At 38.0% G+C, this 57,671-nt stretch carries 57 protein-coding genes and 7 pseudogenes (2 of these 64 only partly in view); 23 read left to right on the forward strand and 41 right to left on the reverse strand.

The window, feature by feature from the left end; genetic code table 11:
- On the reverse strand, positions 1-39 hold the beginning of the coding sequence (locus NST16_RS08425) for a hypothetical protein (RefSeq protein ID WP_010334393.1). The gene continues 231 nt to the left of window position 1, outside the view; 39 of the gene's 270 nt are visible here — the first part of the coding sequence; the start codon lies at positions 37-39; its stop codon lies beyond the left edge, outside the window.
- Between the two features lie 188 nt (positions 40-227).
- Between NST16_RS08425 and NST16_RS08430 the strand changes: the two are divergent.
- Positions 228-659: pseudogene (locus tag NST16_RS08430) on the forward strand (SRPBCC family protein).
- Positions 660-723: 64 nt separating this feature from the next.
- Here the strand turns inward: NST16_RS08430 and NST16_RS08435 are convergent.
- Positions 724-1,125 (reverse strand): hypothetical protein, encoded by a 402-nt coding sequence (locus NST16_RS08435; RefSeq protein ID WP_168749435.1) that lies wholly within the window; start codon positions 1,123-1,125, stop codon positions 724-726.
- Positions 1,126-1,383: 258 nt separating this feature from the next.
- Here NST16_RS08435 and NST16_RS08440 point away from each other — a divergent pair, with 258 nt between their 5' ends.
- From NST16_RS08440 to NST16_RS08475, 8 genes are all read left to right on the forward strand, one after another.
- A complete protein-coding gene (locus NST16_RS08440; protein ID WP_340885648.1) occupies positions 1,384-1,524 on the forward strand; it encodes a twin-arginine translocase TatA/TatE family subunit in 141 nt (46 codons plus the stop codon).
- 241 nt (positions 1,525-1,765) lie between these two features.
- Complete coding sequence (gene cotC / locus NST16_RS08445; RefSeq protein ID WP_168747932.1) at positions 1,766-1,969, forward strand: spore coat protein CotC; 204 nt, start codon at positions 1,766-1,768, stop codon at positions 1,967-1,969.
- Between the two features lie 310 nt (positions 1,970-2,279).
- Positions 2,280-3,002 (forward strand): YrpD family protein, encoded by a 723-nt coding sequence (locus NST16_RS08450; RefSeq protein ID WP_340885654.1) that lies wholly within the window; start codon positions 2,280-2,282, stop codon positions 3,000-3,002.
- 488 nt (positions 3,003-3,490) lie between these two features.
- Entirely contained in the window at positions 3,491-5,911 is a 2,421-nt protein-coding gene (locus NST16_RS08455) for a peptidase G2 autoproteolytic cleavage domain-containing protein (protein WP_340885657.1), read from the forward strand.
- 482 nt (positions 5,912-6,393) lie between these two features.
- Positions 6,394-7,065, forward strand: a complete 672-nt coding sequence (locus NST16_RS08460; protein ID WP_340885660.1) for an SOS response-associated peptidase — start codon at positions 6,394-6,396, stop codon at positions 7,063-7,065.
- A gap of 316 nt (positions 7,066-7,381) precedes the next feature.
- A complete protein-coding gene (locus NST16_RS08465; protein WP_168747928.1) occupies positions 7,382-7,864 on the forward strand; it encodes a DUF2975 domain-containing protein in 483 nt (160 codons plus the stop codon).
- A 10-nt stretch (positions 7,865-7,874) separates the two neighbouring features.
- Entirely contained in the window at positions 7,875-8,096 is a 222-nt protein-coding gene (locus NST16_RS08470; protein WP_229147484.1) for a helix-turn-helix domain-containing protein, read from the forward strand.
- A 99-nt stretch (positions 8,097-8,195) separates the two neighbouring features.
- On the forward strand, positions 8,196-8,987 hold the full coding sequence (locus NST16_RS08475) for a DUF817 domain-containing protein (protein ID WP_168747926.1): 792 nt from the start codon (positions 8,196-8,198) through the stop codon (positions 8,985-8,987).
- A 301-nt stretch (positions 8,988-9,288) separates the two neighbouring features.
- On the opposite strand, the gene NST16_RS08480 is transcribed toward NST16_RS08475, so the two are convergent.
- Entirely contained in the window at positions 9,289-10,200 is a 912-nt protein-coding gene (locus NST16_RS08480) for a VanW family protein (RefSeq protein ID WP_340885666.1), read from the reverse strand.
- Between the two features lie 576 nt (positions 10,201-10,776).
- On the opposite strand from NST16_RS08480, the gene alr reads away from it, so the two are divergent.
- Positions 10,777-11,958, forward strand: a complete 1,182-nt coding sequence (alr, locus tag NST16_RS08485; protein WP_326217469.1) for an alanine racemase — start codon at positions 10,777-10,779, stop codon at positions 11,956-11,958.
- Positions 11,959-12,157: 199 nt separating this feature from the next.
- Here alr and NST16_RS08490 read toward each other — a convergent pair whose 3' ends face one another.
- Complete coding sequence (locus tag NST16_RS08490) at positions 12,158-12,559, reverse strand: UPF0715 family protein (RefSeq protein WP_340885674.1); 402 nt, start codon at positions 12,557-12,559, stop codon at positions 12,158-12,160.
- Between the two features lie 2,431 nt (positions 12,560-14,990).
- On the opposite strand from NST16_RS08490, the pseudogene NST16_RS08495 reads away from it, so the two are divergent.
- Together NST16_RS08495 and NST16_RS08500 are read left to right on the forward strand one after the other, a co-directional pair.
- Positions 14,991-15,430, forward strand: a pseudogene (locus NST16_RS08495) (IS6 family transposase); the annotation flags it as partial.
- Between the two features lie 209 nt (positions 15,431-15,639).
- Positions 15,640-15,846: pseudogene (locus NST16_RS08500) on the forward strand (transposase domain-containing protein); the annotation flags it as partial.
- 269 nt (positions 15,847-16,115) lie between these two features.
- Here the strand turns inward: NST16_RS08500 and NST16_RS08505 are convergent.
- Entirely contained in the window at positions 16,116-16,715 is a 600-nt protein-coding gene (locus NST16_RS08505) for an undecaprenyl-diphosphatase (protein WP_010334377.1), read from the reverse strand.
- Between the two features lie 620 nt (positions 16,716-17,335).
- Between NST16_RS08505 and NST16_RS08510 the strand changes: the two are divergent.
- Positions 17,336-18,680, forward strand: a pseudogene (locus NST16_RS08510) (IS1182 family transposase).
- Positions 18,681-19,115: 435 nt separating this feature from the next.
- Here NST16_RS08510 and NST16_RS08515 read toward each other — a convergent pair.
- The 11 genes from NST16_RS08515 to NST16_RS08565 form a co-directional block, all read right to left on the reverse strand.
- Positions 19,116-19,856 carry an ABC transporter permease gene (locus tag NST16_RS08515; RefSeq protein WP_339181946.1) on the reverse strand — a complete coding sequence of 247 codons (741 nt, stop codon included), beginning with the start codon at positions 19,854-19,856 and terminating at the stop codon, positions 19,116-19,118.
- Position 19,857: 1 nt separating this feature from the next.
- Positions 19,858-20,808: an ABC transporter ATP-binding protein gene (locus tag NST16_RS08520; protein ID WP_340885678.1), complete on the reverse strand. Its 951-nt coding sequence runs from the start codon at positions 20,806-20,808 to the stop codon at positions 19,858-19,860.
- An 82-nt stretch (positions 20,809-20,890) separates the two neighbouring features.
- A complete protein-coding gene (locus NST16_RS08525) occupies positions 20,891-23,026 on the reverse strand; it encodes a peptidase domain-containing ABC transporter (protein ID WP_010334373.1) in 2,136 nt (711 codons plus the stop codon).
- A 40-nt stretch (positions 23,027-23,066) separates the two neighbouring features.
- On the reverse strand, positions 23,067-26,144 hold the full coding sequence (locus NST16_RS08530) for a type 2 lanthipeptide synthetase LanM family protein (RefSeq protein ID WP_340885682.1): 3,078 nt from the start codon (positions 26,142-26,144) through the stop codon (positions 23,067-23,069).
- Positions 26,145-26,654: 510 nt separating this feature from the next.
- On the reverse strand, positions 26,655-26,843 hold the full coding sequence (locus tag NST16_RS08535; protein ID WP_010334371.1) for a plantaricin C family lantibiotic: 189 nt from the start codon (positions 26,841-26,843) through the stop codon (positions 26,655-26,657).
- Positions 26,844-26,915: 72 nt separating this feature from the next.
- Positions 26,916-27,104, reverse strand: coding sequence for a plantaricin C family lantibiotic (locus NST16_RS08540; RefSeq protein WP_010334371.1), 189 nt, complete (start codon positions 27,102-27,104; stop codon positions 26,916-26,918).
- Positions 27,105-27,176: 72 nt separating this feature from the next.
- Positions 27,177-27,365 (reverse strand): plantaricin C family lantibiotic, encoded by a 189-nt coding sequence (locus tag NST16_RS08545; protein ID WP_010334371.1) that lies wholly within the window; start codon positions 27,363-27,365, stop codon positions 27,177-27,179.
- 72 nt (positions 27,366-27,437) lie between these two features.
- Entirely contained in the window at positions 27,438-27,626 is a 189-nt protein-coding gene (locus NST16_RS08550) for a plantaricin C family lantibiotic (protein ID WP_010334371.1), read from the reverse strand.
- Positions 27,627-27,698: 72 nt separating this feature from the next.
- On the reverse strand, positions 27,699-27,887 hold the full coding sequence (locus tag NST16_RS08555; RefSeq protein WP_010334371.1) for a plantaricin C family lantibiotic: 189 nt from the start codon (positions 27,885-27,887) through the stop codon (positions 27,699-27,701).
- Between the two features lie 72 nt (positions 27,888-27,959).
- Positions 27,960-28,148 carry a plantaricin C family lantibiotic gene (locus NST16_RS08560; protein ID WP_010334371.1) on the reverse strand — a complete coding sequence of 63 codons (189 nt, stop codon included), beginning with the start codon at positions 28,146-28,148 and terminating at the stop codon, positions 27,960-27,962.
- 72 nt (positions 28,149-28,220) lie between these two features.
- Positions 28,221-28,409, reverse strand: coding sequence for a plantaricin C family lantibiotic (locus NST16_RS08565; RefSeq protein ID WP_010334371.1), 189 nt, complete (start codon positions 28,407-28,409; stop codon positions 28,221-28,223).
- Between the two features lie 464 nt (positions 28,410-28,873).
- Between NST16_RS08565 and NST16_RS08570 the strand changes: the two are divergent.
- A pseudogene (locus tag NST16_RS08570) lies at positions 28,874-29,400 on the forward strand (IS6 family transposase); the annotation flags it as partial.
- A gap of 461 nt (positions 29,401-29,861) precedes the next feature.
- Here the strand turns inward: NST16_RS08570 and NST16_RS08575 are convergent.
- The 3 genes and pseudogenes from NST16_RS08575 to NST16_RS08585 form a co-directional block, all read right to left on the reverse strand.
- Positions 29,862-30,209, reverse strand: coding sequence for a hypothetical protein (locus tag NST16_RS08575; RefSeq protein WP_340885685.1), 348 nt, complete (start codon positions 30,207-30,209; stop codon positions 29,862-29,864).
- Between the two features lies 1 nt (position 30,210).
- The gene (locus tag NST16_RS08580; RefSeq protein ID WP_340888326.1) at positions 30,211-31,104 is read right to left on the reverse strand and encodes a tyrosine-type recombinase/integrase; all 894 of its coding nucleotides are present in this window, start codon (positions 31,102-31,104) and stop codon (positions 30,211-30,213) included.
- A 989-nt stretch (positions 31,105-32,093) separates the two neighbouring features.
- Positions 32,094-32,402 (reverse strand): annotated as a pseudogene (locus NST16_RS08585) (CPBP family intramembrane glutamic endopeptidase); the annotation flags it as partial.
- A gap of 112 nt (positions 32,403-32,514) precedes the next feature.
- On the opposite strand from NST16_RS08585, the gene NST16_RS20815 reads away from it, so the two are divergent.
- A complete protein-coding gene (locus NST16_RS20815) occupies positions 32,515-32,664 on the forward strand; it encodes a hypothetical protein (RefSeq protein WP_445684575.1) in 150 nt (49 codons plus the stop codon).
- 422 nt (positions 32,665-33,086) lie between these two features.
- Here the strand turns inward: NST16_RS20815 and NST16_RS08595 are convergent, their stop codons facing one another.
- On the reverse strand, positions 33,087-33,296 hold the full coding sequence (locus NST16_RS08595) for a hypothetical protein (RefSeq protein WP_340885688.1): 210 nt from the start codon (positions 33,294-33,296) through the stop codon (positions 33,087-33,089).
- A gap of 359 nt (positions 33,297-33,655) precedes the next feature.
- Here NST16_RS08595 and NST16_RS08600 point away from each other — a divergent pair, with 359 nt between their 5' ends.
- A complete protein-coding gene (locus NST16_RS08600; RefSeq protein WP_340885691.1) occupies positions 33,656-33,868 on the forward strand; it encodes an LCI fold-containing protein in 213 nt (70 codons plus the stop codon).
- A gap of 201 nt (positions 33,869-34,069) precedes the next feature.
- On the opposite strand, the gene NST16_RS08605 is transcribed toward NST16_RS08600, so the two are convergent.
- Both NST16_RS08605 and NST16_RS08610 read right to left on the reverse strand, forming a co-directional pair.
- On the reverse strand, positions 34,070-34,228 hold the full coding sequence (locus NST16_RS08605) for a hypothetical protein (protein ID WP_154648870.1): 159 nt from the start codon (positions 34,226-34,228) through the stop codon (positions 34,070-34,072).
- 27 nt (positions 34,229-34,255) lie between these two features.
- Complete coding sequence (locus NST16_RS08610) at positions 34,256-34,462, reverse strand: hypothetical protein (protein WP_445684577.1); 207 nt, start codon at positions 34,460-34,462, stop codon at positions 34,256-34,258.
- 380 nt (positions 34,463-34,842) lie between these two features.
- On the opposite strand from NST16_RS08610, the gene NST16_RS08615 reads away from it, so the two are divergent.
- The 4 genes from NST16_RS08615 (at position 34,843) to NST16_RS08630 (ending at position 37,580) form a co-directional block, all read left to right on the forward strand.
- Complete coding sequence (locus NST16_RS08615; RefSeq protein WP_010334364.1) at positions 34,843-35,124, forward strand: LCI fold-containing protein; 282 nt, start codon at positions 34,843-34,845, stop codon at positions 35,122-35,124.
- Positions 35,125-36,010: 886 nt separating this feature from the next.
- The gene (locus tag NST16_RS08620) at positions 36,011-36,151 is read left to right on the forward strand and encodes a phage holin (protein WP_339181934.1); all 141 of its coding nucleotides are present in this window, start codon (positions 36,011-36,013) and stop codon (positions 36,149-36,151) included.
- Positions 36,152-36,274: 123 nt separating this feature from the next.
- Positions 36,275-37,411 (forward strand): response regulator aspartate phosphatase, encoded by a 1,137-nt coding sequence (locus tag NST16_RS08625; RefSeq protein WP_340885700.1) that lies wholly within the window; start codon positions 36,275-36,277, stop codon positions 37,409-37,411.
- A complete protein-coding gene (locus NST16_RS08630) occupies positions 37,401-37,580 on the forward strand; it encodes a hypothetical protein (RefSeq protein ID WP_010334361.1) in 180 nt (59 codons plus the stop codon). The genes NST16_RS08625 and NST16_RS08630 overlap by 11 nt, the downstream gene beginning before the upstream one ends.
- Before the next feature lie 73 nt (positions 37,581-37,653).
- Here the strand turns inward: NST16_RS08630 and NST16_RS08635 are convergent.
- A pseudogene (locus NST16_RS08635) lies at positions 37,654-37,797 on the reverse strand (hypothetical protein); the annotation flags it as partial.
- 115 nt (positions 37,798-37,912) lie between these two features.
- On the opposite strand from NST16_RS08635, the gene bglS reads away from it, so the two are divergent.
- Complete coding sequence (bglS, locus tag NST16_RS08640; protein WP_340885703.1) at positions 37,913-38,644, forward strand: beta-glucanase; 732 nt, start codon at positions 37,913-37,915, stop codon at positions 38,642-38,644.
- A 209-nt stretch (positions 38,645-38,853) separates the two neighbouring features.
- Here bglS and NST16_RS08645 read toward each other — a convergent pair whose 3' ends face one another.
- The 9 genes from NST16_RS08645 to NST16_RS20820 all read right to left on the reverse strand — a co-directional run bounded on the left by NST16_RS08645 (position 38,854) and on the right by NST16_RS20820 (position 46,261).
- The gene (locus tag NST16_RS08645; protein ID WP_340885706.1) at positions 38,854-39,609 is read right to left on the reverse strand and encodes a YqcI/YcgG family protein; all 756 of its coding nucleotides are present in this window, start codon (positions 39,607-39,609) and stop codon (positions 38,854-38,856) included.
- Positions 39,610-39,784: 175 nt separating this feature from the next.
- Positions 39,785-41,035, reverse strand: coding sequence for a Y-family DNA polymerase (locus NST16_RS08650; RefSeq protein WP_340885709.1), 1,251 nt, complete (start codon positions 41,033-41,035; stop codon positions 39,785-39,787).
- Positions 41,028-41,321 carry a YolD-like family protein gene (locus NST16_RS08655; RefSeq protein WP_081720806.1) on the reverse strand — a complete coding sequence of 98 codons (294 nt, stop codon included), beginning with the start codon at positions 41,319-41,321 and terminating at the stop codon, positions 41,028-41,030. The genes NST16_RS08650 and NST16_RS08655 overlap by 8 nt, the downstream gene beginning before the upstream one ends.
- A 358-nt stretch (positions 41,322-41,679) precedes the next feature.
- Positions 41,680-42,969, reverse strand: a complete 1,290-nt coding sequence (locus NST16_RS08660; protein WP_340885712.1) for a Na+/H+ antiporter NhaC family protein — start codon at positions 42,967-42,969, stop codon at positions 41,680-41,682.
- A gap of 579 nt (positions 42,970-43,548) precedes the next feature.
- Positions 43,549-43,743 carry a hypothetical protein gene (locus NST16_RS08665; protein ID WP_340885715.1) on the reverse strand — a complete coding sequence of 65 codons (195 nt, stop codon included), beginning with the start codon at positions 43,741-43,743 and terminating at the stop codon, positions 43,549-43,551.
- Between the two features lie 208 nt (positions 43,744-43,951).
- Positions 43,952-44,485, reverse strand: a complete 534-nt coding sequence (locus NST16_RS08670; protein ID WP_268450536.1) for a GNAT family N-acetyltransferase — start codon at positions 44,483-44,485, stop codon at positions 43,952-43,954.
- 174 nt (positions 44,486-44,659) lie between these two features.
- The gene (locus tag NST16_RS08675) at positions 44,660-44,842 is read right to left on the reverse strand and encodes a hypothetical protein (protein WP_326227114.1); all 183 of its coding nucleotides are present in this window, start codon (positions 44,840-44,842) and stop codon (positions 44,660-44,662) included.
- Positions 44,843-45,040: 198 nt separating this feature from the next.
- On the reverse strand, positions 45,041-45,880 hold the full coding sequence (locus tag NST16_RS08680) for an SMI1/KNR4 family protein (RefSeq protein ID WP_340885718.1): 840 nt from the start codon (positions 45,878-45,880) through the stop codon (positions 45,041-45,043).
- A 132-nt stretch (positions 45,881-46,012) separates the two neighbouring features.
- Positions 46,013-46,261, reverse strand: a complete 249-nt coding sequence (locus NST16_RS20820) for an amidase domain-containing protein (RefSeq protein ID WP_445684579.1) — start codon at positions 46,259-46,261, stop codon at positions 46,013-46,015.
- A gap of 294 nt (positions 46,262-46,555) precedes the next feature.
- Between NST16_RS20820 and NST16_RS08685 the strand changes: the two genes are divergently transcribed.
- Positions 46,556-46,879 carry a hypothetical protein gene (locus tag NST16_RS08685; RefSeq protein WP_340885721.1) on the forward strand — a complete coding sequence of 108 codons (324 nt, stop codon included), beginning with the start codon at positions 46,556-46,558 and terminating at the stop codon, positions 46,877-46,879.
- Positions 46,880-47,331: 452 nt separating this feature from the next.
- On the opposite strand, the gene glnA is transcribed toward NST16_RS08685, so the two are convergent.
- The 6 genes from glnA to NST16_RS08715 form a co-directional block, all read right to left on the reverse strand.
- Complete coding sequence (gene glnA, locus NST16_RS08690) at positions 47,332-48,666, reverse strand: type I glutamate--ammonia ligase (protein WP_340885724.1); 1,335 nt, start codon at positions 48,664-48,666, stop codon at positions 47,332-47,334.
- Between the two features lie 57 nt (positions 48,667-48,723).
- A complete protein-coding gene (glnR, locus tag NST16_RS08695) occupies positions 48,724-49,131 on the reverse strand; it encodes a transcriptional repressor GlnR (RefSeq protein WP_010334345.1) in 408 nt (135 codons plus the stop codon).
- 109 nt (positions 49,132-49,240) lie between these two features.
- The gene (locus NST16_RS08700; protein WP_268446138.1) at positions 49,241-50,506 is read right to left on the reverse strand and encodes a methionine gamma-lyase family protein; all 1,266 of its coding nucleotides are present in this window, start codon (positions 50,504-50,506) and stop codon (positions 49,241-49,243) included.
- 17 nt (positions 50,507-50,523) lie between these two features.
- Entirely contained in the window at positions 50,524-51,786 is a 1,263-nt protein-coding gene (gene hflX, locus NST16_RS08705) for a GTPase HflX (protein WP_268450499.1), read from the reverse strand.
- 133 nt (positions 51,787-51,919) lie between these two features.
- Positions 51,920-52,888, reverse strand: coding sequence for a stage V sporulation protein K (spoVK, locus tag NST16_RS08710; protein ID WP_032731087.1), 969 nt, complete (start codon positions 52,886-52,888; stop codon positions 51,920-51,922).
- A gap of 586 nt (positions 52,889-53,474) precedes the next feature.
- Positions 53,475-53,699, reverse strand: coding sequence for a hypothetical protein (locus NST16_RS08715; RefSeq protein WP_340885734.1), 225 nt, complete (start codon positions 53,697-53,699; stop codon positions 53,475-53,477).
- Positions 53,700-53,928: 229 nt separating this feature from the next.
- Between NST16_RS08715 and NST16_RS08720 the strand changes: the two genes are divergently transcribed.
- Positions 53,929-54,696, forward strand: coding sequence for an N-acetylmuramoyl-L-alanine amidase (locus NST16_RS08720; protein WP_168747912.1), 768 nt, complete (start codon positions 53,929-53,931; stop codon positions 54,694-54,696).
- A gap of 65 nt (positions 54,697-54,761) precedes the next feature.
- Here the strand turns inward: NST16_RS08720 and NST16_RS08725 are convergent, their stop codons facing one another.
- The 3 genes in view from NST16_RS08725 to nrdE are tightly spaced (at most 48 nt apart) and all read right to left on the reverse strand, a layout consistent with a single transcriptional unit that may run on beyond the window.
- Entirely contained in the window at positions 54,762-55,382 is a 621-nt protein-coding gene (locus NST16_RS08725; RefSeq protein ID WP_010334339.1) for a hypothetical protein, read from the reverse strand.
- Positions 55,383-55,430: 48 nt separating this feature from the next.
- A complete protein-coding gene (gene nrdF / locus NST16_RS08730) occupies positions 55,431-56,420 on the reverse strand; it encodes a class 1b ribonucleoside-diphosphate reductase subunit beta (RefSeq protein WP_010334338.1) in 990 nt (329 codons plus the stop codon).
- Between the two features lie 17 nt (positions 56,421-56,437).
- Positions 56,438-57,671: the 3' portion of a class 1b ribonucleoside-diphosphate reductase subunit alpha gene (nrdE, locus tag NST16_RS08735; protein WP_010334337.1), read on the reverse strand. Its footprint extends 869 nt past the window's final position; 1,234 of the gene's 2,103 nt are visible here — the last part of the coding sequence; the start codon falls outside the window, past its right edge — the gene reads right to left on this strand; its stop codon occupies positions 56,438-56,440.

Genomic DNA, 57,671 nt, shown 5'->3' on the forward strand with positions numbered 1-57,671 from the left:
TACTTTCCACTCTCTTGCTGTATTTTCGTATTTTCGCATGAGACTTCCACTGCCTTTCATCAATCAATATAACAATAAAAGGATACTCAATTCAATTTTAATCGTGGAATTTATCTATTGAAACACTTGCCGACAACAGGTTCAGCATCATTTATACACACTATGGATATGATTTCGTTAGATGATATAAAATTTGCGTGAAAGTCTAAATTGAATAATGAGGAGAAATATATGGATATCAAGAGAATACATTATGGGATATTACGAAACATATAACATTAGAGGGGCCTATTCAAAACATTTAGGAGACAGTCTCAACTTCATTCGGCATAGCCAAGTGGATTATGCCGAATGATTTTCAGCTGCAGGAAGGATATAAATTTCGCTTACACACCATTTGGACCATCTCCTTGCAAAGTTTGGACGGTTCATGCCCCCGGCGAGCTTTCTTTTGAATGGGATACCGCTGGATGAATTGCTACATTTCAATTAACAGACATAGGGAAAAAACAGAATTTACTCTCATCCTCAGCGGATGGAAAAAGCCGAACGAAATGATTGGTAAAGCTCGGGATAAGATGGATGACTGCTGGACAGGCATGGTGAATCCTTCGCATGGCGGTTCAAGAGTGAGATATTTCACTCCTCATACAGTATAAAAAGAGAGAGTCCCTCTCTCTTTTACTCTGACAAACTTATATTCCCTGTACTGTATCTCTCAAATCAATCGTAAAACGTCACTGTTTTTGATTTACCAGAGTAATCAGTAACAAAGAATTCTGCCTTGTTATTGCTTCCATCTACAAATTTTCCTATACTGCTAAAGGTATGACATTCTCCGGGTGAAAAATAATTAGAGCCCACATATTCATCGGGGTTGTCACCAGGATCATCCTCATATAGGTGCAGCGATACAGAGAAAGGTGTACTTCCTGAAAGACAAACTCTAAAATCGCCTCCGCTCGAGTATACCGTCGGACTTGAATAAGTATAGGTGTAAGTTCCAAGCTTATCCCACTCTCCGGCTCCAGTAGTTCCCGCTTTTTCTGCATGTGCCGATAATGGAAAAACCGCAGCGAACATGAAAACAGACAGGTATCCTATTAGCTTGTTGAATCTCTTCATTACGATCTCTCCCTTATGATAATCATAGCAAGTTACAGTTATATTTGTATCACCCCCTTTAAATAAAATCGCAGGTATGTGTAAGGCATTGGAAGCTTCATACGTTTTTATCATCAGCATTTTTTCCTGAAGAAACCACATCATTCTCCATTCGCCTTTGTTTACAAAACATTCAAAACAGACGTATTCTCATTTGAACCGCCATCTTTTATAATTTGTTAGTAAGGTTGTACTTCAAACAGGAGGAGGAAAAATATCATGGAATTAAGCGTCACAAAAATGTTAGTTATTTTATTTGTAGGCTTTTTAGTGTTTGGTCCTGATAAGCTGCCTGCGCTTGGCCGGGCCGCTGGAAAAGCCTTAACAGAATTTAAAAAAGCGACCAGCGGATTGACTTAAGACATAAGAAATAGTGGTTCAGAACACAAAGAAGACAAGCAAATGTAAGATAAAATGATTTGGCGGCCGATGAACATCGGCTTTTTATATTGATTTGTTTCTGCGCGATCCCTCAGTTTTCCTCTGATTACCCTCAATTTTTTTTGGACAGCCCTTTTTTGAGTTTGTGATTTAAACTGTCCAATCCGTAAAATCTAACTTCCATATAATAAAGCGTATGATCATAAAAGGAGGGGTATTTATGGGTTATTTCAAAAAATATAAAGAAGAGTATTATACGGTTAAAAAAACGTATTACAAGAAGTATTACGACTATGACAAAAAATATTCTGATCACCATGACAAAAAAGATTATTACTGTGATTATGACAAAAAACATTATGATCACGACAAAAAAGACTATGACTACGTTGTAGAGTATAAAAAACGTAAGAAACACTGCTAATACTCCATTTAATCTCCTCAATTTTGCTTCCCCGGTCAATGGCCGGGGGTTTTTTTGCAGAAAAAACTAAGCTTCAATGTCTATATGAATCATAGGTCTAATGTTATTTGCTCCTTAATGCCGATTTTTTAATAAAAATTGAATATTTAGTACATAGTTTAATTAGTTTTATTATAGATCTATGGTGTCAATTTATAAACATAACCCATTCATAAACATGAGATTTTAACGATTTTGTCGATTTATCTTAATAAAAGAAGTTCCAAAATAAGGTATAATAATTGCGAAACCACTTTTAAAAGGGGGAATTTTGTTGAAAAAAGTATTGATTGCAGGTGCAGTAGGAACATCTATTCTTTTCGGAACCATTTCTTCAGGTGTTCCAGGTCTTCCAGGAGCAGACACTCAAGTAGCAAAAGCGGCTTCCCAGCTGCCTAAGGGAATCGGCGGACGCGCCTACCTGAACAGCACAGGCGCTGTTTTCACGGCTAAAATTAAGCTTCCCGACACAGTGAACATCCAAGACTCTGTCTCTACCCCTTATATTTATTCAGGCTTTAGCGCAAAAAACGGAACTGAAGCAGATATTGGTCTTCAGTACAGCAAACAATACAACGTATGGAAACCGCTCATGAAAGTCGGTTCTAAAAATGATGAAACATATATCGAAGGAAAAGAGAAATTCACTTACAATAAAGGGTTTCGTCCCGGAAGCACAGTGCAAATGACGATCTACAAAAACTTGAACGGGAATACTCGCATGACCCTCTGGGGAACGAACAATGATGGCTATACCGGACGTATTATCATGGAAATCCAAGGAACGAACATTGGCACTCTATCGAAATGGAAAACACTTGCCACCGCTGCGGTTTCAACTGAAAGCCAGCGCTCTGCCATTAAAGCAACTTTTTCAACAACTTTTAACAATATTACAATCGACAATAAAGCAGTGACACCTGTCGTAGATACACAGGATTTTGCAAAAGTCCTCCCTTCTGGAAATAACGTTACGATTTCTGTTAATAAATAAAGAAGCATCAAAAGGCCGCTGGCAATGCCGGCGGCCTTTTTTTATTGTATAACCTGAAAAATAAATCCACATTAACTTACACTGACTAAAATGATCACTCCAATAATGATGTCCTCATTTACCGCAATTTCTCCTTACGATCTAAGATTTGTTAATTAAAAATTTCTTGTTTAACTCAAAAGCTATTAAAATGTTGAAAATGCAGATGGGAAATATAAACCGAATAGGTAAAGTGTATTCAAGTCTGTTAAGGAGTTGGGGTTCCATAAGCGTAGGAATCTGAGCCACTGGTTTTATAGACATAAGTAACCTCCTACTTTCCATCTGATTTCTTGTTCATGACTTACATTTCTTGAAAACTAATGGATTTAAAAGGAATTCTAGCTACAAATACAGAATTGGAAAGATAAGCGCAAAAGGTGCTACAGTAAACTTTAACTGCAATACTGATAACTGCGCTTATATTAAAAGAAAGAGGTGTCTTTAGAATGGTTCACTTTAATAACTACCCTGATCCTACTCTAAACGCCAAATCTGAGTCACACCCGGAGTATACATCTGACATTGAACATCTCAAGACGAGAATGCAAAATCTTATTAAGCATTCTGTAACAGAACAAAACGTCGAAGTTACTGACGCTCGGGTCATGGCTGAAGGAGAGATCACCTCTCTTTTAAAAGAACGTCTTGACAAAGAATACCATAAGCTTTTAAGCAAAATCACGCGGGAAGTAAATGTGGAAGACTTCGGAGCTGTTCCCGATGGACGAGACAATACAGAAGCTTTTCGAAAAGCAATCGGGAATGGCCGCGTCAAAGTATATGTTCCTGCCGGCGAATATCTGGTTCAAGGGATTAAACTTCCGTCCTGGACAACAATTGTAGGGCAAGGTAAAGGAATTACCGTAATTAAACTTCATGAAGACACTCCCGCTCATGAATGGGTAATCACAAATGATGATTACCAAAATGGGAACCGAAATATTTTTGTTAAAGGAATGTCATTAGACTGGAATCCAAATAGACAATGCGGTGTGAAAAATCCTGGTGGTCAATTCTCCAGCTGTTTAACTTTTGCTAAAGTTGAATATGGATGGATTAGAGATGTGGAAGCCATTAACGCAGGCCTTCACGGTATTGATATTACATCCCCAACGTACGATCATTTACCTGATACCGACTGGACTAAAGACGGCTCAAAATATATTTGGATTGATAACTGTGTGGCATATGGTTCAGGAGATGACGGCATTACTACCCATTATAGTGAATACATCTTTATTTCAAATTGCCATTCCGGTAATCCGCGAGGAACGGAGTTTGCAGAGGGTGTATCCAACTCCAACGGTATAGAAATCGACGATGGGTCTAAGCATGTGTGGCTTTTGAATAACTTTACAAGCGGAAACATTCGTGGAGTAGAGGTTAAAGCGCATGCAATGTGGCCTGCCTCTCAAAATGTCCATATCATCGGCCATGTTTCTTATCGTGATGTCCGGGCATTTGATCTTCGTCATATTGGTCATCATCAAGCCACAGATCCTGAAAGCACAACGGCTTATGATGTCACACTTATTGATTGTTCAGCAATTGAACCGGTGTTCAACTCTCTTTATGAAACTGTCACGCCAAGAGCGCTAGTTGTTTCAGCATATAAAAACGTTAATGTAAGCGGATTCACAGCAATTGGTGATCCCGACTATGACTATAAGGAAAATCCTGTCGTAGCATTGCAATACCGCAGTCAGAATATCACCCTTAACGGTATAAAAATTCGCGGATTTAAAAAAGCCGGTGTTGATATTCATTTATCAGGCGGGTCAAATAAGACTGATTATATTAAAATTTCAAACTTCGATATTTATCAATCTGCTCCAAAAGGAATTTCAATCGGTGGCGGTCTCTATAATGTGAATATACTAAACGGTACAATGATTGCTGATAACGGAGCAATCGGAATTCAGTCTCCAAATAACCAGACCGTTATTCTCGGTGTTCAGGCAGAAGGTTATAGTGCGGCAGTCTCCATTAAAGGTCAAACCTACCAGCATGTACCCATTAATTTAAAAGGTGGCGCACAGCTTGCAACAACCTCTGGCTTCGCCTTTAACCAAACGAGCGCAGTTATCGCTGGTACCGGAGACATTACGGCGAAGGGAGAAAGAAATGCGGTCATCGGCGCTTCCGGAGGCTCTAGCACAGAAGGCTCTCGGGCATTAATCGCTTCTTCAAACAATGCCCATATTAAAGGAAACAATGTTTCAAGAACAATATTGTCTTCTGAAAGTATTATACTGGAAGAACCCTACACCGTGGCAGGAGGCCATCAATCATTGAAATGGCTTCTTGACTCAGTTGGAGGAAACGGGACATTTGCAGGAGCGATCAGTTCTTCCTTAAATGGATATGGAGAGTATTTTGAGAGTTCAACTGGGCAGTTAATCCATACAGGTACAATCGTAACTTTAAGAGGTGAAAAAATAGCGCCCGCCCACGTGGGAGATTACATGCTTGGAGTTATTTCGGAAACAGCAGCTTTCATTTCAGGAGCATCCAGCTTCGTCTGGCAGGACCGTTATTTGACTAATGAGTTTGGCGGATTCATTTATGAAGATATGACCGACAAGGAAACCGGTGAATTGATACGTGTGCCAAAACAAAATCCAGAATATGATACAGTGCTGGAGACCGCTTATCATTCACGAGCTGTAAGGGACGAATGGCATGTGGTTGGACTGATGGGACAGCATTATGTACGTATTGACGAAACTGTGAGTCAAGGAGACTTTCTTACTGCGCGTAATGGCATAGGAACAAAAGCATCTGAAGGAACCTGGAAAGTAATGAAAATCACTACCGCTTACACTCCAAAAAAAGGGTATGGCATCGCACTCACCATCATTAGATAGTGCCTATCTGGGACAAGTTCTTTGTACTGGTGAGAGATTAGATGATATCTGTTTTTTTCATCTTCTGCTGGTTTAATATCAAGCTTTTTCAAGCTATAATAGCCCAAGATTCAGGCTCATTTTTCTTGAAAACTTGGGCTTCATGACCACTTCAATAGAAATCAAAATATGTAACAAACTAAAATACAACAATTTTATAGACATCCTTGTCATGTACGCATAAAACTAATTAGAGCATTAAAATGATTCCATGCATTCTAATTAAGGTTTTGTTCCTATTCCCTTCTTCCACTGATACTATCCAATACAAGATACTTACCTTTTTTATACATTTCATTTTCAACGTTGAATGTATCCGTATCTCTTTTTCCCTCAGTTCTTTTATTCAAATAATTCGTTCATCACTTGCTGCATCACAATCCCCTTTTTGATTTTCATATGCCAATCCAGTACAATATTCAAAAACCAAAAGGATGATGAACATGTGTGGCAGATTCACCTTATTCTCAGCATTTGAAGACATCATTGAGCAATTCAACATAGATCACTTCTTGCCTGAAGACGAATATCACCCAAGCTATAATATCGCGCCGTCACAAAACATTCTTACTATTATTAATGATGACTCAAGCAACCGCCTTGGAAAATTAAGATGGGGTCTCATTCCTCCTTGGGCTAAAGATGAAAAGATCGGTTATAAAATGATCAATGCTCGTGCTGAAACATTGGCCGAGAAACCCAGCTTTCGAAAGCCACTTGTAAGTAAACGTTGTATCATCCCAGCTGACAGTTTTTATGAATGGAAACGCCTTGATCCAAAAACTAAGATTCCTATGAGAATCAAGCTGAAATCATCCAATCTTTTCGCTTTTGCCGGCCTATACGAAAAATGGAATACACCTGAAGGTCATCCGCTCTACACTTGCACAATCATTACGACAAAACCTAATGAGCTTATGGAGGACATCCATGATCGAATGCCGGTTATATTGAGTTGCGAACATGAGAAAGAATGGCTGAACCCTAAAAATACAGATCCCGATTATCTCAAAAGCTTACTGCTGCCATATGATGATGACATGGAAGCATACCAGGTTTCATCATTCGTTAACTCACCTAAAAACAATTCACCTGAGCTTATTGAACCCCATTAAGCACCGCTGCCAGATTGCTTTATATATCACCTTCGGCCTAAGCTTTATAAAACGAACGTGTACATGATCAAAAAACAATCCCTTATGTGCCATGCGTTATTTTTAGACCAATGGTTCAGTTATCCGCACAATTTTTAAATTGAATCGATTAAAGATATTGAGCATTTCTCTGTAATGAGAAATGCTTTTTTCTTGCCCACAGTGAAAAAGATAGCTCTAAAACAACAAGAAAATCATTTATTTCAATATTTTTTTATTGTAAAACGATAAATAATGTGCTACATTCAAATCGACAATATTAGGTGAGGTGCTTTTTATGAAACGAGGATCAACACTCTTTTTAAGGATAGCTGTTATTCTGATTGGAATTCCAGTTCTTGCTTTGTGCATATTTTTGGTGCCAGAGATAGCGAACTTTGCAGCGGAATTGTATCCAGATATTTCTTATCTAAAATATCTCGTTTATATCGATTTGTATGCAGCGGCAATACCTTTTTATTTCGCTCTGTATCAAGCCTTTACACTTTTAAGCTATATTGACCGGAATAAAGCTTTCTCGGAATTATCAGTAAGAGCTTTAAAGAAAATAAAATACAGTGCAATCACAATCAGTCTTTTACTTGTGGCAGGCATGCCACTCTTCTATCTCATCGCGGAGATGGACGACGCTCCAGGTATCATACTAATCGGATTGGTCCTTATTTTTGCCTCAATGGTTATCGCAGTCTTTGCTGCTGTTCTCCAAAGGCTTTTGCAAGAAGCTATAGATATAAAATCAGAAAATGATTTAACAGTCTGAGGTGAAAACAATGGCAATTATAATCAATATTGATGTGATGCTGGCTAAAAGGAAAATGAGCGTAACGGAACTGTCCGAGAAGGTTGGAATCACGATGGCTAATCTTTCTATATTGAAAAATGGAAAGGCAAAGGCCATTCGATTATCAACTTTAGAGGCGATTTGTAAGGCTTTAGAATGTCAACCAGGAGATATATTGGAATACCAGAGTGATGAAGACACCCATGATTAATAAAGCAGGAATCATTATGAATGGAAAAGATAATGACTCGGCGGTGATTCTATGCACATAACCCTAAGTCTATTTAGCTAACTTTGGAGGCAAAAATTCATGAAAGCATTTAAACAGCTCATTTTTTTTGGCTGGGAGCAGGCCCTATCATGTCTGTTTCCTGTCGTTATTTTTGCCTCTTTGGCAATTACACAAATCATACCGCTTCCCTTCCTGCCACGGTATGACTGGCTGCTCATCATCTGCCTCTTCATGCAATTGTGGATGGTATATTCTGGACTTGAAACTCAGGATGAATTAAAGGTAATCACAATGTTCCACCTGATTGGACTTGCTCTTGAACTTTTCAAGGTACATATGGGCTCCTGGTCTTATCCAGAGCAGGGATATTCCAAAATTTTTGGAGTGCCTTTGTATAGCGGCTTCATGTACGCAAGTGTAGCCAGTTATCTTTGCCAGGCATGGAGAAGGCTTAAGGTTGAACTGGTTAAGTGGCCGCCGTTTTGGGCCGTGGTACCTCTTGCCGCTGCGATTTATTTGAATTTTTTCATCCACCATTATTGGATTGACGTCCGCTTTTGGTTATCCGGACTAGTCATGATCGTCTTTTGGCAATCATGGGTCACATACGAGGTGAATGGAACTCGTTATCGTATGCCACTCGCCCTTTCATTTATGCTCATCGGATTTTTTATATGGATAGCCGAAAATATCGCAACGTTTTTTGGGGCTTGGGAATACCCAAACCAAACCGATGCATGGAGTCTTGTTCATCTAGGAAAAGTGAGTTCATGGCTCTTGTTAGTGATTGTCAGCTTTCTTATAGTCGCAACGTTAAAACAAGTGAAGGGGAAAAATTCCACCAGGGTAGATACTAGTCCATTTTTATAATTGTTAAGAATCTTCTTTTATAAAAGTCGGATCCTACATAGTAAGGAATTGGCATACGAAATTCTGAATAAGATAAACTGTAAAAAGCAACGTTTCAATTGTTGCTTTTTTCTTTATAAATAGCTGCCGGAAAAATAGAGGGCTATTTCAGTAAGATTTCTACCAGGCAGTAATGATTTAATCAACATCAGCTCTCGTTTAGAGAGCTCAGTCGTTTGGACTTAATCTTATGTCTTTCTAACTCAACCTCCCATAAAGGAAGTCGTCAGGTTGAATAAGGTGAATGAATAGCTTATGTCATTTAACGCTCGGCATTTATTTCTTTTGGAAGCTGTGATGGCGCTTTGGGAACTTTTCGCAGTTTGTTATTGATGACATCAGAGGAATAAAGCGTAACAATCATACTTCCCTTATTTCGTTTGGCCCGAATTAAAACCGGTTGGTTATATTGATTATGAAAGCGAAAGTCAGGGCCTCCCCAGCTTACGGTGGCATCACGTCCGGACGGCACATATGGTACGCTTCTTGTATGAGAATAGCGCTGAACGATTTGCAGCCCCGCGCGATCGACAGCATTAAATAAAGTTGATGACACCTGACAAATTCCCCCACCTATACCTTCGGACAACTCACCCTTTACAATAATAGGCGCTCGCATGTATCCTTTATCCTGCGTTCTCATCCCAACAACTTGATTAAAAGAAAACGTCTCATTTGGAAAAACAACATGATTGTCAATTGCTTGTGCAGAAAGGGAAATATTGTGTGAACGGCTTTTATTGCTTGAATTAAAATAAGTTACATACTGGCCTAGCTGCTGCGTACTGATGTGAGCAAGCAACTCGCTGTCAACTTTCGGATAAATGTTCAATTCCGGCACTTCTATTTTGGATGGGCCATGACCAAAGAAATAGGCATAAAATTTCTCCTTAAACGCTTGTTGATAAAGTCTGTAACCCATTTTCCCCGGGATGATGATTCCTTGATCGTTAAGCTTGGCGTTTATGGGCTCCCGGTAAATCTGTTGATCAAGCCGTTTGATGAACTTACGGTATTTTTCATGATCAATCATTGGGGTACTGGGAAGAGGCATCGTAAAATCTTCGCGGTGAACAGTAGCAATCGTCCGTCCTTGTTGTGTGATTGTTAAACTGTCAGATGGCTCGCTGGGCTGAGCTAATAATAAAAGGCCGGTGATCCAAATTTGTATCATAAGTCGGCACCTCCCGACAATTAGTATGAGCAGGAGCTTATCCTTTGATGTATTTCAACTTATCATAGCGTTCTCAAGCGCTTGGTCTTTGTATGAACACAAAAGTCAAAGCAAACAATCAGTGCCTTCGCTAAGAAAGCTTGAACAATTGTAATTGCAGTTCTTTTGCTTAAGAGAGTTTAGTCAATGTCTGCTTCAGCATCCACCATATCTCTTCACTACCCATTGGCTGACATCAAAACAAACGTCAGAATCATGGGCACTATTTTTATTTAGCTGTACTATCTGATCCTCGGTCACCGTATCGATCCTCATCTCTTTACAAACCTTATGTATCAGTTGCTCGAAGTAAATAAAATCAAAATTGAACAATCCGCAAAAAAAGAATTAAAAACGAGAGTACTGACAGCTTCGGCCGTCGGTTAGCATCTACTCGTTAGATGAAGTGTTTGCTGTTGAATGATTTCAGTTAAGGTTGAATAAAATCAAATTGAAAGCATCCAACCATTGATATTAAGAATTTATTGAACGGTTAAATGCGCTATATACTACTCTATAAGAAGGAAGGAAGCGTCGATGACAAAGCTTTGCCGAGAAGTTTGGATCGAAGTAAATCTTGATGCCATAAAAAAAAATGTGCGAGCAATACGCCATCATATACCAAAAAAGAGCAAAATTATGGCTGTCGTGAAAGCGAACGGTTATGGTCATGGGTCAGTAGAAGTGGCGCGACATGCACTGGAACACGGGGCGAGTGAGCTCGCTGTGGCCAGCGTGGAGGAAGGAATCGTTTTACGAAAAGCGGGAATTACAGCACCTATCCTTGTGCTTGGTTTTACATCCCTTAGTTGTGTGAAAAAGTCAGCAGCTTGGAATATAGAATTATCAGCATTTCAGGTTGATTGGATTAAAAAAGCTAACAGAATATTGGAAAACGAAGAGAGTAATAGTCGTTTGGGTATTCATATAAATGTGGATACTGGGATGGGTCGATTAGGTGTACGCACAAAAGAAAAGCTTTTAGCAGTAGTGGAAGCATTAACAGAAAGTAAATTCCTAAGATGGTCAGGTATCTTTACACATTTTTCTACAGCTGATGAAGCTGACACCACACTAACTAAGCTACAGCATGAAAAATTCATCAATTTTCTCAGCTTTCTAAAGAACCGCGGCATTGAACTGCCCACCGTGCACATGAGCAACACGGCTGCAGCTATCGCTTTTCCTGAATATAGTGCTGATATGATTCGTTTAGGTATCGGTTTATATGGTTTATATCCTTCAGACTATATCAAACAACTAAACCTCGTTAAGCTCGAACCTGCATTAAGTTTAAAGGCGCGCATCGCTTATGTGAAAACCATGCGGACAGAACCCCGAACCATTAGTTATGGTGCTACATACATCGCAGAACCCGAAGAAGTCATTGCTACACTCCCGGTCGGCTATGCTGACGGTTATTCTCGCGCACTTTCCAATCGCGGGTTTGTTCTTCATCGCGGAAAACGAGTGCCGGTGGTGGGAAGAGTGACAATGGATATGATCATGGTTAGTTTAGGAGAGAGTGAAGGCAAACAAGGAGAGGAAGTTGTGATTTACGGTCATCAAAAGGGAGCTGAGATTCCCGTTGATGAAGTTGCTGAAATGCTTAATACGATCAACTATGAAGTGGTGTCTACATTAAGCCGCCGTGTCCCCCGTTTTTATATAAGAGATGGCGAAATTTTCAAGGTATCAACTCCAGTAATGTACGTGTAGATTTTTTCTTTCATTTTTTTCCAAATGAGAGGTCAATCCCTCTTTTATGCTGATTTAAGATCCTATAATAAGAGGGATTCAGTTTTACACACTTATCCCCTCCATCGTCTGCAATTTTAGAAAGAAGATCACAATACCAAATAAGAATTTTAGGTATTATTTCTCGATTAATTAAGAAGAAGTATTGTGAATACTTAAGCTACTTAGTCGCTGCCTTTTTCCCGTTTTGCAGAAAAACAGAGTCCCAGATCCAAAAGATTACAGCAAATGATATACTAAATAAGTAAACTTCGTATTCCATCAGAAAGTCTAAGGTGTTCCTTGGATCAGTAATTACAGCGAAGAATAACCATACTAATAAGGAAAAGAATACGTATATGAGTAAATATTTCGGGTTAAACCTCTTTGGATTGCGATTTACGAAATATTGAACAGGTGCAGCAAAGATTACATAAAAGATAAACAGAATAACACTTATGAAGAAGTATGGAATGTAGCCATCATAATCAATGCCAAAAACATAAACAACAGCAGCTGATAATGCAGACAAGACATGAACACATATGATCCTTAAAACTTGCATGTTTAAATCCCCTTTCATAATGTAAGCATCACTATGATGATCTCTCAATTATTGTTAAAATTGACATACCTACTTCCTGAATTAAATTTAGACTAGACTAAAGCTCCGTCACGTTCGAACTTTACAAATAGATTTACTTTGTTTCTTCAAATTGACAAGAACAATAAATTGAATTGTGATCTCTATCTATAAAGTATGTATCCCGGATGAAGAAATTTGTGTAGCCAGCTGTCTTGAGTATCGCTTTACTCATCATGAGCATATCCATCTGAATATCTTAATCAGTTGGAAAAGCCACATTAGCAGTAAATGCTGCATGTACTTCCAAATTTTTATATTAAAACACCTCAAAACACAATTGTCCCCTACTCTGACAAGGGATAAAGGCACTTGTTACACAAGATACTGCATCCGTTCAGCATTTGTCATATTCTTTAGATTATTGTTATACGCTAATAATTCTATACATATTATAGGTCAAAACCCAATCACTTTTTAACATAATGTTATCAAATGGAAAAAGCTCTCAACAGAGAGCTTTAAATCAAGTTTAATGATAAGTGCATTATTATATAAAGTAAGGATAAAAACAACAAAATTAGAACAGTGCCAAGAGTTCCAACAAAACACAAAGAATTAGACATAGAGTATTATATATATATTGAGATAACCCAGAAAAATTTTAAGCGAACTTAGAAAATTTAATGACTATTTTTGAAGTTTAGTTTATGATTCCTGATTTGAGTAGGTATAGGCTCTCTTTTTGGTTGGTGGTACAGATGCCGATTTATTTATTGATGTAACTCTATACGGTTTTAAAAAACAAAATAAAAGGTTTTTGAACTAAGGATAGCCTTCAAATGATTGGCTATTTCTTTTTAAATGAATTGGTTATAGCAACTGAACGAAAGGAATTAGACTTTAATATAAACAAATGAAAATAAAAGGTTGGCTTTTTACAAAGGAAGATTTGGTGAAGTTGAATACTTTGATGAAAAATTCGCTAAGCGAAAGTAACATTAAAACAAAGCTAAGAAAACTTAAAGATTATTTCCGAATCAATATAAGACATTTATCTCTGTACTCTAACATAAAAAAGCAAAAGAGCGTTTTATAGCACCTAACGGAAAGACTTTATGACAATAGGTTACTTAAGTACTTTCTCTACTCCTCAAGGAATCTTAGTTAAAATCAGAATATCATAAAAGTCTCCTTTCCAGAGTGGAGGGAGATTAAACAGAGTTTTGTTTATCCTCCCTCTAGTCTTGACTATAATTTAATAAAAAAGCCTTTTTAAGGTTCATCGTTAAGATAGTATGAACTTGGTGTATTCAGTTAAAAAATAAATAGTATAGCTTTGATTAGACGTAATACGGTGGAATAGTTGAACCCTCACCAGACTTATCTGAGTCAGACAGAGTTAAAGCTAATAATACAATTAATCTCGTCGGATTAAATAAAATTGTTACTGATGATCTAAAAAGCAATCCTCAAATAGCTGACAGACGTTCTTTAGAACGTCGTGAAAAATGGGAGCTAGCTAATAGTCAACTACTATCCCAAGCAAAAGTAGATAGTCTAGCATTAGAGATGTTTAAGCTTCTTGTAGAACAGAGTGGGATGTTCTCGGTTTGGATGTCTGTTTTTAAAGAACATAAATTCTTCTTGAAAGAAATTTTAGATGTGTTTCCAGGTACTGATTTACTAAGGTTACCATTGAATTCAATATATAACAAGCCTGTCAAGGATGAATGATATCCTTGTATTTTTTTATATTAAGAGACAAATTGATACGAATATACAGAATTCCGTCTGAAATCAACTTAATTTGGCTATACTTAAGCTGTTTATGTTTCAATCTTTTTACGGATGTGGTTTTTTGTCAAAAGCAGTTAATATTGGTTCAACACCTATCTTTCACTGTTGGAAAATCCCCATTGACTTCATACGATTTTACTTTCATCATGAATAGTCCCCTCCAAAAAGTTTAATCACACATTACCCAATAAACAGAAAAAATTATGCGTCGATAAAAATCTTTATTTTTCCATAAACGGAATAAATAATATAACTTATTCTTCAGGGCTTCCTATTCTCCTCCCTCATTGTTTGAACTCTTTTCCTGCAAGCATCCCCCGAAAAGGGGAATTAAGACAAAATATTCTATATTAGTTATAGACGAATTTAGGGTTCAGCCTTAGTTGTTCGATTTGTAACATTTTTTCTTTTTAAATTCTAAACTAGATTGTATTGAAATCAGATATAACAAAATACTGTCCCAAAAATAATTTGTCACAATATAAAACTTCTGTCTTTTTGTTACATTGATTGTTTATTGATTTATAACATTCTATTTTCTATTCAACATACAATTGGTGTTTTCGGTTCTGTTGCAAAGATTTTTAAACTGAGATAACCTGTAGAAAAAGTGTGAGCAGGAGAATGATATATGGGGTATATTAAAGGAAAACAGTTTAAAAAGGATATTATTTTGGTAGCCATCGGCTACTAATGCCGTTTTTCTTTAAGCTATCGTGAAGTATCCGAAATCTTGAAAGAGCGTGGTGTATCGGTTCACCCAACAACCATCATGCGCTGGGTTCATGAATATGGAAACCTTATCTATCAAATTTGGAAGAAGAAAAATAAAAACGTTCAATTATCTTGGAAACTAGATGAAACCTATATAAAAGTCAAAGGAAATGGTGTTATTTATATCGTGCAATTGATAAAGACGGGCACACATTGGATATTCAACTTCGTAAAAAACGGGATCATCAGGCTGCCTATGCCTTTATGAAAAGATTGGTTAAAACGTTTGGAGAACCAGCGGTTCTCACTACAGACAAAGCACCAGCATTACTTTGCGCATTTAACAAATTAAGAGAAATATAAACGAAACCGAAGTCTTGGCTCAGACTTCGGTTTTTCGACATACAATGAATTACAGGAGCTACTAACAATCGCATACAATGTACAACTTTTTGTTGGCACCACTTAACCTTAACAAAACTTCGCGACAGAACCCCTATAAAAATCAGAGCTTCATCTCCTTGAAAATATATTAACGTACAAAATCCGCGTTTTGCCGTCAGTACCCCTTTGTAATCGGGAGGAAGAATTGGATGTTCTAAAATACACCGTGAGGTGCTAGAGGAAGTGCCATCATGTATAGTGTGATGGAAACTGCAAAAGAGAACAATCTAAGTCCCTATCATTATATTCATTATTTGTTTGAAACGCTGCCTAACATCAATTTAAACACTAAAGAAGAAATTGATAAAGTCTTGCTGTGGTCTAAGTAATTGCCATCTAGCTGTAGAGCGCCGAAAAAAAGTGAAGTAAACAAAAAACTCCAAAATCAACTTTTATTGTATATTTCGGAATTAATTGACGTAAAGAAAGAGAACCGCAACACTTCCTAAAACCTGGGTGCTTACACCCACAAACACAAAAGATTAAGAAGCCTTCTTCATTCGTTGTTGCTCTTTAATTTGTTCAGCAACAGCTGCAACATGAATACATCCCATATATAGGTCGTCAGCATCTGTATTTTTCACGCTAACTTGTATACTCAAAATTCCTTTGATTTGTTTTTGGATGGTAAAACACGTTTCTCTACTCTTTCATATAGAGTAAGCAATTGCTTGATAAAAGAAAATTTCGGTACTAACCAATACGAAAATAACGCTGAAACACACCCTATTAAAGCCCCTATTGCAACATCAAAAGGATAATGAACCCCTACCCAAATACGAGAGATCGCTACACAAAATGCAAGTATAAGCCATAACCATCCAGTCTTTTTACGAACAAGCCAAAATGAAAAACAAATCGAAAAAAAGAGAATCGTATGGTCACTAGGAAATGAATTATCTACAGCATGATCGACAAGTTTATTAACATCAGGCAATACTGCAAACGGTTGATAATTCAAATGAAATTTCCCTGCTATTTTTCCAATCACCTCAGCAATCACAAAAGCAACCATCGCTTGAATAACCATCATCCTACTTTTTCTGGATCCGGTAAACCAATAAGCTATAATAATTAAAGCCAAAATATATACCATATATTCTGCCAAAAATACCATGGCTGAGTTTAGGAATGGATATTGTTTACCTAAATCATTAATTGCTCGAAAAATATCAATATTGAATTGAGAAAAAGACATTTTCAAATCCCTCCTTTATAGTAAGGTGTATAACTGATTGCCATATACCTTCATTACATGAATAGTTTTGATTATTGTACTCATCTAGAAATACCAACCTTCTTGTACGTTTATAATTTTATTATGGAAAAAAAGGTTTAAATGAGACTTAACTACTTCTTAAATATGTGAATGTACTGTTTCTTACTCTAACATGACGTTTTCACTTGAAAAATAAGCGGCATACGTACGTATATTTCGACTAATGTTTTTAAACGCGAGCTGAGAAAACATCATCTTACTTCCCCTCCCACGCTTTTTTTACTTTCATAAAAATAGGTATCACCATGAGTATGACATTTCCATCTCCTTCTTCTTTCTTTTTTTTCATTATAATAAAAAAAGAAAAAGGAAAACATCGAACTTCCTTACAAATATTCGTGTATTCTTACAATTTTGTCATTTTTCTCGTCATTTTGTAAATGTGTTCATCGCCTTGCCTTTCCTATTTTCAAAAACTCTTGTAACTCTGGGTTTATATTCAGGCTGTCGAGAAAATCTCGATCAGCCTTTATTTTCTTAAAATATCCATTCTCATGTAATAAAATAAAAGAAAGACTTACAAGGACGGTGTCTTTCTCATGTTGCACACAAGAAATTCTTCTCAAAACGCAGCTGAATTTGTTCTTCTCGACCAACTTGTCGAAGAGGATCATCTGCTTCGAAAAATTGATAAATACATAGACTTCTCTTTTATCATTTAAAAGGTAAAGCCGTACTACAGCGAAAACAAAGGCCGCTCCTCACTTGATCCGCTAATTTTATTCAAAATGATGTTTATCGGCTACCTCTACGCTATCCGTTCAGAAAGACAGCTCGAAAAAGAAATTTACTACAATATGGCGTACAGATGGTTTTTGGGACTGAATATCAATGTCCGGTTCCGCACCACTCCACCATCAACTGGAACAGACGCACACGCTTTAAAGATACAACCATCTTCCAAGACATTTTTGATGAGATCGTTCTCCAGGCCATCAATCATGACATGGTGGGCGGACGTGTCCTATTCACCGATTCAACTCATCTGAAAGCCAATGCCAACAAGCATAAATACACAAGAAAAACAATTGCGCAGGATACCCAAAACTATATCAAGGATTTAAATGAAGCCATTCAAGAGGATCGGGAGGAACACGGAAAAAAGCCATTAACAATCAAAGAGGAGGTGAAAGCTGAAAAAGAGATCCGCCATAGTACAACAGATCCGGAAAGTGGATATCTGTATCGTGAAAACAAACCAGAAGGTTTTTTCTATTTAGACACCGCACAACAGATATGAAATACAACATTATCACAGATACCTATGTCACACCTGGAAATGTCCATGATTCTATGCCCTATCTTGACCGATTGGATCACCAAATCGCACGATTTGGGTTTCAAGTAGAAGCCGTCGCCCTTGATTCCGGATATTTAACGACTCCGATCTGTAAAGGATTATCTGACCGACAAATCTTTGGTGTCATCGCACATAGACGTTATCACCCTATCCGAGGCTTGTTTCCAAAATGGAAATTTCATTATGACAGTGAACAAGACAGATACATTTGTCCAAATCACCAAACACTTACATACTCAACAACTGACCGAAAAGGCTACCGGGGTCATACAAATCAAATCCTGAAATATGTTCCTCATGCTTGAAAACTGTACAAAATCAAAGAATCGGCAGAAAGTGATTACTCGGCATGTATGGGAATACCATAAAGAAAAGGTCAGACAAAATCGCTTGTCTGTTTCAGGAAAAAACCTCTACAAAAAAAGAAAAGAAAAATAGAGCGAAGCTTTGCAGATTCAAAACAGCTGCATGGGCTTCGCTATTACAGGTTGAGGAGACAACGAAATGTGAGCGAACAAGTTCTCCTCACAGCCGCATGCCAGAACATGAAGAAGATTGCCACATACCTATCCAAACAGGGATAGATATGTGGGAGCCTTTTTCTGTATCTAAAATACAATAAGCATCTAAAGAAACAAAAAAGCTTGTAGAAAAAACATCGTTTTCTCTACAAGCTGGGTTTATATTCTTCTTTCTGTATGCAACGCCTAGTTTCGCAACAATTTTAAAATCACATATTTCTTTGTAAACAACTTCTGATTGATATAAATATTTGCAGACAACTATCCGCTGTTAATTAAGTTAGACTGACTTTAATTTAAAACCAACGGTAGTCTTTGCAAAAATAAAGTCCTAGACTGCTGCTGGTTTATTGGACTAGCGTAATCAATTGTCACTTATCATTATTGGCTACTTTCAGTTTCACATTCATTATTTTGTCTTCCATACAGTTATCCCAAGTATCGCCATAAATGACATAACTGTATCCTATTTTGCTCATTCTTAGCTCCGTTTTATGTTTAGTCTGCTCCTCTCTCTTTGACGAACAACCATAATCCAATTGCAAAGATAAACAAAATATAGGCGATATCTATCGCTAACGATATAGGTAAGCCAACTAATTCCGATTTATATTGTGACGTAGTCCAATAAACACTTAAATCATCATGATGAATGAATAGAATGTGTGTCCATGATGTAGATAAGAGACTACCTCCAAATATCATTTGTAAAAAGTATAGCACTAAGCTACCGCCTACTGCGATAGCAGCTGATCTCGTCCACACGCCAATCAAGGATGCTAGACTTGCATATAGGCAACATTGCAATACGATTGCTCCGATAGAGTATATAACATCCGTCATGTCGCCCCATTGTATGTTTTTTGGAGCCATCAGAAGATTCACTAACAAAGAAACAATGAATATATTAACAACACTCGTAATGATGAGCAAAATCATCGAAGCAATTTTTGCAACATACAACCGTGTGCGCGAGGACGTATGCAGGAACAGTTGTTTCAGAGTACCATATTGATACTCATCCGTCCAAATAAGAGGTGACAAAACAATCGCCCAAGGTAGAATAACAAGCATTCCCGATAAGCCAAGCAAAGCATTTACCATTTGAGCCACCGTATCATCAGCCTTGAGATTACTGGTGTATGCCCAAGAGAACAGTACCGTCATCACAATAAAACCAATGTGTGAAAGAATAAAGATTCTTTTATTCACTATCTTCAAACATTCATTCCATAACAATTTAACTCACCTCACCGCGCGCAGTTGTCCATTTTAAAAACTTATCCTCTAAACTCGTATGTGCCGACAACACCCGATGAACTTCCACCCCGGCATCACACAATGCCCGAATCAGCTTTGGAACTTGACCTTCATCAATAGCTACTGTCATAGTATGCAAACCGTTAGATAATTTCTGTGTCTGCATATAATCCAATGCATGATAATCATCCCCAAACAAGTTAACCACAACTTCGCTTGTAAGCTCAACATTATCAATGTGAAGAGTGATACAGAATTCCCCATCATTTAACCCATCATCAATCCGCTGCTCTGTCACTAAGCAGCCATTCTGCATAATAACCACTCGGCGTGCCATCTGCTCAATCTCAGACAATTGATGACTGGAAATCACAATTGCTACGCCCAACTCTGCCGCAATTTTATTTAAATAGTTCCGGGTTTCACGGACACCAGAAGGATCAAGTGCATTCATCGGCTCATCTAACACAAGCAACTTTGGCTTTCGCAGTAGTGCTTGTGCAATTCCCAAGCGTTGTTTCATTCCCATGGAGTACGTGCCTACTCGCTGCTTAAGCGCATGTTCTATACCGGTTAGATTGGCTACCTCTAGCAACCAATCCTTACTCGCATTTTTGTGCAAACGCTGATATTGACGTAAATTTTCGTATCCACTCAAATAAGGATAGAATGCAGGTGCTTCAATCACTGCCCCTACATTGAAGAGTGCTTTAGAAAACTGACTCTTAATACTGTAACCTGCAATCTGCACGTCCCCGGCACTTATTGTGCTTAGACCAACTATCATCTTCATAGTGGTTGTCTTGCCCGCTCCGTTCGCACCAAGTAGTCCAATAATCTCTCCCTCTACCACATCGAATGATATGTCTTGCACAATCAACTTGCCCTTGATTTCTTTCGTTAGGTGTTGCACCGATAGTACCGTTTTCAATTGTCCCACTCCTTACAATATAAGTACATAGTACAGCCTCATTTCATGAATTCATTAAGAACAGCCTGCAAAGAAAAATCAGCTATGAACTCATTTCTTTATAGTAATATTGATAATAATTTGAAGTATGTAACAACTGACTATGATTTCCTACATCGCAAACCTTCCCATTCTCCAAAACAATGATCATGTCGCTATTCATCACCGTCGATAACCGATGGGCTATCACTATTCGTGTACAATTAATACTAGATAAATATTCATCTACCCGCGCTTCACTTATATGATCCAAAGCGCTCGTTGCTTCATCCAATACTAGTACGGTTGGATTATTAAGTAGTGCCCTGGCCAAAGCTATTCGTTGTCTTTGCCCTCCTGAAATATTCCTGCCCATTTCAGCCAAAACTGTCTGATATTTCATCGGCATCGCCATAATTTCATCGTGAATATTCGCTGCTTTTGCCACCCGCACTACTTCATCCATAGTTACACCATCCTGGTGTAGGACAATGTTATCATAAATACTACGATTGAGTAATGATATATCCTGTGGCACTATTCCCATCTGTTTACGCACATATTGCATATCCAAATCCGAGGTTTCATGATTATCATAGTATATTTCCCCCGAGGTTGGTGTAAATAACCCAATCATCAAATGAGCTAAAGTCGATTTCCCAGAACCAGATTGTCCAATAATGGCTATCTTCTGCCCTAGCTTTATATGTAAAGAAATGTCGTTTATCACCTTCGGACTATACTTCGAATAGGAGAAGCTGACATGTGATAGTCTAATATCTCCTCTTACTTTTACTTGCAATTTACCTTCATTCTGCTCAATTGGAGATTCCAGCACGTCATGTGTTCTTTTCAAAATAGTAGTCGTAAGAATATATGAGTTTATCGTATTCATAAGACTTGATGATGTAGTGAAAAGTAGCGTCGCAATTGCTTGAAATGAGACAAGCTCACCAACCGTCATAGAACTGTATTTACCAGTAACTAACAGAACGCCGATACTTAGCACAATGAGTGGTGACATAAACTGCAATCCATTGCTAGTTGTTGTAATGTAGCTATTCAAATTTTCCTTACGGCGGTACACCTGCAATAAATGCTTGAATTTATTAAGCCATTGGGAGTAAACTTGCTGTTCTGTCCCTGATATTTTCACTCCCATAATACCGTACAACATCTCTGTCTGCACAGCTTGTACCTCTGTCGTTGCCACCACTTGTTGCTGATTAATCTCTGCTACATAGCGTTTAGTGAAAATGACCAACAAAATATTTATGCTTACCAGTAAAAATACAACCATCGCAAGCAATGGAGATATGAACAACATATAACCAGACAATACAAATAACATGAAGCCATCCAATATACCTGTAATCAGAGTGCCTGAGAGCTGATTTCGGATTGTGGCCAAGCTATTCATTCGAAAAAGCATGTCCCCATACGAACGTAATAAGAAGAACGGTAAAGGCAACTTCAATAAATGTGAGAAAAAGCTTGTCTGCATCTCATAATCCAAAGCATTGTGCAATCGAACCAAAACACGACTGCGCGCGAATGTAATTAACATGTATGCAAGTAGAAAGCTGATTATAGATATAAAAACCGTTATAGATAAACTCGAATTTTTCGGAATCATAATTTCGTCAATAACATGTTTCATGAATAACGGCATACCTACTATTATGACTTGCAAAGCCAGTGTAATAAGAAAAACATATACGAACAGATTTTTATGTGATTTTACATAGACTAAAGAATTTAACCAAACATTCTGATCTTTCTCAACGTCGAGTCGTTCTGTTAAATCCATTGTCATCAAAAATCCAGTAAATTGCTCGCTGAAGCTCTTTAATGACAGCTTGATTCTTCCAAAACGTGGGTCAACAATACGAGCATCATTGTTATCTATCTTTTCAAGAACTACAAAATGACCTTGGTTCCAATGTAGAATTGCTGGTAAAGAAACCTGCTTTAATTGATCAATATGTTCAATGCGATAAGCTTTAACACCAAAGCCTAGGCTCTCAGCAATTCTTTTTAATTGCAATAGTGTTGTACCATCCCGTCCAACGTCCGCCCTTTCACGTAGTCTAGATAATGAAACATCCTTTTGATAGTAGGCTGATAACATAGCAAGGCAACAAAGTCCACATTCCGACTGATGCATCTGCTCGACATACGGTACACGCCGACGAGCCATTACATTCTCTCCCTTCTACTTTGATTTATGATAACACAATTTATCCAGAAATAGCAGAGAAGAATTTATCATTCTCCAAGTTTAAAATGTTAGGAACTTTATCCGGAAATGCCTGCTTTAATAGACCAAATCCAATACCCGACAGACCACCCATTAATCCTTTAATATCAAAAGCGCGATGGACCCCCGTGTTATTCCATGGTTGGTCATTTAGAAGTCTGAGCAGATACGCTCTGACTACATTGATAGTATCCTCATTACGATCAAGAACTGAATTAGCATAAAGTAATATTTCTAATTGTCCAAAATCGCCGTGACAATAAACAGGTTCTGTCCCAAAACCTAATTTAAGAGTTGTTTCAAGAGCAATATTAATTTCTTGATCAATATGTGCGTCCCAATATCCATTTTCCAACAATCGTAGTCGAGATAATAATATGCCCGGCGCACCATGACACCATGTAACCCTTGCAGTATCATTAGGAGTAACCCAATTTTTCAATTCAGCACAATAGTTTGCACGCTCATACTGTAATCCCTTTTCAATATATTCAATGTACTCTGCACGTTGAGTTACCCTGTATAACGATGATAATGAAGCAATAATTCCAGATACGCCGTGAGAATACCCCACATAGAGCTTACGATTCGGTGTCGTAAACCAAGCCATACTACCATCTGGCAATGTTTGTGCATTCTGAAGCAAATGCTCCGCACATTTCTCCGCACCTTGCAACGCCTCTGTCCAACCCGTTCCATGATATATATGTAAAAGTACATCAATAGCTCCAGCTGCACCACCTATATAATCGAATGCGGTGTCTATATCAACGAGTTCACAATAATAAGGAAGGTATTCTTTAACAGTTTGTAGTAACTCTTCATCATTCCATAAGCGTGACAACTGATAAGTAGCAAATACGCCACCACCGATGCTACCAACTTCAAATGCTCCAATGTTTAACGATACAGCATTTGATCTGCACTTATCCCTCATAATTTCTAACAACGGCTGCAATGCTTTTCGAGCCATATTTTTATATTGGTTATTTGCAGTCAGTTCAGATAAATAACCCAAAAACAAAGCAATTCCACCCTTCCCATTATAAAGGTCATTTCCTACTGGAATTAGTCTCAGTTTTCTCTCATCATCACCACTGGCTACTAAACCAATCCATGTTATATCATCAGCTGCAGTATTCGAAGGTATAATTGCCGATTGAACCAAACTTTCTCCAATTGAAGTAGCTAATCGGACATACTCGGCTTTCCAATTAGACCCTAGCACATCGTTTGAATCTTTTAATTGAATTTCAGGAATACGATAGGAATAAAGGTCAGGCTTAGATGCTAAAACAGACATATTTAGTAATTGCAACTGTTCTTTTAAGTCCTTCTCGCCCATTTTATCGATTTTGTTTATTACAATGTCTATACCTGATTGCTCAAATAACTGCGGAATTCGTTCACCATTAGATGCCCAAGCATCTCTTTCAGACGGACAGGTGTAAAAGATAGGGATATCTCCGTCTTCAATATCGCGCATCTCGTAGGGAACAAATTTTAAATGTTTAGGATCAGCTAAGCATTGCAACCATAATCGATGCAAAACAACTTTACGATCTAATTCGTCTCGCAATAAATCAGGATGATATAGCGTACGCATTAGTTCACCATATGCTCTAGTATTTCGCACTATCACTCTAACTCTAACGTCATCAAACTCTCGAATCATTTCTTTCAGTCTGTGCTTATTCTCCATCATAATCCTGTATGCTTGAGCAAAACCCTGTTCAATGTCATTAATATATCGATAACTATCTACAACTTCATTATTATAATGTGGAAGATTATGAGTTTTTCCTGATTCCCCCATACTTCTTTCTAACCTCATTCGATCCGTTCCTCTGTCAACGAGACTCACTGCATTCGGTACTTTTTTTCCACCGGATCCAAAAATACCGCTAATGTCAAAACCTGAGTACGTCTCTGAGTTGTAAATATACTGTGGTAACATGCCAGAAGACATAACAGAATAATATAGAATTTCATAGGCATGACCATTGGCGTCATGTTCAAATTTCTTCGTACTTATATGACGATGAAACAAAGATTCTAGATCAATTACAACAGGGCTAGATCCATGCGCAATAATATTCTCATAATGGAAGTCCGTAGCGTTAAACATGTACATCATAGCCAAGTTTACGCCCATATTTTTATAGAATTCACTAATTTCTTCAAGGGATTTGCACTCAGAAAACTCCACAAACTCTGTCCAACCGTAACTTCCACAATCTATATTTTCTATTATTTTCATATACGGAACACCAAACTGTCGCATCCACGACAGAATTCGATAATATCCTTTATCAACCTTTAGTGAACGGGGTTTATATACCAATTTGCATCCTGTCGTAAACTCTAACATCGTTACACTTCGTCCATCGTGAGTATCGCCTACACCAATATGTAGCCGAACAAGCTTGCCAAACTGCTTGACCTCAGGCATATGTGAAACAATTTTCGAATAGTCAGCCGTGAACCTATTTAACACTTCACTAACATGGGCTGCCCATTTTTCAGTTATACGAAGCAATGTACGAATTAACTCAGGGTATTCATTGGCCAATTGTCTTAAATACTCTTTGTCATGTAGCAAATTTTCAAAGTACTGGTACCTCTTTTCTGAAGTTTCTCCTTGTAGAAGTCCTTGATCACTTAATACATTTAATTCCAATATTAAAGTTTTGTAACTAAACTCTATGATTCTTTGGAATAAAGAAGGTAGCAGACTTTTAAAAAAAGAATTACTTGTATGTAAAATATGAGAATCTAAACCACGAATTGTTCCCTGCTTTTCCAATAAATCAATAGCCAGTAATAAAAAACGTTCAACGAATCCTGAAAATACGGGCGGAGTAGTAGAAAAGTAGTCTTCCACCGAGCCTTTCAACAACTCTTCCCACTGATATTTCCATGTTAAATCATTTTTCTGCAAATTTATAATGGTCCCAACTTCTAGATTGGACACCTCTTTTAGGCTCTTTTCCAAATACTCTTCTTTATCATAGAAAAATTTTGACCAAAATTTTAACTTTTCACTAGTATTTATCACTATATAAAACAACCTTTCTATAATTTAGGTATACAGCCGAGATACGTGTAAAAATAGGTCATAGACTTACTTTTATTTCTAGAGGCGATTTAGTGAGCTTATAAATATTGTTTCGTCTATTTTTATTAAAGAATTTGTCTATTATGGGTTAACCTTAATCATCCATTAGTTAGCTACTGAAAACACTTCGTTTCAATTGTATATAAACAAGTTCAAAATTTATAGAGAAAACCTTGATTTTAAGTCAGTTTGAAAATATAATTAAGGTTATGACTCAAAATTACATGTATCTCGGCTGTATCCCAATTTAGAAGTAGATAATTGACACAACTACATGGATCGGAGGGCATTTCAAGCTATATACTCAGCAAGCACCATTTACAATGCTTCGATAATATTAGCAGAATGCCCTCCGATAGAATCCATGTCAAACCTAAACGGATCACTACTCCGTTACTACTGTGAATCAACTTGCTCTAGAATAAAGTAAGGTATTCCTTAAGATTTGCACTAACATCCCCATAGCCAAGGCGTACAATCAGCCGTAATGGTAGTAAGACAATTACCATCCGTAAAGCCTAGCGCTTGAGCACCACCAGCTACTGTATCCATCTCAGTATCTGTCAATTCAGATAATACACTACCTACCGGATTATATGTAGCTGCATTAAGATTTTCCATTTGATTTTTCCATTGCATAGTTATCACCTCCTTGTTACTACTGTGAATCAACTTGCTCTAGAATAAAGTAAGGTATTCCTTAAGTTTGCACTAACATCCCCATAGCCAAGGCGTACAATCAGCCGTAATGGTAGTAAGACAATTACCATCCGTAAAGCCTAGCGCTTGAGCACCACCAGCTACTGTATCCATCTCAGTATCTGTCAATTCAGATAATACACTACCTACCGGATTATATGTGGCTGCATTAAGATTTTCCATTTGATTTTTCCATTGCATAGTTATCACCTCCTTGTTACTACTGTGAATCAACTTGCTCTAGAATAAAGTAAGGTATTCCTTAAGTTTGCACTAACATCCCCATAGCCAAGGCGTACAATCAGCCGTAATGGTAGTAAGACAATTACCATCCGTAAAGCCTAGCGCTTGAGCACCACCAGCTACTGTATCCATCTCAGTATCTGTCAATTCAGATAATACACTACCTACCGGATTATATGTGGCTGCATTAAGATTTTCCATTTGATTTTTCCATTGCATAGTTATCACCTCCTTGTTACTACTGTGAATCAACTTGCTCTAGAATAAAGTAAGGTATTCCTTAAGTTTGCACTAACATCCCCATAGCCAAGGCGTACAATCAGCCGTAATGGTAGTAAGACAATTACCATCCGTAAAGCCTAGCGCTTGAGCACCACCAGCTACTGTATCCATCTCAGTATCTGTCAATTCAGATAATACACTACCTACCGGATTATATGTGGCTGCATTAAGATTTTCCATTTGATTTTTCCATTGCATAGTTATCACCTCCTTGTTACTACTGTGAATCAACTTGCTCTAGAATAAAGTAAGGTATTCCTTAAGTTTGCACTAACATCCCCATAGCCAAGGCGTACAATCAGCCGTAATGGTAGTAAGACAATTACCATCCGTAAAGCCTAGCGCTTGAGCACCACCAGCTACTGTATCCATCTCAGTATCTGTCAATTCAGATAATACACTACCTACCGGATTATATGTGGCTGCATTAAGATTTTCCATTTGATTTTTCCATTGCATAGTTATCACCTCCTTGTTACTACTGTGAATCAACTTGCTCTAGAATAAAGTAAGGTATTCCTTAAGTTTGCACTAACATCCCCATAGCCAAGGCGTACAATCAGCCGTAATGGTAGTAAGACAATTACCATCCGTAAAGCCTAGCGCTTGAGCACCACCAGCTACTGTATCCATCTCAGTATCTGTCAATTCAGATAATACACTACCTACCGGATTATATGTGGCTGCATTAAGATTTTCCATTTGATTTTTCCATTGCATAGTTATCACCTCCTTGTTACTACTGTGAATCAACTTGCTCTAGAATAAAGTAAGGTATTCCTTAAGTTTGCACTAACATCCCCATAGCCAAGGCGTACAATCAGCCGTAATGGTAGTAAGACAATTACCATCCGTAAAGCCTAGCGCTTGAGCACCACCAGCTACTGTATCCATCTCAGTATCTGTCAATTCAGATAATACACTACCTACCGGATTATATGTAGCTGCATTAAGATTTTCCATTTGATTTTTCCATTGCATAGTTATCACCTCCTTTCATAAACTTTATCCTGCCGAGCAGGACAAAGTTGTTCACCTCCATAAGAGAAGCTGAATAATAGCACACTAACTACCCACTTCATATTCATCAATAATATTTAATCTCATATATTAAGAGATTAAATATATAAATAGAGGATTTCATGGTTCATATCTCTTACATGGTTAATATTAACATGGAACATTATGGTTAGTAAAGAGGGTTTGTATATTTATGGCATATTTTAGGGTTCTGGCGCGGAAATTTTAAGATAATTCAAGTAATTTCTAAATCTTGGACATACTGATACTATCACTTTTAAAAAGGTGCGTGATCAGTATGGAAAAGTGAAATTTATTTAAGTGGAAGCATTATCATCATGATATTATTTTGCAAACAGGGTTCTGTTGCAGAGATTTTTAAACTGAGATAACCTGTAGAAAAAGTGTGAGCAGGAGAATGATATATGGGGTATATTAAAGGAAAACAGTTTAAAAAGGATATTATTTTGGTAGCCATCGGCTACTATTGCCGTTTTTCTTTAAGCTATCGTGATGTATCCGAAATCTTGAAAGAGCGTGGTGTATCGGTTCACCCAACAACCATCCTGCGCTGGGTTCATGAATATGGAAACCTTATCTATCAAATTTGGAAGAAGAAAAATAAAAACGTTCAATTATCTTGGAAACTAGATGAAACTTATATAAAAGTCAAAGGAAAATTATGTTATTTATATCATGCAATTGATAAAGACGGGCACACATTGGATATTCAACTTCGTAAAAAACGGGATCATCAGGCTGCCTATGCCTTTATGAAAAGATTGGTTAAAACGTTTGGAGAACCAGCGGTTCTCACTACAGACAAAGCACCAGCATTATTTTGCGCATTAAAAAATTAAGAGAACAAGGCTTTTATATAAATACAACTCATTGTACAATCAAGCATTTGAACAATCTCATTGAACAGGACCATAGGGGGGTTCAGCCGAGATACGTGTAAAAATGGGTCATGGTGATACAATATTTACCAAACAACTGTTATTGAGGGTGCTTATATCAATATTAAGAAATAGATTATTAAGATTTTTGATTTAAATTTGGATAGCAACAAAAAATATAGACATAAGAGTAGGTAGAGAATATCAACTGACTACCTACTCAAGAGGAATTATTGTTTTAAAACATTACTCTTGTAATCAACTTGTCTTCTTCTCTTTCTTCACTGTTAGTTTGCTTTGAAACAGTGAAGAAAATAAATAGAATAATCCTGGTAAGATAATTATTAAACCGGCAATTCCATATGTCTGCCTTATATTCATATGTAAGAAAGATGACGATGCGAACACTATGCCTATTGGCATAGTAATTCGGAGAAAGAGCAAACGTACAGCACTAAGTTGGGGTAGGCGATCTTTAGGAGCTTCACGCTGAAAAACGGCTGCACTTTGAGCATTAAAAAGTGGAAAAGCAATCCCCTCCGAATAACTCACATATCCAAGCTAACGGTATGGAATGAACAAAGAATAATAGGACAAAGGAGAGACCTCCTCCTATTAAACCAAGATACATAGTTTGAGGTGTTTTAGGAACCCGCGTAAGTAAGACCATTCCGAGTGCATAGCCGATTGGGAAAGCACCAGAAAAGATGGCATATTCCCATGAGTGACCGTTAAGTTCTCCTTTTATAAACGGAATACCAATAACCATTGCTGTTCCTACTGCAAACTGGACGGTGGAGGAAAGAAGAGACAATTTTAAGAGAAAAGGATACTTGAAGAATATACGGTATCCTGTCTTCATTTCAGCCCACCAAAACCTTTTTGACCAGGTAGCCACATTTTTCTGTACTTCTTATAGGAATCTGTAATAGTGAAAGAAAACTGATAAAGAACATAATAGATGAAAATACATACATAAAATGTATAGGACTTACTTGTAGTAACAAAGATGTAGCTTCGGGAGCTATAAAGCTCATAAGGCGAATGGTAGCATCTAATAATCCATTTGCCTGAGTAAGTTCCTCTTCTTTACAAATATCAGGGAGCAGGGAAAAAGAAATGCTAGCATAGATGGGCTGCAACAGTCCCAATGTACATTTATGTTTCGTTTTCTCATGCATATCTAATTGGATGAGGCGCACTTCTTCTTGATTAAAGTAATGTTCATAAGCTTTAACAGTATCCTGGTGACGCCACATATAAACAATCAGCTGCTCTTTATACCTATGAAATTCACTTTCATCCTTTGCCCTCTCGTAAATCATTTTCATTCTGGTTGTAACAAACCAATGCCTTGCTTTATGGAGATTTAATTTTAGACCGTTGTATTTCATAGCCTTATTCCAATGATAAAACCATGCTTCTCTTTTCAAACCTGTTCCGCGAAAATTTACAAAAATTAGAACATTATCATTCAAGTCATTTAGTTTTTTAGAACATTTAGTGTATTTAATGCGTTCATGATTTATATAATGTTTCAATAATTTTGCTGTATTCGGACTAAACTGAATGTATTTCACACGTTTTCCATAACTTCCCTTGCTAAATGTCATTGCTTCCGTTTCTCTTTTTGCTTTTCGATAATCTCCAATCAAAAGTTCTACAACCTCAGATACTTTGGCACCTGTCTCGAAAAGCATGAGGGTAACAATTTTTTCTCGGAGTGTCCAACCTACTGCATGTCCTCCGGAAGATATGAATCATTAATTATGTGCGGCTCCCATTCACTTGCCCCCATTTTGAAATACGAATCAGTGATCTTTCTATAGGAAGTCGGTTCCTCTGTACCACTTATTTCCGGCATACGTGGAGCATCTAAATGTTCTCCACTTTTATTAAAATATGCCGAATTAATAACTGATTGAATATCAATTAAAGGGTTATCAAATTTATAAAGCCTTGCTCTACAAGTAAATTTATAAAATGATTTCGTTGCAGAAAGAAAGGACTTTACAGTTAATGGACTCTTGTAAGTGAGGTTTTCATATAAATAGAGTCCTCCGCAGCAACTTTACACCCCAACTTATCCATTAAATAATACTCCACTGCCACACGAACCATCTCAGGATTACTATCCCACTTCATCTCAAGTAATTGATTGGTACTTGCCACTCCCACCCATGTCATTAACCGATTTAAATATGACTTAGCAGTGTTCACAGAATATCTTTTACACAGTCTGCATAATATTCTGTAAGAGGCATAAAAGGATCATTTTTTTGATCGAACACCAATAACTCATATGAACTTTTAATGGTTTTAGGACATTTCACACAGTAGTACCTGTTAACCATCCCTCCTTCATTTTTTAATTTTCTGTCCTGCACAACAAAAAGAACACTCAAATAATATTATATTCACGAAAGTTATTTTCAGTAAAGTATGTATTTATTTCACTTTATTAGTAATCCATGTGCATATCAGAGTGAAATATTTTTTTATTAATATAATATCCACCCAGTTTTTAAGCCTCAAAAAGAGCACGCCCTTCATCAGCATGCTTACTTGGTTTTTCATCTTGTATAACAAGTGCCTTTATCCCTTGTCAGAGTAGGCTTATTCCAACATCTTTGATTTTAACCTTTCTGTTATAAAGTTTAAGATTTTCATGGCAATCTCTCCGTACTATTCCCTTTATTGTGCCAAGAGATTTATGTCTCATTAAAACTGCTGTTTTATTCAGAAATCAAACACCTTGGGTATCTTTCTTATTCTTAAACCATTGAATAGCATTTCGGCGAGTTATTGCAACAGATATTAATAGCAGCGTACCGACAATAAGCAACATAAAAAAGATCACAAACAGCGCTCCTGTTCCTGGAACAATTTCTTCATAGGTAATAAAGCGATCATCCTCCTGCAGAACGAAGAACCGAGAATTTTCGAGGAAGGCTAGATGAAAAGCGATTGACGCTTATAAGCTTCCTGTTACAATGCGCAGAAGTTGAAGGATGAATCCAAAAGACAACAATAAAACGATGTAATCTAATGTGATTTTTTTAAGTCCTTTTTAGTTTCCTATATTTCATTTCACTTTTTAATAATGAACGGCACTTCATACTATGCCTTTCAAGAGATTGTACATTTTGTCTCGGACGTGAAATGTAATGAAATTTCTTCTGAATTATTTTGCGAATTGGACTTTTTATAAAGTCATGGATTATACACTAGCTGCTGTAAGGTTTATATTCAAGTCCAAATCAAAACAGAATGAGTATCCAGATCACTTCGAAGAAAGACGCCGCCATAGAAACTAAATCATCCTTCTATGATCGTTATCGATACGTGTGTTTTTCCGATAACGATCCATCCTTATATGTTTAGTTAAAAAACTATCTTTTATTTAGACTTGTTCAGCTTGTCGTATAGTATCTAACAGTTTCTTTTTCAAATGTTTTTATGCGATTGCCTTCGAATCAAACCCTTACTCTTGTTTCGTTTTCAAATTCATTATTTAAAGCAGCTACCTATTCAGAGGATTTCTCTAAAAAATCTCTAATTGTCTTAGGAGCAATCTTTATAGCTCTAATGCTAGGTATTTATCAACTCCTTCATCTTACTTGAGATCGCTTTGATCATTGTTTTGGTATCTATTGCAGTAAACTTAATGAAGCTTATTGCGAATCGGTTAAGGAAAACACCTCATGGAAAAGAATTTTAACTCTTTTCCTTTTTTATGCTAAGTGCCCCTTTCTATTGGTCTCTTATGTATGAAATCAAATGCAATATCAACTTTCTCAGGTTCCATTTCCTCTATTTCTCGCTGCACAACAATAATTAGTTGGCCATTTTCTCGACGATCCATACTCTGGACTGAATATCCTTTAGCAGCATAATATTCACCAATAATCTCATTTACGTAGTTGCTATGCAGATTCGTCTTTATCACTCATATGCCATCCACATCTATTTTATTTTTATTCTTTATAGGTTTAAATGTATCCTATACTCAGCTGAAATAAGGAGATTGTCTTTAAGGAACAGTACTTCCTCTATCTGTTGACCATGTGATCCCAAAGTAAAAATCAAAAATCGCTATAGCTTCTTATTATTCATACTGTAATCGTCATTAAACCCCCCTTACAGATTTCAATAGAAATAATTCTATAAACATCTTAATATCCACATCCAAATGACATTAACCGACACACAATTTCCATATATATGGAAACAATTTCGCTACTTCCCTAATCCACAAAACCATATAATGTGGTTGTAGAAAAAAACTATAGAAATGGGGGATTTTACATGAGTTACAAAAAAGCATTAACATGTGTCGCATTATCTGTAGGTTTACTTGTTTCAGCATCTCCAGCGTTCGCTGCAAGTACAAGCCCGGATCAGAAAATAGCAACTGTTGTAAGTGATGATTTTATAGCTCAAGCTATCACATGGGATCTGCCTAGCACTACAGGTATTTTTGCCAACACATTTGAAAAAGACGGAATCCGCTGGATTTAAAAAGTATTACAATAGTCTCGGAAGGACATTGGATTGGCCACTACGAAGGTGTACGAATATAAGATCGTAATTTGGGGCTTCTGGCTCCCTTTTTTAACTTCATCGTCTTCCGCGTTCAGAACATTTGTAAATATCCATATGCCCATAGTTCTAATTCACTTTCGCCGCAGCTAGGACAAATAATATCTTCGACCGCGCCCTTCAATAACTCAGGATTTTGATAATATCGCCGATAATTTTGTTTGTTGCTGTCTTCGAAAATAACAGACGTGCTTCTTTCTTTTTCTCGTTAACGATGTACCATAGCCTTCCAGCAATCTTATTTCTCCGATGAATGTTCCCGCCCTGTATGGATTCCATAGTTCCGTTTCCTTCTGCTTGACGATTTCACCCGTATACATTATTTTCATATTTGCATATTACTCTTTGATTAGTTTCCGTCATAAGTGCCGCTGTAGAGCTGTTGGTGACACAAACCAAAACACCATTACACTGACGACGCAATACCCACTCACCATCAATGGTTAGGCTCCTTCCTTTATCATCCCGATAATGCATATGCTCGCCGTCCCATACTCTGAATGCTGTGTTCATTGCGCATCCTCCTATACATCTCTTTTGATCGTTTTTAAAACGAATGAAGCCATGTTTTTCATATCTACTTTGTGAAAATACTTTCTATCTTCTGTATCACACAGAGAATTTTTATAGCTATGTTGGATTGTTCATAGATTTTATATGTATCAGTTTTCTAAAGCATAATGCACATGGTTTACTTTCTGTTGAGGAGATCCTCCTATTTTCACGCTATTTCCTCCTTAACACCCTTGTGCAGCCGCATTTAGAGCAGCAGGCATCTGGGCGGATTTATATATTTAAACGAAGTTCACCAAATTTTAACAAAAAATCCCTTGGATATTTTTGTATTACATGTAAAAATACAAGTGTATTAAAAAACAAAAGGAGTGTTTAAAATGAGAATGAAAAAAGTTTTAGCTGGTTCTGCTTTATCCCTTGCTTTGCTGGTATCAGCTGTCCCTGCTTTTGCTGCTAGTCCAGATGGTGCACATTCTGAAAATAATAGTGTTGCTTCAAGTGATTTCAAAGCTAAACTTTATACAAAAGAAGAAACAAATGACTCCGGCATCTTTATTAATACGCATACCGATGCGGAAGGAATCACTTGGTTCCTGAAAAGAATCAATAAAAACAGCGATGGAACTTGGACAGCATATTATGAAGGTCGTAAACTTTAGCCATTAGAGAGGGAGCTTTGCTCCCTTCTATTATTCTTATTTAAAAAGAAAAGTTTTCCACTATGTGGTCTCATAAGTAAGAAATCAAATGCAATATCAACTTTCCCTAATTCCTTCTTTTCTGTTACTCGCTGAGATCCTCAATGGTCTCGACTGATTCACCCTTAGCTGCAATATAAGTAATTGATCATACCATTTACCATTGATGTGATTGCTGTATAAGGTTCGTCTTTAAAATACAAGCCTCCATACATGAAAAACGATGGACTCTCTATCTTCATTATTAAAGACAAGATTGAATATATGCAGTGCTTCATCAGAACAACTATTTCTTATAAAAGTATAAAATAAGTGTTCGTTTTCATCTTTCCTGTTACGAAAACTCTACTCAAGCCAGAAATCATTTTGTTTTTTTAAAAAGCATTCTTGATTTTCACATTTATATAAGCACTCATAAAACATCAGATCATATCCATTATATTTAACTAAAATGCAGGTATAAGAGCTATTATATGGAGATTTAACTACCAAATATATGGGGGCATATTTACATCTAAATACTCAAAAACAAACGTGCCTATAGCACTTTCATTCCACACCCTACCCAAATTTTCATTTTCCTAATTCCGCCTCAAAAAAATCACCCTATTCTACATCGTAATCGCTATCGTAAAACCGTATAGTGCCAATGTTTTTCTCTCTTATAATTCCTCCTATTTCTTCAATATTTACTTAAAGCAGCCACTTCCCTCTACTCTCTCTTATGTTTTACGATCGTTTAATCCCTATTCACCAATCAAATTAGCATATATCCTTATGTTTATCGCCTTTTTAAACTCTTTTTTAATTTTTACGATAAGCATGTAATTCGTGTACGATATATGACTTGATTGTATTTGTTGACAATTTGACAGAGAAATTTAATGCACTTCTAACTTTTTTAATTGCAATGGGAATTGTGGTTGACCCCACAACTCAAGGCATTTCTGACAGTGAACAAGCAATGGATTACGAATCTGCACAATAAACCCCTACGTTCTCTTAATTGAGGAGGGTATTTTTTCGTTTTTCAGATAACATTAATCTTCCTTATTCATTTAAATATGATAAAATATTACATATTCAGATATTTCATACAGGAGGGCTTGTGTTGGAGCAGATGATCTCTTCTTCTAATGTCGGAGTGAAAATAAATGAGTGGTATAAATACATAAGATTGTTTAGTGTCCCAGATTCGGAAATATTGAAAGCTGAGGTCGAGGAAGAAATAAGACATATGAAGGAAGACCAAGATTTATTGCTTTACTATTCTCTCATGTGTTTTCGCCATCAATTGATGCTGGATTACCTTGAACCAAAAACAATGAACGAAGAACGCCCTAAAATTTCAGATTTATTAGAAAAGATCGAAAGTACTCAAACTGATTTGAAAGGAATTCTTGAATATTATTTTAACTTTTTCCGTGGAATGTATGAATTTGAACAATACGAATATCTTAATGCCATAAGCTTCTATAAGCAAGCCGAGAGAAAATTATCACTTGTTGCAGATGAGATTGAACGAGCAGAATTCCACTACAAAGTTGCAGAAATTTATTATCATATGAAGCAAACTCATATGTCGATGCATCACATTGTTCAAGCAATCGATAGTTATAAAGCACATGAAAACTACACTGTAAGAGTTATTCAATGCTCATTTGTCATCGGTCTAAACTATTTGGATATGGACTTCCCTGAAAAAGCGATCCCTCATTTTAAAGATGCTCTAGATAAAGCAAGAAAAATCGATATGTCACGATTAATCGGATCATCTCTGTACAATCTTGGCTTATGTTCATTTGCTGAGGAAGCTTATGAAAAGGCGGCTGAGTACTTTAAGGAGGGTATTAGAGTATACCAGGATAATGGGTATGAGCACTCAAATCGTTTATTAGACATCTTACTTATGTTGACAAAAACCACATTTAAAATGAGAAATCATTCCGAGGGAATTTCTTGGTGTGCACATGGTCTGTCTTTGTCCGAAGATTTAAACGATGAGATCATGGCCAAAATGTTTGAATTCATTCATGCCCTATATGTAGATAACGACAAAGGAAAATTAGATTCGATTCTAAATTATTTAGAATTAAAGTCAATGTTTTCAGACGTGGAGGATTTAGCAGCAGATGCAGCGAAGTATTACAATGAAAAAGAAGACCATAAAGTGGCTGTTGCTTATTATGAGAAAGTGCTTTATGCCCGTAAACAAATTCAGAGAGGGGATTGTCTTTATGAAACTTAAGCATGCATCTGTCTTTATTTTAGCCATTGTTTTAATTGGATTTGTAAGCATTTATTTAACTAACACTCAAAAAGATGTCCAAGAAGCACGCAGAGGACATACAGCAAGTATTGGTTATTCCACTGACGGACATTCATTTGAAGTTGCTAGTAGAGGTCATACTTCTTAAATATGTATCATTCCCCCTTCAAATTTTGAAGGGATTATTTTTACGATCTATGTCCACCAGTTAGACCTGCTTTCTAAAGCGCAGTTCCTGCAGGTGTATAAGAAACTGCTCTCAGAATCGCTTCCGATCCATATTTGTTTCTATCTCATCCATTACAGACCGCTTACTGATTAGAGTTATCTTCAATATTAGACAGAATAACTGAGATACTTCGTACTTACATGATTCTAGTAAGAAGATTGTTATTATCATTATTTTGACCGATGTTCCCTTTTAAAAGAATCATGTATGATCGACATAGAAAACGCTTTCAAAAGAAAGGGGATACCAACATGTCTAATCGTATGAAACGAGTGTTGTTGCTTCTTGTTACTGGGTTGTTTATGAGTTTGTCTGCATTCACTTCTACTGCTTCGGCTCAAACAGGTGGATCGTTTTTTGACCCTTTTAATGGCTACAACTCTGGATTTTGGCAAAAAGCAAATGGTTATTCGAATGGAAATATGTTCAACTGCACTTGGCGTGCAAATAACGTATCAATGACGTCATTAGGGGAAATGCGTTTGGCGCTAACAAGTCCATCTTATAACAAGTTTGACTGCGGGGAAAACCGCTCTGTTCAAACATATGGCTATGGACTTTATGAAGTCAGGATGAAACCAGCTAAAAACGTAGGAATTGTTTCATCGTTCTTCACTTACACAGGTCCAACAGATGGAACTCCTTGGGATGAGATTGATATCGAATTTTTAGGAAAAGACACAACAAAGGTTCAATTTAACTATTATACAAATGGTGTAGGGAACCATGAGAAGCTCGTGGATCTCGGATTTGATGCTGCCAACGCCTATCATACGTATGCGTTCGATTGGCAACCAAACTCTATTAAATGGTATGTCGATGGGCAATTAAAACATACTGCGACAAGCCAAATTCCGACAACACCAGGTAAGATCATGATGAACTTGTGGAATGGTACGGGTGTAGATGAATGGCTCGGTTCCTACAATGGTGTGACACCGCTATACGCTCATTACGACTGGGTGCGCTATACAAAAAAATAATGCCAAATGTGATAAGAGCCTGTTGCCGCAATCTAGCCAGGCTCTTATGATTGTAATGAAAAGTGGATGCCGATTACACACTTCTGTAAGCTTCCGGATTGCCTTCGAACACGTATACATTTGTAAAAACAGAAAAATTTTTATAAAATGTTTTGCACATCTTGATAATTTGTTCTAACTTTTGAAAATTCATTTCAAAAATGAGAAAACTAGTTTCTATTTTCTTTGTCAGTTAAGCTTCTTAAGAATGGACATTTAGGTAGTTCTGTATCATTATCTCTCAGGAAATACTGTTTCCATTCGTGATTATCAACATTTCCGTAACTGTTTAAAGCAGGATGAATGGAAATGGTATCATATTTAGTAATTCTTTTTCTTACCTGTTCTTTAATTTTTTTAGCGTATTTTTCGTTCTTATTAAATTCTTGAAGAACCCAACGTGGAGTAATGGCCATCATCATATAAGGAAAATGCCTACTCTTTCTCTCTTCATGCTTAGGGGTGGCACAATACATAAAATACTGTTCCCCATGAAAACAGTATTCCCATTCATGTTCTGATGGATTTTGAGGAATATGAATGGGCCAATCCTTCTCATCTAGGTCATGTAACTTGTTAAGTTGCTCCCAGAACAATGATTCAAAATCCTCTACGCTGCTGTTATTAATAAGTTCTTGAGGTGTGTCAAAGAATATAATCAACGTTGTATACTTTCCGTAATCCCTACAGTTTATCGTGAACTCTTTTAGTAAATTGGCTAGTTCTAGGGATGTTTGATCTTTTTGAGGTTGGCCTACAAATCCATACCTGAGATGCCCAAGTGAGAAAGATTGAGTAGCTGGAATACATGGAAAAAGATGTTCTTTGTCTTTCATTTTGTTACGAAAAGCATTCAGTGCATCCCTTTGCCAAGGTAAAAGACATTCTTGGCAAAGGTCTTCACTACCTCTAATTAAGTTTGTCATACAATAGCCTGCTACCTTCAATAGACTATTGCAAAAGTGTTGCATAGGTGATTGTCCTATTAAGTAATTGGGCCACTGTTCTTATAACACTCCTATGGTTGTACGGTCTCCCACTTTTACATTAAAGAAGAACCAGAGTTTGGCTCGGTTCATCTCAATAATCCAGTATTTATATTTATGATTTGTGTCCACCAGTAAGCCCAGCTCTGTGAAGCGCAGTTCCTGCAGGTGTGTAAGAAACTGCTCTTAGTATCGCTTTCGATCCGTATTTGCTTCTAATTCCATCCATAACGAACCCAAGCTTCCTTCTCTTCTCGTTATCCACTTCAAATAAACTCAACTGCTGATGTACATCATCCTCAATATTTGACAGTGTGACTGAGATACTTCGCACAGTCTTACCCGAGTAAAACGTATGAAAAAGCATCAAGCAGCATCTATAAATATCCATCGTGATATTTGTGGGAAGATCAATTGTTTTGGATCGATGAAAACCACCACCAAGCTCATCTTTACTGTATCCAATTCCCAGGCTGATTGTTCGGCCAACTTTATTATGTGTACGTGCCCTTCTTGCGACTTCCTCACAAATCTCTAACAGAACAGCCTTAATCTCTTCTCTCCTTGTATAATCTCTCAGTAAAATCTGACTCTTACCGAAACTAATTTGACCCTGCATCAACGGAGCACCTATTTCAGATAAATCGATTCCATGAGCATGATAATACAACTGGTTCCCCATTATTCCAAATCTCTTCTCAAGCAACTCTAAGGGAAATTTAGCTAACTGACCTACAGTTGATATCCCCATTCGATTTAGGTTTCTTTCCATCCTGCCTCCTATCCCCCACATTTTAGACAAAGGACGAACCTTCCAGAGTTTATTTGGGACATCTTCATATCTCCAACGTGCAATGCCACTCTTCGTTTTCTTACTCTCCAGGTCAAGCGCAAGCTTACTTAGCAACATATTGTCACCAATGCCTACTGTGCACATTAGGCCAAATTCTCTCCACATGCTGCTTTGAATTGCTTTAGCCATTTCTTCAGGATCTTCTTTTCCTGCATCTAAAAAAGATTCATCAATTGAATACGTATGGACACATTTTTCAGGAACAAATCTGTAAAACAGCTTTGTAATCTCAGTCGAAACTCTGATGAAAAGCTTCATTTGCGGATTTACAATGTGTATTCTTGGATCTTCAGGTATCTCAAATAGTCTCGACCCTGTTTTGATTCCAAAATCTTTTTTAAGTGCAGGAGATGCAGCTAACACTACACTTCCCTGTCTCTCCGTATTCCCTACAACAGCAAGATAGCATGTTAAGGGGTTCAAACCCATTGTGACAGCCGATACAGAAGCATAAAAGGATTTCATATCGACACAAAGTATATTTTTACGTGGAAATTGTGAGTAATCAATCATTGTATGTGACTCCTATGATGTTATTCATGTTGATATAGACTGTATTGTCGTTCTGATCTTTAACGTGTAGCTTCTGTTGTTCAAAATTAATGTAATGGACTCTGCCGGTAACATTTTCAACGAATCCGTTGTTAAAAAGCTTCAATACCAGCTCTTTATTAAATTCTAGCGCTTCAGAGACGATAATATCCATCTCTTCAATTTGTTGAGCGTCTAAGGACGGCTTTTCAATTTTTGATACATCAAGTAAGTCTTGTTTAAGCTGTGTTAAGTGTTCTGGGAGCATCATTGATGTCCATTTGATTGTCCCTCGATCTCTAAGCAATTAGGCTCACTCCTTTATTGAACTAATATTAACAGAACGAATGTTCTCTATTCAATATAAACAGGAACAAAAGTTCGATGTAAATGTTGGTAATGCTATTTCCTATCTAAAGACACAAAAAATAACAAGGGCGACAAAACCCTTGTTATTTTTTGTGTGGCCGAGAGGGACTGGTTATTCACCCACTAGGGCCCTCAACATAATAAATTATGAAAGCTTGTTTTATTACAATCTCTATCTTCCTTTTTAACATTTCTATATGTTTTGACGAATTATAGATTAAAAAAGAAAAAGGTACCGTTTGGTACCTTTTTTATCTTTATTTCGTATTTCTTGTGAATTTTGGTAATCCGAATATAATGGCTAGGATGCCGCAGATCCCGATTAAAACAGGATAGAAAGAGTAATGCAAGATGCTGACAGGTGAAATATTTCCAAACTTCCCGGCCGATAACATCTGCGCGCCATAAGGAATTAGGCCTTGTATCACACAAGAAAAGATATCTAAGATACTTGCCGACTTTCTATTGTCGATTTTAAATTCATCAGAGATATTTTTGGCAATCGGCCCAGCTGCAATAATAGCAATCGTATTATTGGCAGTAGCTAGGTTCGTAACGCTGACCAATCCGGCAATACCGGCTTCAGCACCTTTTTTCGAACGGATTCTTTTAGAAATAAATCCCAGTAAAAAGTCGATCCCTCCGTTTTGTTTCATAATGCCGACCATTCCGCCAATTAACATGGAAAGGATAATAAGATCAGACATTCCGGCAATTCCATCCGTAATTGATTTAAAATAAGACTCAAGCGTCAAGCTATCGCTTGCAAACCCTATAATTCCTGTTAAGATCAATCCGCCAAAAATGACAGCCACCACATTAAAACCAATTAACGCAAAGACTAACACGGCAACATAAGGAAGTACTTTAAACCAGCTGTAGGATTCAGCCCCGATATGTCCCACATGTCCTGTCGGTATAAAAAATAATAAAATGACAGTTATGATAGCAGCAGGCAAAACGATCAAAAAGTTCGTTTTAAATTTATCCATCATTTGTGTTTTTTGTGACCGTACTGCCGCGATGGTTGTGTCCGAAATAAAAGAAAGATTATCTCCAAACATAGCTCCCCCGACAACAGCTGCAATAGCGATTGCAGTGGGCAAGCCAAGTTCTCCGCTCAAACCGGCGCTAATTGGAGTAACTGCTGCAATCGTCCCCATTGATGTTCCCATCGAAACAGAAATAAAACAAGCAATGATAAAAAGCCCTGGCAGTATAAACTGCTGCGGAATAATGCTCAAAGCAAGGTTGACGGTTGAGTGTACCGCTCCCATCGCCTCAGCTGCAGAAGCAAAAGCACCTGCTAAGATAAAGATGATAACCATAATAATAATATCAGGGTGTCCCGCACCGGAAGCAAACCATTCTATTTTCTGATTGAGCGATTGCTTCTGGTTAAATAAAAGCGCAAAAGCAGATGCTATAATGGCCGCAATCAATATTGGCAATTTATAGAAATCTCCAGTCAATACACCGGAGCCGACAAAAAGCCCTACAAATAATACTAGTGGCAATAGCGCCCAAGGATTTCCATTTTGTTTCATCTAAGTAGCCACCTCTAATTTCAATATCAAAGCCGTTAAACACAGTCTAAGCAACATTCCATACTTTAAAAGGCTACAGTAAAAAAGTCAAGCGGGAAAATAGTATAATAATTATTAATTTAATAACAGAATTGAAAGAAGGATTTTTCAAGGAGAGGAAAAAACACACCTCATCCACAGATTATTTGGAAGATCCTATACAAATAAGGTTAGGTCTACTTAGATTAAACAACGAGCAAGCCCTTGGATGGGCAGTTTTTTCGGGATGGCCATCCTCGCTTTCATGAAAGAAAAGCCACTGATTGTTTATTTCGGTCTGTTTAAGGAAGCTATGAAACTATTTGCAAATTGGACAAGAATCAGAAAAGAAATTGATCTGACTGAAATACGTCTATAATGTATACTGGGAGGAAAGAGAACTGATCGAGGACGACAGAAACAGTAGAATCAACAGTTATGAGATGAAATCGATATAGATTAAAACAGCTACACCTAATTGGTGCAGCTGTTTATTTATGTATCACTTGCTGTCATTTTATTTTGAAGTTATTTCTCATTGTCTGCTCTAAACCGTATTTATTAAAAATGGATATTCTGAAAAAGTGAGATGGTCAGAAGTAGTGTTGATAGGGTACCGGCAGACATTAAAGTTATTATTTTTCGTCCGTTATTCCCTTTACCATTCTCTTTTGAAGATTTTACTAGCTCTCGGGATACCGCACTCCATATAACTATAGATACTATAGCTACTATGGAAATCATTTCTGTAGACATATTTAAGCCTCCTTCATTTATGATTTGATTTTCTCTAATTTTAACATATATCATTCCATTAAATAGTCCTTTTTGATTTAGGACAGGTGTCAGCCTTCTGGTATTACCACTGTAACCAGAGACGAGGTGCGCCAGCATCTGCTATTACTTTATGGATAAAACGATTATTTTATTTGGAACACAGGACTTTATCGATGACCAAGTGATATTATCCATGATTCAGTTCAAATTCTTCTCTTGTCATCCCAAAGCAAATACCATCATAATAAGCTCCTTTAGTGAAAATGATATTTCTTAGTTGTCCCTCTTTCATGAAACCTAATTTTTCATGCAAACGCATGGATGGATTATTAAAAGAATATACAGTTATATTTACTTTTTGATAGGCTAGCTCTAAAAAGAAAAAGCGAAGAACCATCAAGATCATTTCTTTGGCGTATCCTTTACCTCTATATGGCTCAAATACAGCCAGATAATAATCGAAGGTACCATTTTTCCTGTCACAATCAAAGGTTTCAATCATACCAACGATATTATTATCTCTATCAACTGCAATAAAACGGAATTCATCTTTTTCTAATTGTTCTTCTATCCATTCTCTCATTTTATTAGCTGAACGAGGAAAATGGAGCGAGTCCATATTACGTAAAATTTCATCATCTAAGGATTCAAATATAACGATATCTTCAGGTTGAATCGCTCGTAATGTAAGATTTTCCCCTGTCCAATAAGTAACTGCCATTTTACCTTTTCCTCCGTTCATCTTCATATTTTGCTTCAATTTTCCGAATTTCCTCTAAAAATTTACCAACATAAAATTGCTCCTTATTTTTATTACTTCGTCAAAACCCATGATCGAAAAAGCTCCCTTAGCGAGAGCTTAACCATCAATTGTAATTTTTCTCACTTAATCTTCCTAATCTTCATCCTCATCCCAGTTTTCTTTTGCTTCTTCAAGCTCCTCCATGAAAAATTGCAGAAAGTTACCTGCAACCGTTTCTTTATTTAGCCAAGGGAGAGTTATTTCCTTACCTGTAAATGGCTTTCTGATCTCATCTAATTTCTTTGTATTAGTTAAAAGTTCATTTTTAATGATCAATCTATGTCTAATAATATTTGCCGAGTTATCTTTGAGTAACCAGAAAGTTTGTCATTCTTTATTAACCTTACCCAAAAAGTCTCTGCTATTTCTCACGTATGGATTCACTCGAAAAAATCACTAGTACCATATAAGGGAAAGGATCATGATTACAGAAAACCCTTTGTGGCTATCTTTTTTACATGGCGAGTTTATAATTTATAAAAAGTCTTTAAGTTGATCTAATATAATTTCAGTATCTTCATTTCTGGACTTTCCTAACTCCTGAGCAGCTTCTTGAACCATAGTTTTTAAATTATTCGACTTTATTTGGTGTGAGTATGAAGAAACAACTGACATCAATACGTCAGCCAATTCAAAAGCCATGTCACCTTCTGTCCCTATGGCATTATGTTTAATATTGTTCAGCAACCACTCTAGGTCTTCAACACTTTGGATTGGAAAAAGAGAAATCCTATGAATCTCCATAGGGTTCTTATTAGCAAGAATTTTTTCGACTTCTTCCTTCTGAATAGCATCCGGATCATCTGAATTAATACTATAAATTTGATCAAAATCTGCATTTTCGTCATCCTGAACCTCTTCGTACTCATGTATATAGAGTTTAGATAAAAATTCACCAAATGAATCTGAAATCTTAAAGTCATTATTTAATTCAAAGTCAAAGTAATGAACAGGTGGATTTTGATTAGTTTGGCGATAATCCAATGCAACCCAATTATGTCCATCCCCCTGTATTAACAATAATCTTTGTGGTAGCCCCCACTCTTTTATTAGATATTCACTTTCTAAGATCCCCAGATCCTTTCCTAGTCCTCTAATATGATCAACTTCGATATGATCGTCTGCCCAAGATGTTTCCTGATCTGTTGGGAACGCATTAAAATGAATCAATCCACCATTTTGTTGAATGATCAATTTTTTATATACTTCGGGCAAATTCAATTTCAACTTTTTTTCGATCTTTTTTATTTCTTCTTCTCTAATGTCTTTTAACCTAAAAGGATCATAATCACTGTTCTTCCAAATCTTACTCATTGTTATTTACCTCCTATGAGCTATGTGATTCTCTAAGACTTATACCTAATTAAATTTGGAAAGTTCCATTAAAGTTGTGATAAAAAAACAGGCGTTGGTGATTTTTCACTTTTGAGATGTGGCTTGAAACAGTCATGACAAAAGATGAAACACCGAGTTACAAAGGAAAGGTATTGACTTTATTGTTATACCGCCAGGTTCTAAAATATAGTTTCTAAAAGAGCATGCATTAATCCATGCATTTGTATAAGGCTTCCACTCTTTGAAAATAGGCATTGAACCCGCTCTTAAAGCCTGAGATACAACGTTAGTACAGTCTCCATTTTTATAATTTTTATTTGAGACAAAGCATAATTGTCCGCGTATTCCCTGGCTTTTCAACGATTATATCCTTTTACAGCAGATGCAGAGGCTTCCGACCCGTTGATCTTTTCTGATTATAGATTTTTGTTGCGTTGATAGTTCCTTATTTTCTTCAATTTCTTGCTTGTAATTCTTTATATTTGACGAATCGTCACCTTCATTCTCATAATGAAGAGTAGAAGTTTTTTTGTCTTAGATACCACTTTGCTTTCTGATGAAAGTCTTTGTTTCTTGGAAACATTATTATCCTGTATCTACTTTTTCTTCACCATAAACAGAATTTCTAACAATATAGGCCGCATAGGAGGAAAAATGAAAAAAAGGATCAAAACATTGCTATCTATTTTAGCAACAGTATTAATCATATTAATTTTAATGCCTCCCCTTTCACCAGTTTTGTTCAATACTTCTTCAGAAAAAGGAGCCATAAGACACGAAATCTATAAAATGGGATACCCCTATCAAAGCTATTTCACAATTCTTCAAAAAAGGGAAAGTGACAAATCATCAGGAAGTCTTTATTCTTTGATGTTATTTAATGCTTGGAAAAGTGAAACTGGTCAAACTCCTTATCTCTGTTATTCAAAGAAAGTAACAGAGGACGAATACAAAGTCGATTGCGGAACAGCACCTTAATTAGTTAAAAGCCCCTCTCTATGAGAGGGGCTTTTTCCACCATTTTTATGTTACATTAAAATATTCAGAAGCAATCAATCTATACTAGGAATTAACAAATAATATATTCCTGATTTCTAATCCACATGAGGGGTTACATTATATTCTGTCCTGAGTTTCATTTTTAAATCTTTTGATTTGTTAACTCCCACTATATAATTTATACTTTTTACCTAAATACAACCTTCCAGACGCATTATTACTTTCAATCAACGGTTGGTCATGCCCTCCGTAGCACTCATGCTGTTTGTTCAATAAATATTTACGAGGATTATATCTCCACAATTATGGAGTAATTTTTATTGTTTTTTTGTGGGTGTTTTGTGGGCACTCTATGATTTATATTAAGTTATTAAAATTGTTAACTAATCAAAAAAATCCCCTGACACCAATAGTGCCAAGGGATTGAGAGATTAATACTGAGACATATACTGTTCGCGCTCCCAAGGATGAACTTGTGTGCGGAACATATCCCACTCGATTTCTTTTGCTTCGATGAAGTGCTCGAATAGGTGCTCGCCCAAGGCTTTAACCATCACTGCGTTTGATTTGAATTCGTCTAATGCTTCAGCCAGTGTTGCAGGCAGGTCGACGATTCCGTTTTCCATGCGCTCTTCTTTGCTCATCACGTAGATGTTGCGGTCGATTGGAGCTGGTGCTTCTAGTTTGTTTTTGATTCCGTCTAAACCTGCAGCAAGCAATACGCTAAGAGCAAGGTACGGATTCGCAGCTGGATCTACGCTGCGCACTTCAACACGTGTGCTGATGCCTCGGGAAGCCGGAATACGGATAAGCGGGCTTCTGTTTTGCGCGCTCCATGCAACGTAGCAAGGTGCTTCATAGCCAGGAACAAGACGTTTGTAAGAGTTTACTGTAGGGTTTGTTACTGCTGTAAAGCTTGTTGCGTGCTTCACAATACCTGCAATGAAGTGTTTCGCTGTTTCACTTAACTGAAGATCTGCGTTTGCATCATAGAATGAGTTAACGCCATCTTTGAAGAGTGATAGATTGCAGTGCATACCTGAACCGTTTACACCAAATAATGGTTTTGGCATAAATGTCGCATGCAGACCGTGTTTGCGGGCAATTGTTTTTACTACTAATTTAAACGTTTGGATGTCGTCACAAGAGCGGACGGCACCGGCATATTTGAAGTCGATTTCGTGCTGGCCAGGCGCTACCTCGTGGTGAGATGCTTCGATTTCAAAGCCCATCTCTTCAAGCTCAAGAACGATATCGCGGCGGCAGTTTTCTCCCAAGTCAGTTGGAGCTAAGTCGAAATATCCGCCCTTGTCGTTTAATTCAAGCGTCGGTTCGCCTTTTTCGTCTAATTTGAATAAGAAGAATTCAGGCTCAGGTCCAAGGTTGAAATCACTGAAGCCCAGGTCTTCCATTTCTTTCAATATCCGTTTTAAGTTGTTTCGCGGGTCACCTTCGAAAGGTGTACCATCCGGATTGTAAATATCACAGATGAAACGTGCTACTTTACCTTTTTCAGCTGTCCATGGGAAGATAACAAATGTATTTAGATCAGGATACAGGTACATATCTGATTCTTCGATGCGAACGAAACCTTCAATGGAAGATCCGTCAAACATGACCTTATTATCAAGTGCTTTTTGAAGCTGGCTTACAGGAATCTCAACGTTCTTGATTGTTCCAAGAATGTCGGTAAATTGCAGGCGGATGTACTTGACGTTTTCCTCATTTACTAATTTTACGATATCTTCTCTTGTGTACTTTGCCATTTCGTAAAACTCCTCCTCTAAAAGGTAAATGTATATAGCAAAACAGTTGCTAACGGATTAATGAAAGAATCGAGACATGTCGCCTTGACGGAATGTATTTCCTCTTTGGAATCGGCCGGCTTGCATAAGCTCGTTTTTCAGGAGCTGTCTCAGTTCGTCATCAGACAGATCATGTTTCATTGGTTTCTTTGTCTTTTCATTTTGTTTCTGTTCTGGCTCGGCCGATGCTTTCGCCAGAATTTGTTTAATTCCTGCCATGTTTACACCTTGTTCAATCAGGTGTTTAATTTCTAACAGTTTATCTACATCGTGAAATGAGAATAATCGTCTATTTCCTTCGCTTCTAGCTGGAAATATCAGTCCATTTTCCTCATAATACCGAATTTGTCTTGCTGATAATTCGGTCAACTGCATGACAATTCCTATTGGAAATAAAGGCATTGAGCGGCGAATGTTATCACTCATCTCAATTTCCTCCTTTTCTTAACTTAGTTTCATTATAGGTGATGTTATATTTTGTGTCAACAAGATGTAAGGATTCTTAACATGAAATTCAGTGAAAATTTGAAACTATTCAAATTAATTTCTTATCCATTAAAGAATCCACTGCACTGCATATGGCGTTTTTCACGTGCGCATAGGTTAATCCTCCCTGAACATACGCTACATACGGCGGGCGGATAGGGCCATCAGCTGATAATTCAATGCTTGCTCCTTGTATAAATGTGCCCGCTGCCATAATCACATCGTCCTCGTATCCTGGCATGTAGCTCGGATAAGGAGTTACGTGAGCATTGATAGGCGACGCATATTGAATCGCCTGACAAAAGGCAATCATCTTTTCCCTGTCAGAAAACTCTACAGATTGAATTAAGTCTGTTCTTTTCGCGTTCCAGCTCGGGTTAGATGTGAACCCCAGTTTTTCAAGAAATCTGGCTGTAAACACCGCTCCCTTTAAGCTTTGAGATACAACATGAGGTGCCAAAAAGAAACCTTGGTACATTTCCTGGAGCGAGTACAGCGACGCTCCGGCTTCCCGGCCGATGCCCGGTGAAGTCATTCGATATGAACAAGCCTCGATCCATTCAGATTTCCCAACGAGGTACCCGCCTGTTTTGGCTAGACCACCTCCCGGATTCTTGATAAGAGATCCCGCCATGAGATCAGCGCCTACATGACAAGGTTCAAGCTCTTCTACAAATTCTCCATAACAGTTGTCCACAAAAACAATAAGGTTTTCATTGATTTCCTTTACAAAACGGATCATTTCTTTAATTTCACTAATTAAGAAAGAAGGACGATTGGCATATCCTTTTGAGCGCTGAATGCCGATCACCTTTGTCTTCGGATTGATAGCTGCAGCGACAGCATCGTAATCTACTTTTCCGTCTTCAGTCAGGTCAACCGCATTGTAGCCGATTTGGAAATCCTTTAGCGATCCAGAATTTTCGCCGCCTCTGACGCCGACAATTTCTTCCAACGTATCATACGGCTTGCCTGTCATATAAAGCAGCTCGTCCCCCGGTCTGAGGACACCGAATAAAGCAATGGAAATCGCATGTGTGCCTGAGATAATTTGGGGCCTTACAAGCCCAGCTTCTCCGCCAAACACATCTGCATAAATGCTTTCAAGTGTGTCCCTTCCGATGTCATCATAGCCGTATCCTGTAGACGGTGTAAAATGAGTGTCACTGACCTTGTGTTTCCTATAGCTTTGAAGCACTCTCCATTCATTGCGTTCACTGATTTCTTCTATTTGTTTATGAACGGCGGCAATTTCCGACTCCACTTCCATTGCTGTTTTTTTTAATAAATCTCCGTGTGTTAAAGTTTCGAACATGTCCTTGTATTCCCTTCTTACATATACTTCTTCAATTCACCGATGATGCTTTGCTCTTCTTGTACATATCCTGATATGTCGTACTGTTCGTTTTCTTCATTAAAATAAAAACGGTCAACCATCGTTTCGGATTTGATTCTGGAGAGAAGCTTGCCTTCACCTGCCGGTACCTGCGCTTCAAAAGGCGTTAGCAGCTCTTGGCGCAAATAACGCTGGATGGCTTCTTTAAACTTTTCAGCATCCTCCTCAAATCTCGCACTGACCATGATATGATTCTTCCCAACGGACGGGATAAAGTCAGGCAGCTTTTGATCGCGTTTATTGTAAGCCGTCAGCACCGGGATATCATCTGCTTCAAGCTCTTCCAGCAAGCGAAGCACTGTTTTTTCGTGCCCTGCGTAATCCTCATTTGAGGAATCAATCAGATGCAGAATCACATCCGCTTCTTTTACTTCTTCAAGCGTTGAGCGGAATGCAGCGATCAGTGTCGTCGGAAGATCTTGAATAAAACCGACCGTATCTGAAAGGAGCACGCTGTAGCCGCTTGGCAGTACCATTTTTCTGGTCATAGGGTCCAGTGTGGCGAACAGAAGGTCTTCTTCATAGCTGTCAGCGCTTGTCAGGCGGTTAAACCACGTTGATTTCCCCGCGTTCGTATACCCGACAAGAGCGATTTGCAGCACACCGTTTTTCTTTCTTCTTTCACGGTAGCGGCTTCTATGGCGAATGACGGCGGATAACTGCGTGTTAATTTCGTGAATGCGATTTCTAATATGGCGGCGGTCGGTCTCCAGTTTTGTTTCCCCCGGTCCTCTCGCGCCGATCCCTCCGCCTTGCCGGGAAAGGTTGATCCCCTGTCCCGTCAGACGCGGGAGCGCATACTGCAGCTGCGCCAGCTCAATTTGAAGCTTTCCTTCCCGTGTTCTTGCTCTTTTCGCGAAAATATCTAATATCAATTGCGTGCGGTCGATGATTTTCACTTCAATCGCAGTGGCCAAGGACTTTAGTTGGCTAGGTGACAGTTCATCATTAAAAATAAGGAGATCGGCTTCAAGCTCTTCAACGAGCGCCTTCAGCTCTTCAACCTTCCCTTTTCCTATATATGTAGCTGCGTCGGCCCGGTTTCTTTTTTGCGTGACGCTGGTCAATACCGTTCCCTCTGCTGTTTTTGTCAGTGATGCAAGCTCTTCCATCGAATTTTCAAAATGCTCATCTGTGATATGCGGCAGCTGACATCCGACTAAAATGGCCTTTTCCTGTCTTGTTTCTTGTTCGTTCAAATGGATGTTCCTTTCTATTGCATATTGTGGGCAGTAGTATTATCATACCAAACCCTGCATGTGTATACCACAAAACGATTCCTGCGCAAAGCAAGAAATACATTAGAAAAAAAGACCTCTCACAGCAAGAGGTCTATACCGAGCCAGCGGCGTCTTCTTTAATTGAGAGATCTTGGCTTTTAATGGTCATCAAATCGCTTTTTAAGTATTGGTCGCCCATTAGAAGTCTCATGGCTTGCGCTCTAATCGATTTTTCAATGACATTTCTGACAAAACGGCCATTGCTGAATTTAATGGGACTTGTTGTGCTTTTGACTGTCATTAAGTAATCCTTTAACTTCCATTCAGCTTCCTGACTGAGCTGGTATTCCCGTTCTGCGATCATTCGTTTTGCAATTTCCATAAGCTGGTTGACGGAATAATCCGGAAAATCGATGGAGATGGGAAATCTGGATTGGAGACCGGGATTCAATGATAAAAAATGCTCCATTTCCCGTGAATATCCGGCAAGAATTAAAATGAATTCATGCTGTTTGTCTTCCATGTGCTTCACGAGCGTGTCAATCGCTTCTTTCCCAAAGTCCTTTTCGCCGCCTCTTGCAAGGGAATAGGCTTCGTCTATAAATAATATGCCGCCTAATGACTTTTTGATTAAATCCCTCGTCTTTTGGGCGGTGTGCCCAATGTATTCCCCGACCAAGTCAGCACGTTCCGCTTCGATCAGGTGACCTTTAGACAGTACGTTCATTTCAAAGAACAGCCGGCCGATAAGCCGCGCAACTGTCGTTTTCCCAGTCCCTGGATTCCCTTTAAACATCATATGCAGCGCTTGCTTTCCCACCTTTAAGCCTTGTTCCGCACGTTTTTGATTGACAAAAATCCATGCGTATATTTCCTTAATGTTTCGCTTCATTTCCTCCATTCCAACCAGTGTGTTCATCTCTTTTTCTATTTCCTTCAAAATGCCGTGCTTAGCTTCGTTTTTTTGCAAAGCGGCTTGATACTCCGCTTCTGCCTCAGCATTTGTCAGCACCTGCTTTTGTCCGTTAAGAATAATGTTGATCTGTCCGTTGTTTTTATAAGTCACAGCGCGCTCCAACATTTTCACCTCTCAATTCTCTCTATATGATATTCAAGCGTATGCCTTATGTGACAAACGCCTATCATGTGTCGAAACAAATGCTTTTTTTCGGGAACCATGGGGAATCCTGCGCTTTCCCGAGAAATACTTTATTTCTTATTGTATTCACGGACACAGGGTGGACAAACCAAGAGATTTTATTTTTAGCAAATTTGTTAGAACACACAGCTATGAAGGTGATATTTCTTTGATGTATAAACCTCCGTCAGTATATTCTCGATGCCGGCCTCTGTTATTTCTATTTGTAAAACAGTATATTGCGCAGATATGCTTGGGATGAGCTGATGAATTTGTGAATCATCAGATGTATGAAAGTATAACGTGTCCCCTTTCACTTCAGTAGGTTGACATGAAAGTGAATTCCAGTCTGCATAACGGCGTTTACTTCAACAGCCAAGCTTCTCTTACTGTTCGTCAATTGTGACAGCTTATCTTTTGGTCCGTCGAATTTGATTTCTCCCTCATCAATCAGGATGATCCGTTTACATAAACGTTCAATGTCATCAATTGATGAGAGGTGAGAGAATCGTCGTTTTATCCTCAGTATTTACGCGATGAAGAAATTGCTGTGTCTACTTTTCGCAACAATATCTAAAACGATTGTCGGCTCATCGAGAAAGAGGATTTTGACGTGATGTATAAAAGCAGCTACAGCTTCCCCTTTCATTCGCAGTCCTAAGGAGGGCTGTCTGACCGGTGTGTCTAAGAAACCTTCCATGTCTAACATCGAAATAAAATCACTCATTCTTTCCTTATAATCTTTGTCCGGCACTTGGTATATCGCCTTTAACAGCAAACGAATTCCGAAATGGAGGATCGCACCATAGCTGTGTAAAAAAAGCAGACTTTTAGCAACCTTCCTGTCATATCCTGTTGATTTGTGCGCTTTCCCGAGAAATAATTTTACGGGTAACAGGGGTCATTTCCTCATTTTTCAGCCGGATGATAATCGTACAAGCAGAAGCCGTCTTTTTTCATATCCTGTAATGAGGTGATGGAGAATGGTTAAAATTTTTATCGATCCAGGTCATGGCGGGTCCGACCCAGGCGCAACTGGCAATGGTCTTCAAGAAAAAACGTTAACCCTGCAAATCGCTTTAGCTTTACGCACTATATTAACGAATGAGTATGAGGGTGTCACTGTGCTGTTGAGCCGGACAAGCGACCAATACGTCAGCTTAAGCGACCGGACAAATGCTGCAAATAACTGGGGAGCAGATTTCTTTTTATCCATTCACATTAATGCCGGGGGCGGAACAGGTTTCGAAAGCTACATTTATCCGGGAGTCGGAGCACCGACAACGACTTATCAATCGGAGATTCACTCTGAAGTCATACAAGCTGTCGACTTTTCCGACCGCGGCAAAAAAACAGCAAACTTCCACGTATTAAGGGAATCCTCAATGCCTGCCCTGCTTACGGAAAACGGTTTTATTGATACGGTTACAGATGCGAACAAGCTTAAAACGAGCAGCTTTATTCAAAGCTTGGCAAGAGGACATGCAAACGGGTTGGAGCAAGCCTTCAGCCTTCAAAAGACATCCGACTCAAGATTATATAAGGTTCAAATTGGCGCTTTTAAGGTCAAAGCAAATGCGGACAATCTTGCAAGCAGCGCAGAGTCTAAGGGCTTTGACGCCATTGTGCTCTTGAAGGGCGGATTATATAAGGTGCAGATCGGCGCATTTTCCTCCAAAGATAATGCTGACGCCCTTGCCGCCAGAGCAGATAATGCCGGGTTTGACGCTGTGGTCATCCAAGAGTCATAATATTGCTGTAGACGAGCATGCCTGATAAAAAAACCCGGTTCCTCTTCATGAGAAACCGGGTTTTTTTATTCAAGAATGTCAACCACAAATTGCGACCATGTTTCCAGTCGGTTATAAATGTCTGTTTGTTTTAGTTCCGAAATTTTCATCCATTTACCCGCGATTTGCTCTTTCTCTTTGACTTCCACATGTGAGCCGGGCTTTAATTGAAGCGCAGATAGAATACCGATATGCACTTTACCGACACTGTTGTCATCATCATTGATCAAACCTAATGTGATAATGGCCTGCTTATCCTCTTCTTCGATTTGCAGTTCTTCATCAAGCTCCCGGTCTGTGTTCAGCTTTAAGACCTCGGCAAAGGAAGCGGCTCCTTCAATATGATTCATATGGCCGCCAAAGCCAAGAGAAAGCTTATTGTGAAGACGTGATTCCCCGCCGCCAGCCAGCCGCTCATAGAGGAAAACTTCATCCTCGCGTTTAATGACGACATAAGGAATCGGCTGCTTATAATGAGGATCTTCTTCGGCGTCTCCCCTTCTCATTTCACGATAGGTTGCCTCAATTTGAGCCATAATTTCTGCTACTCGGGCATCTTCACTGTTTACGCCTTGAAAAGTCAATTTTTCTTTTTTAAACACTTCATCGCGCGGAGCGACCAAAATGATTTCGTCCATTTTTCCCATGATTACTGCGTCCTCCTATTTCAACCTTCAAGCCGAAAAGAGCAGATATTATATCTGCTCTTTTTCATCATCAAAGAAAAAGTCGTCGTCTTTGATCGGCTCAACGGTCGCCTTTTTGTACCCGTTCCCCTTCATGGAGAAGAAGTCATGTGATTTTGTTTTTGTATTTAATCCGTTTAAAACGATCGGATTAATATCTTCCTCTTCAAAGTACGCATCAAATCCAAGGTTCATCAGCGCTTTATTCGCATTATAGCGAATGAACTTCTTGACATCGTGTGAGAGTCCGACTTGGTCATATAAGTCCTCGGTATACTCAAGCTCATTCTCATAAAGCTCATTCAAAAGGTCAATGGCAAATTCGCGAAGTTCTGCTTTTGTCTCTTCTGTCTGCTTATTGTAGATTTCCTGAGCGAGAAGTCCGACATAAACACCGTGAATCGCTTCATCACGAAGGATCAGGTTGATGATTTCACCGCTTTGCATCAGTTTTCCTTGTCCGTAGAAATATAACGGATAATAGAAACCGCTGTAGAATAGGAAGCTTTCTAAATACACAGATGCAACCATGGCTTTGAACAGTGAAATCTCGTCATCTTTTTTAATCGCTTTGTAGAGTCCGACGATGATTTGCGCTTTTTTCTGCAAAAATTTGTTTTGTTTGACCCATTCAAATACTTCATTAATCGTTTCAGTCGGTGCCAGTGTCATGAAAATATTAGAGTACGATTTTGCGTGAACGGCGTTCTCCATCATCGCCATAAAATTCAGCACGGCTTTCCGCTGGTGGCCGTCTACGTGTTCAGCCACGATCGGCATTCCTGTATTCCCCTGCTCTGTATCAAGAAGAGTCAATCCGGCCAGTACCTTCATATACGTGTCTTGCTCGTTTTTCCCGAGGTACTTCCATGTGAGGAGATCGCCGTTTAAAGCAATCTCTTCCGGAAGCCAGAACTGTTTCACATTTTGGTTATAGAACATTTGGGTAAAGTCGTCTTCATGCTTTGACCAGTTTGCTGCGTCATAAATTTTCGTCACTATAAACTCTCCTTTAATCAAACAACACAAGAAAGGCAGCTGTCTTGCCCAGTATCTTTCGTTCTTGCATAGTAAATGGTTTTAATTCCTCTGTGATGTGCATACAAATCAATCCGGTTTAAATCACGAGTCGTCATTGTATCTTTTAGGAACAATGTAAAGCTGATTCCCTGATCAACGTGCTGCTGGATTGTCGCGATCATATCTACGACTTTGAACATATCCATATCATAGGCTTCTTTGTAGAAGAACCAGTTATTAGATGCAAGCCCAGGCATTGGGTAGTACGTTTTTGAGTTGCCGTATGTTCTTTCTTCAATTCGTTCCATAATCGGCATGACAGATGCCGTGCTTGACTGAACGTATGAAATCGAGCCTGTCGGCGCAATGCATAATCTGTAGCTGTGATACATGCCGTGTTCAGCGACAAATGCTTTTAATTGCTTCCAGTCCTCTGCCGTCGGGATATGCATACCTTCAAACAGATTTGCGATTTTTTCGTATTTCGGTGAGAAATCAGTTGAAACGTACTTATCGAAATATTCACCGGTTGCATAGGTTGATCCTTCATATTGATCAAACGTCTCGCCCTTCTCTTTTGCGATCTCCGCAGAACGCTGGATAGAGTAGAAGTTCACCATCATAAAGAATGTGTTCGCAAAGTCGCGCGCTTCTGGACTTTCATACGCGATGCCGTTTTGCGCAAGGTATCCGTGAAGGTTCATCGCGCCGAGACCGATTGATTTCATCGCTTTGTTTGCCCGTCTTACAGCAGGCGCATTACGGATATCAGTCGTTTCAGAAACGTGAGTTAAAGAATCAGTCGCAAGCTTAACAGTCTTTTCAATCGATTTGTGCTCCATCACGTTGAGAATGTTAAGCGATCCCAGGTTGCAGGAAATATCCAAACCGATTTCATCTTCTACATCGTAGTCTGTGTAAGAAGAAACTTGAGATGCCTGCAGCACTTCGGAGCAAAGGTTAGAAAATTTCACCTTTGAAATATGGTTATTCGCATGTACTTTGTTGACATTATCCTGGAACATGATGTATGGATAGCCTGATTCAGAACGAAGCACGGCCAGTTTTTCAAGCAATTTCCGCGGGTTGATTTTCTCTTTTTTCACCCGAGGGTTGTCGACGAACTTGTCGTACATTTCATTCATGTCCATTTCGTCCATGTGCTGTCCGTACTCTTTATAGATGGTATGCGGATAGAATACATAAGCCGCTTTGTCCTCACGCGCAAGC

It is taken from the genome of Bacillus sp. FSL K6-1005 (genome assembly GCF_038000225.1).
Lineage (GTDB): Bacteria > Bacillota > Bacilli > Bacillales > Bacillaceae > Bacillus > Bacillus mojavensis.

Excerpts from the sequence above, each read along its gene's own strand:
- NST16_RS08655 (WP_081720806.1), bottom strand. The coding sequence starts at position 41,321 with ATGCTCCCAGAACACTTAACACAGCTTAAACAAGACTTACTTGATGTA.
- alr (WP_326217469.1), top strand. The coding sequence starts at position 10,777 with ATGACAAAGCTTTGCCGAGAAGTTTGGATCGAAGTAAATCTTGATGCC.
- NST16_RS08535 (WP_010334371.1), bottom strand. The coding sequence starts at position 26,843 with ATGCAATGGAAAAATCAAATGGAAAATCTTAATGCAGCTACATATAAT.
- NST16_RS08475 (WP_168747926.1), top strand. The coding sequence starts at position 8,196 with ATGAAAGCATTTAAACAGCTCATTTTTTTTGGCTGGGAGCAGGCCCTA.
- NST16_RS08540 (WP_010334371.1), bottom strand. The coding sequence starts at position 27,104 with ATGCAATGGAAAAATCAAATGGAAAATCTTAATGCAGCCACATATAAT.
- NST16_RS08555 (WP_010334371.1), bottom strand. The coding sequence starts at position 27,887 with ATGCAATGGAAAAATCAAATGGAAAATCTTAATGCAGCCACATATAAT.
- NST16_RS08545 (WP_010334371.1), bottom strand. The coding sequence starts at position 27,365 with ATGCAATGGAAAAATCAAATGGAAAATCTTAATGCAGCCACATATAAT.
- NST16_RS20815 (WP_445684575.1), top strand. The coding sequence starts at position 32,515 with ATGAAATTTCTTCTGAATTATTTTGCGAATTGGACTTTTTATAAAGTC.
- NST16_RS08610 (WP_445684577.1), bottom strand. The coding sequence starts at position 34,462 with ATGAACACAGCATTCAGAGTATGGGACGGCGAGCATATGCATTATCGG.
- NST16_RS08550 (WP_010334371.1), bottom strand. The coding sequence starts at position 27,626 with ATGCAATGGAAAAATCAAATGGAAAATCTTAATGCAGCCACATATAAT.
- NST16_RS08455 (WP_340885657.1), top strand. The coding sequence starts at position 3,491 with ATGGTTCACTTTAATAACTACCCTGATCCTACTCTAAACGCCAAATCT.
- NST16_RS08480 (WP_340885666.1), bottom strand. The coding sequence starts at position 10,200 with ATGATACAAATTTGGATCACCGGCCTTTTATTATTAGCTCAGCCCAGC.
- NST16_RS08490 (WP_340885674.1), bottom strand. The coding sequence starts at position 12,559 with ATGAAAGGGGATTTAAACATGCAAGTTTTAAGGATCATATGTGTTCAT.
- NST16_RS08685 (WP_340885721.1), top strand. The coding sequence starts at position 46,556 with ATGAAAAAAAGGATCAAAACATTGCTATCTATTTTAGCAACAGTATTA.
- NST16_RS08575 (WP_340885685.1), bottom strand. The coding sequence starts at position 30,209 with ATGAAGACAGGATACCGTATATTCTTCAAGTATCCTTTTCTCTTAAAA.
- bglS (WP_340885703.1), top strand. The coding sequence starts at position 37,913 with ATGTCTAATCGTATGAAACGAGTGTTGTTGCTTCTTGTTACTGGGTTG.
- NST16_RS08660 (WP_340885712.1), bottom strand. The coding sequence starts at position 42,969 with ATGAAACAAAATGGAAATCCTTGGGCGCTATTGCCACTAGTATTATTT.
- spoVK (WP_032731087.1), bottom strand. The coding sequence starts at position 52,888 with ATGTTGGAGCGCGCTGTGACTTATAAAAACAACGGACAGATCAACATT.
- NST16_RS08525 (WP_010334373.1), bottom strand. The coding sequence starts at position 23,026 with ATGGCTCGTCGGCGTGTACCGTATGTCGAGCAGATGCATCAGTCGGAA.
- glnA (WP_340885724.1), bottom strand. The coding sequence starts at position 48,666 with ATGGCAAAGTACACAAGAGAAGATATCGTAAAATTAGTAAATGAGGAA.
- NST16_RS08615 (WP_010334364.1), top strand. The coding sequence starts at position 34,843 with ATGAGAATGAAAAAAGTTTTAGCTGGTTCTGCTTTATCCCTTGCTTTG.
- NST16_RS08605 (WP_154648870.1), bottom strand. The coding sequence starts at position 34,228 with ATGGAATCCATACAGGGCGGGAACATTCATCGGAGAAATAAGATTGCT.
- NST16_RS08600 (WP_340885691.1), top strand. The coding sequence starts at position 33,656 with ATGAGTTACAAAAAAGCATTAACATGTGTCGCATTATCTGTAGGTTTA.
- NST16_RS08505 (WP_010334377.1), bottom strand. The coding sequence starts at position 16,715 with ATGTCTTTTTCTCAATTCAATATTGATATTTTTCGAGCAATTAATGAT.
- NST16_RS08665 (WP_340885715.1), bottom strand. The coding sequence starts at position 43,743 with ATGTCTACAGAAATGATTTCCATAGTAGCTATAGTATCTATAGTTATA.
- NST16_RS08470 (WP_229147484.1), top strand. The coding sequence starts at position 7,875 with ATGGCAATTATAATCAATATTGATGTGATGCTGGCTAAAAGGAAAATG.
- NST16_RS08680 (WP_340885718.1), bottom strand. The coding sequence starts at position 45,880 with ATGAGTAAGATTTGGAAGAACAGTGATTATGATCCTTTTAGGTTAAAA.
- NST16_RS08440 (WP_340885648.1), top strand. The coding sequence starts at position 1,384 with ATGGAATTAAGCGTCACAAAAATGTTAGTTATTTTATTTGTAGGCTTT.
- NST16_RS08565 (WP_010334371.1), bottom strand. The coding sequence starts at position 28,409 with ATGCAATGGAAAAATCAAATGGAAAATCTTAATGCAGCTACATATAAT.
- NST16_RS08720 (WP_168747912.1), top strand. The coding sequence starts at position 53,929 with ATGGTTAAAATTTTTATCGATCCAGGTCATGGCGGGTCCGACCCAGGC.
- NST16_RS08650 (WP_340885709.1), bottom strand. The coding sequence starts at position 41,035 with ATGATTGATTACTCACAATTTCCACGTAAAAATATACTTTGTGTCGAT.
- NST16_RS08645 (WP_340885706.1), bottom strand. The coding sequence starts at position 39,609 with ATGACAAACTTAATTAGAGGTAGTGAAGACCTTTGCCAAGAATGTCTT.
- NST16_RS08460 (WP_340885660.1), top strand. The coding sequence starts at position 6,394 with ATGTGTGGCAGATTCACCTTATTCTCAGCATTTGAAGACATCATTGAG.
- NST16_RS08465 (WP_168747928.1), top strand. The coding sequence starts at position 7,382 with ATGAAACGAGGATCAACACTCTTTTTAAGGATAGCTGTTATTCTGATT.
- glnR (WP_010334345.1), bottom strand. The coding sequence starts at position 49,131 with ATGAGTGATAACATTCGCCGCTCAATGCCTTTATTTCCAATAGGAATT.
- NST16_RS08700 (WP_268446138.1), bottom strand. The coding sequence starts at position 50,506 with ATGTTCGAAACTTTAACACACGGAGATTTATTAAAAAAAACAGCAATG.
- NST16_RS08630 (WP_010334361.1), top strand. The coding sequence starts at position 37,401 with ATGAAACTTAAGCATGCATCTGTCTTTATTTTAGCCATTGTTTTAATT.
- NST16_RS08725 (WP_010334339.1), bottom strand. The coding sequence starts at position 55,382 with ATGGGAAAAATGGACGAAATCATTTTGGTCGCTCCGCGCGATGAAGTG.
- NST16_RS08560 (WP_010334371.1), bottom strand. The coding sequence starts at position 28,148 with ATGCAATGGAAAAATCAAATGGAAAATCTTAATGCAGCCACATATAAT.
- NST16_RS08435 (WP_168749435.1), bottom strand. The coding sequence starts at position 1,125 with ATGAAGAGATTCAACAAGCTAATAGGATACCTGTCTGTTTTCATGTTC.
- NST16_RS08670 (WP_268450536.1), bottom strand. The coding sequence starts at position 44,485 with ATGGCAGTTACTTATTGGACAGGGGAAAATCTTACATTACGAGCGATT.
- cotC (WP_168747932.1), top strand. The coding sequence starts at position 1,766 with ATGGGTTATTTCAAAAAATATAAAGAAGAGTATTATACGGTTAAAAAA.